This is a genomic window from Celeribacter sp. PS-C1, from assembly GCF_019429625.1.
Lineage (GTDB): Bacteria > Pseudomonadota > Alphaproteobacteria > Rhodobacterales > Rhodobacteraceae > Celeribacter.
Map to the genome: position 1 here is coordinate 112344 of NZ_JAHXRW010000005.1, position 56000 is coordinate 168343.

The window sequence follows — 56000 nt, forward strand, 5'->3', positions numbered from 1 at the left end:
GCGTGCTCTCGGTTTTGCGTTGCGCGGCGGCGATCTCTTCGAGTTTTTTCTCGACAGAGGCGTTCGAGCCGCCCTGTTGACCGGACAGGTAGGACTGTCGCATCGCAGAGATCGCCGCCTGCAACCGGCGGCTCTCTTCGCGCATCGTCACAGAGGCGCGCACAGCCAAGGCGCCGACCCAGATCATAGCCACAGGCATGAAAATCGCGATGATCATCATCACGAAGCGGATGCTGTCGAAGCCGCTTTCGCTCGGCCCAGTGCCCACGATCATGAAATAGCCCGCCGTCATGGCCAGCCACACAAGCGACAGGATCGCGGCGATCATTTCCGTGGCCGTGATTCTCGGTGCGTCATCAGGACGTTGATACACACCGAGTTCAATTTTTTTCGGGCTTTCGTCTGCCAAGGGGGCCTCCACGACCGCGTTTCTTGATCAGATATACGCGATCTTGAGGATTTCGTAGGCTTTTTCTCCGCCCGGGGTGCGGACCTCGACGCTGTCGCCTTCGTCCTTGCCGATGAGGGCGCGGGCGAGCGGTGATTTGATGTTCAAAAGCCCGCGCTCGATGTCGGCTTCGTGCTCGCCGACGATCTGGTAGGTTTTTTCCTCATCCGTGTCCTCATCGACGATGGTCACGGTGGCAGAGAACTTGATCGCCCCCGAAAGAGTTTTCGGATCGATCACATCGGTCAGCGACAAAACGCCCTCGAGCTCCTTGATCCGGCCTTCGATGAAGCTCTGTTTTTCGCGTGCGGAATGATATTCGGCGTTCTCGGAGAGATCGCCAAGCTCGCGGGCTTCGGCAATCGCCTGAATGATGGCCGGGCGCTCCACGGATTTCAGTTTTTTAAGCTCGTCGTTCAGCGCGGTATAACCAGCGCGGGTCATGAGAATTTTTTCCATAGGGCCACTCATCTGCACGAAAAAAGCACTGCAGAGACCTGTCGGGGTCTCCGCGTGCTTGTGTTGTTTCAGTTTGTCGACCTACCTGACCCGGAATGGCAGGGATTTTCAAGTGGGTTTTCGGGAAGGTGCCTTAGGCTTTTGTTTCCTGATTTCGCAAAATCCTCGGCTTACGGTCGTATTTATGCCCAATTAAGCCGGCATGTCTGGGGAAAACGCCAGCAAAGGGGCAGCGCGTGGTCGGGTTCGCACGATTTTCTTTTGTCTTCTTCCTCTTCGCCCTTGTGACGACGGTGCTGATCCGTGGCACGACGGAACATATCCCCGGCATCGTCGGCTTTGCCCTTTCGACCATCGCTTACATGGGCGCGGGGCCGTGGGTCATCTGGACTTTGCCGTTTCTTGGTTACTTCGCGTGGAAACACCCGCGACGCTTGGGCGAGGCCGCGTTGGGGTTTGCGGCGACCATCGCGCTGGTCTCCGGTTACACGCTGTTCAAGGCGGTGATCCCGACTTTGGCGCCGTTTTGGGCCGACCCGATGCTGGCCGAATTGGATCGGATGTTGCACGGCGGGCGCGATGCCTGGCAGGTGGCACATGATCTGCGCGGTTGGATCGATACGGATGGTGCGGCCTTTACCTATTCCGGCGTCTGGGGGGCGTTTGCCTTTTCTTTCCCGATGCTTTTGGCTTTGGGCGACAGTGACCCGGCGCGCAAAGCCCGCTATCTGGGCCTCTATGCGCTGTCTTGGGTGCTGCTCGGCAATGTCATGGCTGCTGTGTTTTCCTCCGCCGGGCCGATCTATGCAGATCAGGTCGTGGGCGGGGATCACTTCGCGCCGATGATCGCATCGTTGTCCGATCTGACCTTTCCGGGCACTTCCGTCGAGCGTGTGCAGCAGGCGCTTTGGGCCCAATATATCGACGGCGGAGGCGCGCAACTCGGCGGTTCCGGCATTTCCGCTTTCCCGTCGATGCATGTCGCGATGGCGACGATCTGGGCGCTCTATGTCTCGGAGCGCTCGCGGTTATATGCCCCTGTCGGCATCGGTTTCGCGGCGACGATTCTGTTCCTGTCTGTCTATACAGGATGGCACTACGCGGTGGACGGTTACGCATCTGTGCTCTTCACTGTCGCAATAATTGCCTTTTTGCGAGTTTTTATGCGTCGTAAGGCCCCTGGAACGTCACGAAAATCCACAGCGCAAATTGACCAAGCCCTCGCATAAAGGTTACTTAGGCCAACAAATGCCGCCAGTGCCAGGGAGAACAAACATGTCGCAAATCGAGCGTGAGGCGATGGAATATGATGTCGTGATCGTAGGCGCGGGCCCCGCTGGCCTGTCTGCTGCGATCCGGCTCAAGCAATTGGACGCCGATCTGAGCGTTGTCGTGTTGGAAAAAGGCTCCGAAGTTGGCGCGCATATTCTGTCCGGCGCTGTGCTCGATCCGGTAGGTCTGAACGCATTGATCCCCGACTGGAAAGAGCGTGGCGCGCCGATCACCACCGAGGTGAAGGAAGACCATTTCCACGTGCTGGGCGAAGCTGGCTCAATCCGCATCCCGAACTTCCCGCTGCCGCCTTTGATGTCGAACCACGGCAAATACATCGTGTCGATGGGCAATGTCTGCCGCTGGATGGCGGAGCAGGCCGAGGAACTGGGCGTCGAGATTTTCCCGGGCATGGCGTGTTCCGAGCTGGTTTACGGCGAGAACGGCGAAGTTAAAGGTGTGGTGGCCGGTGTTTTCGGTCTCGAAGCCGATGGCACCATCGGGCCGGACAGTGAGCCGGGGATGGAGCTGCACGGCAAATACGTGCTGATCTCCGAGGGCGTGCGCGGATCTCTGGCCAAAGAGATCATCGCGAAATATGACCTTCAGGCCGGTCGCGACGCACAGAAATTCGGTCTCGGCATGAAAGAGATCTGGGAAATTGACCCCGAGAAGCATCGCGAAGGCAAAGTCTGGCACTCGATGGGCTGGCCTCTCGGCTCCAACGCGGGCGGCGGTGGCTTTGTCTACCACGCTGAAAACAATCAGCTGTACCTCGGTTTCGTGGTCCACCTGAACTACAAAAACCCCTATCTCTTCCCCTACATGGAATTCCAGCGCTTCAAACAGCACCCGCTGGTGAAGGAACTGCTCGAAGGCGGCAAACGCGTTGCTTATGGCGCGCGTGCGATCTCCGAGGGCGGCTACCAGTCGATGCCGAAAGCGGCCTTCCCCGGTGGTGCTTTGTTGGGCTGTTCCGTCGGCCTCGTCAACGTGCCGCGGATTAAGGGCAACCACAACGCGATGCTCTCTGGTAAGGCGGCGGCGGAACACGCCTTTGCTGCGATCCAGGAAGGGCGCTCCGGCGACACGCTTGAGAGCTACGAGACCGAGCTGCGCGAGGGCGCGGTGGGCAAGGATCTCAAGCGCGTGCGCAACGTCAAACCGCTCTGGTCCAAGTTCGGCCTCACCGCGTCTTTGGCGCTCGGCGGCTTTGACATGTGGACCAACCAAATCTTCGGTGGCTCGCTGTTCGGCTCCGTGAAGCACGGCAAAACCGACGCGCAATCGACCGGCAAAGCCGAGAAGTTCAAACCGATCGACTATCCGAAGCCGGATGGTGTGATCTCGTTCGATCGTCTTACCAACGTGTCCTTCGCGGCCACGAACCACGAGGAAAGCCAGCCCTGTCACCTGAAACTCAAGGACCCGCAGGTGGCGATTGACGTAGATTACAAAGAATTCGGGGGGCCGTCGCAGCGCTACTGCCCGGCCGGTGTCTACGAATATCTGACGGAAGAGGGCGAAGAGCCGAAGTTCGTGATCAACTTTCAGAACTGCGTGCACTGCAAGACCTGCGACATCAAGGAAACCAGCCAGAACATCACCTGGACGGTGCCCCAAGGTGGCGACGGCCCGAACTATCCGAACATGTAAGCCTCTCACGGCAACGTGTTTTCCAAGACCGACAACGGGGGCCAAGGCGGCCCCCGTTTGCATTGCGGAGGGTCGGTTTGGCGGCTAGTCTCAGGGCCACGCAGGAAAAAATGTCCAAGGAGACCACAGGTGACACAACGCAAAGGCCGCATGATTTCCGCCATTACGGCCATTGGCCTCTTGCTTGGGAGTGGGGCCGCGCTTTCTCCTGTCTCCGCTTTGGCCGACGCAGGCTCCTATTTGGCGGCGCGCCAGGCGACGATGGACCGCAGTTTTCAGGACCTCACAGCCTATGCCGCCCGCGCTCTTGCGTCGGACCCGAAAAATCCTGTTCTACTCGAATCCGTGATCTCCGCGCATATTTCCATGGGCGAATTCGACGCGACCAAGGGCTACGCGGCGCTGTTGAATCAGATCGAGCCGGGCAACCAGATCGCCTCCATGGCCGATCTGACGCTTTTGGCGCGGGATGGCGATTACGACGGTCTCATCGACGCCCTTGAGAGCGGGCAAAGCATCAGCACCGTGGTGGATGGCCTTATGCTGGCTTGGGCCCATGTCGGTCAGGGCGATATGTCCGGCGCCTTGGAGCTTTTTGACGAAGGCACCGGAATGGGCGAGGGCTTTGAGCATTTCGGCGCCTACAACAAGGCTTTGGCCTTGGGGCTCGTTGGTGATTTCGAGAGCGCCTTGGCGATCCTGACGGAAAACGGTGTCCGCGATGCGCGCACCTCCGTTCTGGCCAAGGTTGAAATTCTCAGCCAGCTGGAACGCAACGGCGAAGCGCTGGCCGTTCTGAACGATGCCTTTGGCGATGGCGTGTTGGACCCGGAGCTTGAAGAGATGCGGGCCGCGCTGAGCGCGGGCGACACCTTGCCCTTCACCGTCGTTCGCAGTGCGAGCGACGGGATCGCCGATGTGTTTTTTGCAGTTGCCGCCGCCCTCGATGGGGGCCTCGATGATGCTTACACCCTGCTCTACGCCCGCATCGCCGAGGCGTTGCGCCCGGATGAAGCCGCCTATGTGCTCAATGTGGCCTCGCTTTTGGAACGCCTGGGCAATTATGATCTGGCGACCATGGCCTATGACAGCATTTCGCAAGATGATCCGGCCTTTCCGATTGCAAGTCTCGGACGCGCTGGCACCCTGCGTGCGGCCGGTAAGGATGAGGCCTCTCTCGAGGTGCTGCGCCAGCTGACAAAGGCCTATCCCGAGATGGACAATGTCCATATCGCGCTTGGAGACGCTCTGCGTAGTGCAGAGCGCTACGAGGAGGCTGTAGAGGCCTATTCCGTGGTGATCGAACGCCATCAGCCGCCGACCCGTGCGCTCTGGCCGCTCTATTTCACCCGTGGCACGGCCTTTGAGCGGCTTGGCGAATGGGAAAAATCCGAAACCGACCTGCGTCAGGCCTTGGCACTCGAACCCGATCAGCCGCGTGTGCTGAACTATCTGGGCTATTCGTTCTTGGAGCTGAAAACCAATTTCGACGAGGCCATGGAGATGATCCGCAAAGCCGCCGAGGCGCGCCCTCAGGATGGCTATATCACCGACAGTCTCGCTTGGGGGCTCTATCGCCTGCGCCGCTATGAAGAGGCCGTCGAGCCGATGGAGCGGGCCGTCGAATTGATGCCGGTCGATCCGATCATCAATGACCATCTGGGCGATGTCTATTGGGCGGTGGGTCGTGATCGCGAGGCGCGGTTCCAGTGGCAACGCGCGCTGTCCTTTGAGCCGGAAGAGGAGGAGGCCGACCGCATTCGTCGCAAACTCGACGTCGGATTGGATCGTGTCCTGATCGAAGAAGGCGAGGAGCCGACGCGCATGGGGTCGGATGGATAAATGACGGTCAAGGTTTTCGCCCCTGCCAAGATCAATCTGACACTTCATGTCACGGGCCAGCGTGACGACGGCTATCATCTTTTGGACAGTCTGGTGGCCTTTGTCGATTTGGGCGATCAGGTGACGGCGCGCCCCGCTTCTACGTCTTCGCTTTCTGTGACCGGTCCCTTTGCTGAGGGCCTGCCGACCGATGGATCGAATCTTGTGATGCGGGCTGCGGAGCTTTCCGGGACGCCGATGGAGATGGTGCTCGATAAACGACTGCCTCCCGCCTCCGGGATTGGCGGCGGATCAAGTGACGCGGCGGCCACTCTGCGCGCCGCCGCACGTTTGGGCGCGGAGCCGGTGTCGGCAAAACAGGCTTTGTCCTTGGGGGCGGATGTGCCCGTGTGTTTGGCGGCCAAGCCCGTGCGGATGCGCGGGATCGGCGATGCGTTAAGCCCTGTGAACATGCCCGCGCTGCATATGGTTTTGGTCAATCCTCGTGTCGAGGTGTCGACGCCTTCTGTGTTCAAAGCTCTGGAAAGCAAGGTCAATATGGAGATGCCGGATCTCCTGCCCGAATGGCCCGACAGCCTGTCTTTCATCGATTGGCTGGGCACACAGCGCAATGATCTGGAACGCCCTGCGGTGAAGCTGGCCCCTGAAGTGGCGGCTGCTCTCGCAGCTTTGGCCTTGGCTCCGGGAGCGCTGATGGTGCGCATGTCGGGGTCGGGGGCGACGTGTTTTGCACTGTTCGAGAACCGCTACAAAGCAGATGCCGCAGCACTCCAATTGGCCGAAGGCAATCCGTGGTGGTGGGTCAAATCGGCCAGCACGCTGCCCGGATGACAGGCTAGAGGACCGCGAAATGTTCAAGCGTTTGCGTCGTCAGCCAGTGTCCGAGGTGAGTTTCTCAACACGAAGAGGGCAGACCCTTCCAACGCCGGATGAGGCGCTCGCGGTCGTCGGCGACATTCACGGTCAGATCCGATGTCTCGATGACATCCTTGAAAAACTCGCGACACAGGCGCCACGGGCGCGTTGGATATTTGTTGGCGATGTCATCGACCGCGGCGACCATAGTGCGGATGTCCTGTCGCGGCTCAGAGAGGTCGAGGCGGAGCGCCCTGACACGATTTGCCTGCGGGGCAACCACGAAGACATGATGCTGAAGTTTCTGCGCGCTCCGGAAGAAGCGGGCAATCGCTGGATGCGTCATGGCGGGTTGCAGACTATGGCGAGTTTTGGTGCGTTTCAGCTTGGGGTGCAAAACTCAGGCGAGGCCCTGCGGCTGGCCCGCGATCAGCTTTTGGAGCGACTGCCCGATGGTTTGGTCGAGTGGTTGTCAGTGAGGCCCTATTGGTTTCAAAGCGGAAATGTTGCTGTGGTACATGCAGGCGCCGACCCGGAGAAACCCATCGCCGAACAGGATCCGCAGAGTTTGATGTGGGGGCACAGAGGATTTCGGCGTCAGATGCGGCCAGACCGAGTTTGGGTCGTGCATGGGCATACGATCGTCGATATGCCTGAGGAGCGCAGCAGGGTGATCTCCATCGACACCGGCGCCTATGCCACGGGGCGGCTGACCGCGGCGCTCATCACGGACGGACATGTGGAATTTGTGCAAACGGCTCCTTGATAGGCTCTAAAGTACCGCTTTTTCGACATTCTGATAGGCAGATCGGACCAGCGTTTGCGCTTTCTCTTCACTGGCTGCCTGCGCATAGATGCGAAATTCGGGCGCATTGCCGGAGGGGCGCAGGTGGAGCACATCGCCGCTTTTGAAATCGACGCGCAGTCCGTCGGTGAGGTCCACCGCGACAATCGTGCCGAAGGGAGCAAAAAAAGCCGCGCGCGTGTCGGCGTCTGCAATCAGCCCGTCGAGAAAGACCTTGGCCTTGTAGCGATCGATTTCTTGCACCCGGTCGGCCGCGGTGAAACAGGGCGGCAGGTCGGAGACCAATGCGGACAGGCTCTGCCCGGCCTGTTTTGCGGCCACCAGAGGTGCGAGGATCGGCAGGATGCAGTCACGGGTCGGCAGTGGCGAAAGCGGGGCGTTCAGAACCGACTCGAAGCCTAAGAGGAAGCCGCCATTGGCCTCAAATCCGACCACTTGTGGGTGTTTGGCCTCGGCCATGCCCGCGATCACGAAGGGCGAGCCGATCTTAGTCAGGATCACCTCGTCGAATTCGGGAAGGCGGCGGACCATGTCGTTAGAGGACACCGGTGTGACCACGGACTTTGCACCTAGAACCTGCGCGCTCAACACGCCGAGAATGTCGCCGGGAATGACTTTGCCCGTCTCATCGGTGAGCATCGGCCGGTCGGCATCGCCATCGGTCGAGGCAATGGCGTCGAGCTGATTGACCTGACACCAAGCGCGCAATTTCTCGCGGGTCTCGGGGTCGACCGCTTCGGTGTCAACGGGGATGAATGTGTCGGAATGGGCCAGCGACACGATGTCTGCGCCGAGGCCTGTGAAGATCGCCTCCATCGTGTCGCGGGCCACGGAGGAATGGCGATAGACACCGATTTTGAGGCCTTCGAGTGCGCCTTTTCGAAAGGCGTCGATGTAACGCGCGATATAGAGCGTTTCGGCCTCGGGGGCCGCCTGGCATGCGCCGCTCGTCGCGCCCTTATAGCGTGTCTTATCCGCATAGGCCGCGTTGATTGCCGCCTCGTCCGCCTTCGACACTTCTCCCTCGGGTAGATAGAATTTCAAGCCATTGCGGTCAGCCGGGATGTGACTTCCGGTCACCATGATCGCAGGGGCTTTGGCCGCCATTGACGACAGCGCCAGCGCGGGTGTCCCGAGCGCGCCGCAGTCGATCACGTCCACGCCCGCGGCTCGCGCCGTGGCACAGATAGTCTCGGCAATGCGTGGGGAGGAGGGTCGCAAATCTTGGCCCACATAGAGCGTGTCGGATTTCACCGTGCTGAGAAAAGCATGGACATAATCTGCGACGAGGTCGTCGGTCAGCTCGGTGACGAGCCCGCGCAGGCCACTGGTGCCGAATTTGGGAGCCATATTCTCTTAACCTTTTGCGCCTTGTCCGCGGGAATAGACATCCTCGTAACGGATGATGTCGTCCTCGCCAACGTAAGACCCGGTTTGCACCTCGATCAAAACCATCGGCACTTTGCCGGGATTTTCCATCCGGTGCACGGCGCCCAAAGGAATGTAAACGGATTGATTCTCCGTCACCAATTGCACTTCATCATCGACGGTGACGCGCGCGGTGCCTTCGACCACGATCCAGTGTTCGGAGCGGTGAAAGTGGCTTTGCAGGCTGAGTGCAGCGCCGGGGTGGACGTGGATGCGCTTCACCTGAAAACGCCCGCCGACAACAAGACTTTCGAACCAACCCCAAGGGCGGTGATCTTTTGGGAACTGAGTGGCTTGGCCCGCCCCTTTGGCCTTGAGCGCGGTGACGGCTTTTTTCACATCCTGCGCGCGGGACATGTCGGCAACCAAAACCGCGTCATTCATCGCGATGGCCATGATGTTGTCGAGACCGATGCCGACCACTTCAAGGCGGTCGCTGTCGGAGCGGATGAGGCTGTCTTTACAGTCGATTGCGGTCGCATCGCCAGAGGTGACGACGCCGTTCTCGTCGGGGCCCGCCTCGCGCCAGACCGCGTCCCAGCCACCTAGGTCGGACCAGCCGCCGTCAAAGGGAACAACGGCCAGATTGTCGGCCTTTTCCATGACCGCGTAGTCGATGGAAATATCTTCGGCGTTGGACCATGCCGGCGGGTCAAGGCGCAGAAAGCCGAGATCAACCTGTGCGGCTTCGACTGCCACTGAGACCGGCTCGGTCAGGCCGGGGGCGTATTCTTGGAAGGCGGAGATGATGTCCTTGGCCTTAAATAGAAAAATTCCCGCGTTCCAGAGGAAGGTCCCGGCAGCGACCATCTCTTCGGCTCGGTCCGCATTGGGTTTTTCCACGAACTGTTTGAGATCCACGGCGGAGCCGGACGCGTCTGGCTGTGCAGTCAGTTCAAGATAGCCATAGGCGGTTTCCGCGTGTGTCGGCTTGATGCCGAAGGTGACGAGTTTGCCCGCGCCGAGTGCGGCCAGACCTTTTTCAATCGCGGCATGGAAGGCAGCAATATCCGGGACCACATGATCGGAAGGCGCCACCAACATGATGGCGTCGGGGTCATTTTCAATGAGGTAGAGGGCTGCGGCAAAGATCGCGGGGGCGGTGTTGCGACCCTCTGGCTCAATCAGGATTGCGCCGGGATCAATGCCGATCGCAGAGAGCTGTTCGGTCACGATGAAGCGGAAATCTGAACCTGTGAGCACCGTGGGCGCCGTGAAGTCCAGTGTGCCGCTCTGGCCGCTCAGACGTTTGGCCGAGGCCTGAAACAGGGTTTGCTCATTGACCAGGGGAACGAATTGCTTTGGATAGCTCTTGCGCGAAAGAGGCCAAAGCCGAGTTCCTGAACCGCCGCACAAAATAACCGGTGTAATCAAAGGCATTCATTCGTTCCCTGATCCGCAATCGACTTTACCTACCTATCTTTGATAGATGTGTAACCTGCATGAAGTCTAGGGGAAGTCGCGTCTAAGGCGAGTGATCTGGCCTCTGCGTCAAATATGCCCGATTCGCAGGATTTTTGGTTATAAACTCTACGAAACCGTATTCTCGGACCGCTGCTTTTTGGTCTTCGGTAAAGTTCTGTCCTGAGAGATAGCTCTACCTATGCGTGAATCATTGTGATCCTAAGTATCAATGGCAGCGCGGCACGCCTTTTCTGATCACCTCGGCTCCGGACAACCGGGTGACGCTATAAATTTTGTGGCGCGCTGTGTTCATGTACCACTGCCTCAAGGCATCCGGAAAATGCGCGGCGATCAAGTTGGACCAGTGATCGAACTCTGCCGGGCTCAACTTTTTACCGAGCCGGTAGGGGCCATGAAACGCAAAGACGGCGCGCGGGGAGACGCAGACATTGTCGGCGCCAAGAAACATCGTGCAGCTCGATACGCAGTCGCCGCGCCGGATTTCGACCCTTTGTCCAAGCCGGTTGATTTCTGCAATCTCATTGTAGCGCGCTTGGACGCCACCGCCCGGATCGCCGGTGATAATGATGGTTGCACCGGGTTGGTTGGACCGCGATTGAATGGCGTGGGGAACGGCCTGGGCAGGACCTCCAACGCCAATCCCCAATAGGCTCGCGCCCAACAACAGGGCGGCAGGAATGTCGTAAAGCCGCGTGACGGTTTTGAAAAGCATGGCAACCCCCCTGATGAAACATCGGGGTGTTCTTCCCCAGCACCGAAGCGGATCGGTTCAGGAAAGAGCAAAGCAGAGAATGTCTAAGGAAGTGTTGAGCTCTGCGGACCAGATATGAAAAAGGCACCTCGAGAGGTGCTTTTTCAGAAGAGAGTCGAACTGTGATCAGTTCGTGGTCGAGGTGGTGGCCGTCGTCGATGTCGTGGAGGTCGAGCTTCCGCCGCCCGCGAGAGCTGCAACCCCTGCGGCCGCGAGAGCCGGGGCAATCACGGGCACAAAGTTCTGCACATCGCCGACGGGCGGCAGGTTGAGACATGCCGGGGATCCGACATTGGCAGGCAGGGCACAATCAAGCGCCGGAGCGGACTGCGCCATCGCATTTGTCGCGGACAATGTTACGGCGGAGAGCGTCAGGAAGGCGTATTTCGACATGGTGAATTTGGACATGATGAACTCGCAATGTTTTCGGGAGAGGGGCTCTTGCACGGCAAGAGAATCTAATTCGTCTTAAGGTTGAGTATAGGCGATTCATCGCAAAAATGCATGAGGAAAGCTTAAATTCGCCCTTTTTTGCCGAAAACAGGCACTTTCAACTCTTTCGCCGGAGAGCATCGGCACAATTCCTGTGCCGACTGCACACAGTTTCCCCGTTCGAAAATCACATCACCTCATCCGGCAGCAGCGCTGGCGCCGATCGAAATAATGGTTGGCGTGATCTGGTCGATCGTGCGCTTCCATCGTGTGATTGGTTGCTCGGCGATGAAGACGATGTCATTCGGGCGCAATTCGAACCGGGTGGCCAAGGTCAGTGCGGCGACGTTGCTCGTGTCAAGTTTCCAGGCCGTCAGCGAGTCGAATTCCATCGGATCCGTGGAACCACGCAGGACATAAACCTGACGCGGATCAGCAGTGGAGGACGCAAGGCCTCCGGCTCCCTCATAGAGCGCATCTGCAAGGCTCGCCTGACGCCCAAGCGGCAGGTCGAAACGTCCCTGCGTTTTCACTTCGCCGGTTAGGTACACATAGTCGCGCTCCGCAGCATCAAATTCGGTGAGGGCGCGGTAGTTGTCGCGGGCTTCGTTAAGTTGATCGCGACGCAGGGCGACCTCTGCCTGAAGCTGGGCCAGAGCCGTGGTGCGGGCGCCTTGGCGATATTGCGCCAGTTGGATTTGCTGCGCGAAATATGCCGAGGCCTGATCGAGCTGATATGTGTCGTCGACGAAAATACTGTCACCGGGCTGGAGCACGATCTTCTTGATGCTGCTGTTGGAATAGAGTTCCTCAAGCGGAATTTGGTAAATCGTTCCGTCGCGATAGAGGCGCACTGAGGTGTAATCGAGGTTCGACGCCGTGGTTCCGCCCGTCGTTGCGAGCGCTTCGTCCAGATAGAGAGGGGTCAGGGTGATCGGTACAACGCCGGGATCTCTGACAGCACCACCGATAGAGACTTTCTTGGAATTGAATTGCGAAACCTCGAGGCTGAAGGTCGGCTCGATCTGGGCGGAGACCAGGCTTTGGAACAGTTTGGCTTCGGCCTCTTCGAGCGTCATGCCTGCGATGGACACGCGTCCGACGTCGGGGATCGCGATGCTGCCATCGTCCTGCACTGTATAGCCCTGACGGCTGTTTTGCGCGGCGAGCAGGCCAGACAGCTCTTCGATGGAATTGCCGGAGGGGGTGGCCAGAAGGATCACATCCCCAACACCGATCTTGTAGGGCTGAGGGGTGACATCGGGCGGAAGGCGTGTCTCAAGCGCATTCGGACGGGTTTGCGCCGTATAGGCGGGTTCGGGTACGGCGCCGGTGCCGCGAATGCCGCCGCCGGTGCCGCTTGTCATATTGAAGACGGCGGGCAGTTCGCGTGGCGCGTAGGACGACCTGTTGGCGACGAGCACGGACTGGGGCGTAACTTCCATGACGCGGACTTTCGCCTCATCCGTCGTTCCGGCGACAACGCGCTGACTCTTATAAACTGTCCCACAGGAGGAGAGCGTCAAGGCGGTGAGAATAACAACTGCTATACGCAAGAATACAGGCCCCTATCTAAGGTCGGCGTTGCGTCTACGCATGGCGAAAAATTGCCATTCAAACCATTTGGTCTGGGGGCTAAGTCTTGGAATAGGCTTCTGCGCATCACATCCGCTTTCGTGTTTGTGTCAAAGTTAGGCGGTTCGATCAGTTTGTATAATATTGGCTGCCATAGGCGCCGTAAGCGCCATAGCTGTCGCCATAGCCATAGTTTCGCATGCCTTTCGGGTCGATTTGGTTGAGCACCAGACCGTTGATCCGCCCCCCGACCATATCGAACATTCGCAAGGCGTCGCGCAGCTGTGTCTTGGAGGTTTTGTCCCAATGCACAGTGAACAGGACCGTGTCCGCGAGTTGGGCGACGACACGGGCGTCCGGCACGACGAGAACGGGCGGCGTGTCGATGATCACGATGTCATAGGTTTCACGCGCCGTGTCGATAAAGCTCTTGAATTGCTGCGACGACAGGATGTCGGCAGCATTCACATCGGTCTGTTCGCTGATCAGAATATCCGCGCCGAGCACGGGATCATGAATGGCCGCTCCGGCGAGAGAGGTTTCTCCCGAGAGCACGGCCATCATGCCCTTGGCATCTTTGACGTCGAGGTATTGGCTAAAGACACGACGGCGAATGTCGCCCTCGATCAAAAGAACCTTTTTGCCCAGCCCGACGAAATTCTGCGCCAAGGCGAACGAGACGGTCGTCTTGCCCTCTCCCGGTAAGGCCGAGGAGAGCATGATGACTTTCGGCGTTCTATCCATGCTGGACAAAAGAACAGAGGTTCGCAGGTTTCGTATGGCTTCGGCCGCCGCGGAAGTGGGCTTTGCTGCGAGATACTCAAGCGCATCTCGGCGGCTCGAGGTCGGAAAAATCGGCAGTTGTCCCATGACGGGCATACCGGTGTCTTCCTCAAGCTCCGACGACAGACGATACCCGTTCTGGCGCATTTCCCAAAGCAACACGCCGCCGATGCCAATGATGGCGCCAACAATGATGGACATGGCCAGAATGAGCGATTTGCGGGGCTCTGAGGGGCCACCGGGCAGGACGGCATTCGACAGAATGCGGCTGTCGGCGCGCTGAATGCCCTCTTGGGCGGATGTTTCTTTGAGGCGGCTCAGAAAATACTCATAGAGCAGGCGGCTGGCCTCGGCCTCGCGTGTCAATTGTTGAAGCTGGATCAATTCGTCGCTCTGCCGCGCAATATCCGCCTCACGCGCAGTGACGCTGGTCATCAAGGCCTGAACCTGAGCCTCTGCCCGTTGAACCTGAATGTCAGCGAGGTTGACGATCTGGCGAAACCGCGCGTCAAACGCTGGGCCGGGCCCATTTTCGCGAAGGATCGTTTCAAGACGCGGATCGGCAGCGAGCGCGACTTTCTCTTCGGGTGACGCGTCTTGTGCGTTTTCCAGAGCGCTCAGTCGTTCCGTGTCTGCGGCAAGAGAGGATCGAAGGGCTTGAAGCCTGTCGCGCAGTTCTTTGAGTTGGCGTTCGAGTGCCTGCACAGTTTCGATGCTGACCACCTCGGAATTGGAGGAGAACTCCGCGACGCGTGCCTCGGCTTGCTCAAGCTCGATCTTGAGATCGGCGACGCGCGAGGTGAGCCATTCCGAGGCATCGCGGGTCGCTTCGAACTTCACGTCCATCTGATAGAGGATGTATTGTTCCGCCACCGTGTCCGCGAGCATCGCCGATTTCGCGGGGTTTTCCGTCTCCATCGTGATCTGCAATACATAGGTGTTCGGCAGGTTGCGCACGGACATCTGCCCCAAAAGGGCATTGATTGCGCTCCTGACCTGTTGGTCTGCGCTCGGCGAGACCGGTGTCGCGCCAGTCACGAGGTTTTTGAGTTTTGTCTTGAGGCTCAGCGGGCGCAGCGCACCATTGAATTCCGGATCCTGTGTCAAATCGGCGGCGTTGACCACACGTTCGAGAAGCCGGCGACTTTTGAGGACCTCGACTTCGGTGTTGATGGCCTCGGATTCCGCTCCGAGACTTGGCAGCACAGCGCCAAGATCGATCAGTTGATCCTGTGCCGTATCGAGAAGGACAACCGAGGTCGCACGGTATTTCGGCACCGCGATTTTATAGGTGTAGATGGTGCCGGCAGCCATGCAGAGGATCACACTTGCGAGGATCCAAAGCTTCTTACGCCACATCGTTCGGAGCAATGCGCCGAGATCGATCACATCGTCATCTGAGGACGCGTTTGGCGGAGTCTGACGGATGGGTCGATCTAGGGACACGTTGTTCTCATTCACTGCAATTTGCCGATATTCTTCATGTTCGCTGTCTTCTGGCGCAGCTCCATGCGCCTTGTTGGTCTTTGTTTCACTTATTCCGCGCTGACGGTGTTTTTGCCGCCAAAAGGATCACGATCTCGCCCGAAGACCGCTTATTTAGACCGAAGTTGATCCAAACCTTGCGCAAGGAACCAGCCGTAGGTTTCTTCGATGCCCTGTTCGAGCGGGGTTGTCGCAGTCCATCCAAGGCGGGCCAGTCGGCTCACATCCATCAATTTACGCGGGGTGCCGTCGGGTTTCGTGGCGTCGAACGCAAGTGTGCCCGAAAAGCCCGTGACGCGGGCGACGATCTCGGCCAGCTCGCGAATGGTAACATCCGTGCCGGAGCCGACGTTGATGTGGCTCAGCATCGGCTCGGTTTCGCGCTGATAGGTCTCTTCGTCGAGGTCCAGAACAAAAAGTGAGGCCTCGGCCATATCGTCGACATGCAGGAATTCGCGCATCGGTTTGCCCGACCCCCAGACGGTGACGGTTTCATCGCCGCGCAGGGCCGCTTCGTGAAAGCGGCGGATCAGTGCGGGCAGGACGTGCGAGTTCTCCGGATGGAAATTATCGCCCGGTCCATAGAGGTTTGTGGGCATCACCGAGCGGTAGTCGACACCGTATTGGCGGTTGTAACTTTCGCAGAGTTTGATGCCCGCAATCTTCGCAATTGCATAGGGTTCGTTGGTGGGTTCGAGCGTCCCAGTCAATAAGGCATCTTCGCGCATGGGTTGTTTGGCCATTTTCGGATAGATGCAGGAGGACCCGAGTTGCAGTAGCTTTTTCACGCCAGCTTCATAGGCCGCATGGATCACGTTGCACTCGATCATCAGGTTTTCGTAGATGAACTGCGCGGGGTAGCTGTTGTTAGCGATGATGCCGCCGACTTTCGCTGCGGCCAAGATGACTTGATCCGGTTTTTCGCTTTGCAGAAACCCGCGAACCGAAGCCTTGTTGGTCAAATCAAGCTCTTCGGAGGTGCGAGTGACGAGAATCACATCTTCACCTGCGGCTTGTCGGTCCTGCAATCGCCGCATGATTGCGCCTCCGACCATGCCGCGGTGTCCGGCAATATATATCTTTTTCGTCATCGATTGCTCTCGTTCAGCTGTGTGAAAAGTCTGAATTTTAGGCGCTGTGGTCAGAAAGGGTATTTACAACCACTGCGTGTAGCGATCTTTCTTTTTATGCGTGACATTTTTTCTGCAATTGCACAAGGGTGGTGTATGCTGCACGTGCACAATAAGGGTCGGAGCTGCGTAAATGGTGATTTTTCTGAGCGTCATTCGACGTGTGCCTTGACCATGCCGAACGCAAAGCCTGCGTTGCGGCGGGCCTTCTCCAGCCAGGGAAAGCGGTGGTGATTTGAAAGTACAATGTCTCAGTCTGAACTACGCGCCGGAAGAAATCGGCATCGCGGTGTACTCGACCGGTTTCGCCAATGAACTGGCCGCGCGTGGGCATGAGGTTTCGGTGCTGTGCGCGCATCCTTATTATCCGCAATGGCGTCTGAGGCAGGGCTGGCCCAAATACACCTATCGGACGATCCAAGCGGACAAGGACACGCCGAAAGTCGTGCATTGCCCGCTTTACGTGCCCAAGACGCCGACCGCCAAAACCCGCATGCTGCATTACGCGAGCTTTGCCTTGACGGCCTTTCCGCGGATGATTGCGGATGCTGTAAAGGACCGCCCGGACGTGATTTTCGTGGTCGCGCCGTCTCTTGTCTCTGCAGTCACCGCTTGGGTGACCGCCAAGATGACCGGCGCCAGGCTTTGGCTGCACATCCAAGATTTCGAAGTCGAAGCCGCGTTCGCAACGGGGGCGATTGCGCCTGAAAGTCGGCTTGGACGGGCAGCGCGGGCCTTTGAGGCGTGGATGATGGGCAAGTTCGATATGATCAGTTCCATCTCGGGGCCTATGCTCGATAAATTGCGCAAAAATGGCATCCCCGAGGACAAGATTTTCGAGTTCCGCAACTGGGCGAATTTGCAAAAGGTCAAAGTCATTGAAGGTCTCTCGCCAATGCGGGCGGAGCTTGGGATCGAGACCAAATACGTGGCCTATTATTCCGGCAACGTCGCGGCAAAGCAGGGGCTTGAAATCATTCCCGAGGCGGCGCGGCTTTTGGCGAAGCGTGATGATCTGACGTTTGTGATCTGTGGCGAGGGGCCTTTTCTAGAAACGCTCAAGCAGAAGGCAGAGGGGTTAAACAACATCCGTTTTTACCCGCTTCAGCCGTTTGAAAAGCTGAGCGATGCCTTGGGCATGGCCGATGTGCATCTGTTGCCGCAGATTGCGGGTGTCGCTGAATTGGTTCTGCCTTCGAAGCTGACGAATATGCTGGCCTCCGGGCGCCCGGTTGTCGCCACCGCCTACCCCGAGACTGCACTTGCACAGGAGGTTGAGGGCGCAGGCGTCGTCACTGAACCCGGAAATGCAAAGGCTTTCGCCGAGGCGATTGAAACCCTGTTGGACGATCCCGAACAGCGTCTCGCATATGGCCGAATGGCCCGGCACCGAGCTTTGGAAAATTGGGATATGTCGGCCATTTTGGACCGTCTTGAAACACGCATGACTCATCTCGCCGATCGGCGCGTTTCTGTTGAACTGATTTGAATTTGTAACACTCGCGGTAAGACCCTGAAGGGATACAAACAGATGAAAAAGGCACTGATCACCGGGATCACCGGGCAAGATGGCTCATATCTGGCGGAGTTTTTGCTTGAGAAAGGCTATGAGGTCCACGGGATCAAGCGTCGCGCCTCTCTCTTCAACACCCAGCGCGTGGATCATATTTACGAAGATCCACACACAGACAATGCGCGTCTTAAACTGCATTACGGTGATCTAACCGATACGTCGAACCTTACCCGCCTGTTGCGCGACATTGAACCGGACGAGGTTTATAATCTCGGAGCCCAATCCCATGTCGCCGTGTCTTTCGAGGCGCCGGAATACACCGCCGATGTGGATGCCACGGGCACGCTGCGCCTATTGGAGGCGATCCGTTTCCTCGGTCTTGAGAAGAAGACCCGGTTCTATCAGGCGTCCACCTCAGAGTTGTTCGGCAAGGTGCAGGAAATCCCGCAAAAGGAAACCACGCCGTTCTACCCGCGCTCGCCCTATGCCGTGGCGAAAATGTATGCCTATTGGATCGCTGTCAATTACCGCGAAAGCTACGGGATGTATGCCTGCAATGGCATCCTCTTTAACCATGAAAGCCCGCGCCGTGGTGAGACCTTTGTGACCCGCAAAATCACGCGGGGGCTGTCCAATATCGCGATGGGGCTGGAGCCCTGTCTCTATATGGGCAACATTGATGCGCTGCGCGATTGGGGTCATGCCCAAGACTATGTGCGGATGCAGTGGATGATGTTGCAACAAGGCGCTCCCGAAGATTTCGTGATCGCGACCGGGGTGCAATATTCCGTGCGCGAATTCATCGTCTGGACGGCACGCGAGCTTGGCATCGACCTAGAGTTTTCGGGGCAGGGTGTGGACGAGGTTGCCATCGTCGCATCCGTCACCGGCGACAAGGCCCCCGCTTTGAAACCCGGGGATGTCATCATGCGCATCGACCCGCGCTATTTCCGTCCGGCCGAGGTGGAAACGCTTTTGGGTGATCCGACCAAGGCCAAAGAAAAACTGGGCTGGGTGCCGGAAATCACCGCGCAGGAGATGTGTGCCGAGATGGTCGAGGAAGACCTGAAATCCGCCAAACGCGTGGCGCTTTTGAAAGAGCACGGGTTGGAGTTGCCGGTGTCTCTGGAGGGGTGAGTTTCTAACCTCACCTCGCTGCATCAGGAGAACAATATGTCCGCCTTAGCACCCCAAGACATGCCGAGCTTCGCGATCACGTTTACGGTCAAGAACGAATGGGATTTGCTCCAATTTGCGCTGCCGTATTTCGAGGCGATCGGGGTGGCGCGCGTGTATCTGTTCTGGGACCAAACGACGGATGAGGCGCCCGAAGAGGTCAAGGCGTTCAATTTTGTTGAGGCGCGCGATTGCGTGTCGCTGGACGAAATCAAAACCCCGGGCCGTTGGCTGTCGGAGTTGAAGCCCGAGACGCACATGGATCACAGAAAGCGCCTCAACACCATGTTCGCCGCGCAAGAGGCGCACAGGGCCGGGATCAACTGGATCAGCTGTATCGATCCTGATGAAATCCTTTTGCCGAATGAGGGGGATGCCTCTCTGCGGGCAAGTTTGGCGGCCATTCCCGAGGATGTTGATCAGATCATCGTTCCCAATCTGGAAGTTTTTCCTGTTCCGCGAGAGGACGAAAATCCGTTTCGCTCACAAACACTGTTCATCAACCGCATGGAGCGCGTCGATGCGATCTGGCGGTATGTCGGCGCGGGTCTCAGCCGTGTCCTGTCCCCGCGCCACGTCGCGTTTTGGCGGCATACACTTTTCCGTTTCGTGACCGCGGGCAAATTCCCTCCCAAGATGACCAATCCCCTCACTGGGACGCCTATCCACCGAAGCCTCTATCTCGGGTATAACAACTGTAAATCGTTCATGCGCAGCGGGCGTGCCCCTCTCTACAACTACAATATCCACAAATGGGTGGCCATTGACGAGGCGCCGAAGTCCATCAAGGGCGGGCGCGTCTTGCATTACTATTTTCCAAGCTACGCGTATTTCATTAAGAAGTTTCGCCAGCGCCCGTCGAACATGCGTTTGAAGGTCTTCGACACCCCCTATCAACTGGGGGAGATTTCCAGAAACGCCTCTCGTGAAATGTCCAAGATCTTCTTTGAGCAACAGATTTGTTGTTCTGATCCTGCGGCCACTCAGGCGTTGCTGGACCGCGGCATCATCACGCAGATTTCGGATGTTTCAGACGTCTTTGACCGTCTTCATAAAGACACGCCCAGCACCTCAGACCCGATCACGTCTTGAAACAACACTGCGTCTCAAACGTCAGCGCTTTGGAAGGCAATGAAAGAAGCAAGCGAATGTTCAACCGCAAGATAGAGAACAACGTGTTTTGGCGCCTTCTGACGGGGACGGCCGCCAATTCCGTTGGGAAGCTCTGGCAGCTGGCCATTCAATTGGCGACAATTCCAATCCTGACTTATTTCTGGGGCGTGGAAGGGTTGGGGGTCTGGTTGATGATTTCCACGATTCCCAACTATCTGGCCTATTCCGAGCTCGGTGTCGGTGCTGCGGGTGTCGTGGAAATGACGCGGCTTGAAACTCTTGAGAAAAAGGCAGAGGCGAGGATCGTTTTCAACACGACATGGATCTTTCTCACCGGCATGACCGCCCTTGTCGGGGTCTTGATCGCTTGTGGCACCGCAGTATGGTTTTTGCTGGCGCAAGACGACGACGGTGCCGTTTTCACCGCTTCGGAGATCGCGATAGCGGTATTTCTCACGGTGCTCGCTACACTTCTCTCCATTCAGATGAATATTCGCCGCCTCGTGTTCCAGGCCACCCACAAGTTTGCCATTGGTGTCCTGACGCAAGACTTCCTTTTCATGCTGACCTTGGCGGCGATGCTTGTCGCGGTCAGCCTGGGGGCCGGTCTGGTTGCCGCTGCATCGGTGCAATTGCTGACCCGGATCGTCGCCCTACTGCTCTATATCCGCTTACAGCGGCGGTATGAGCCCGAGTACACCGTCAGCTTTAAGGCTTTCGACAAATCGACGCTTCGCCGGCTTTTGAAACCTTCAATGGGAGCCTTTGCGCTCACATTGGCAAATTCGTTCGGATTGCAAGGGGTCGTTCTGACAATCGGCTGGACGCTGGGACCTGCCGCAGCGGCCGTCTTTGCCTCCACCCGTATGCTGACGCGTATTCCGATGCAATTTTCCGGACTTGTGACGCGTGCGAGTTTACCCGAACTGACGCGGGCACAAGTGGATGAGAATACTGTTTTGACCCACCGGCTGATGCGCCTGAATGTTGGGCTGACACTGAGCGTCATGGCGCCTGCTCTGGTGATCCTGATCCTCTTCGGGCCGCAACTCCTTTCCCTCATCAGCCACAATGAAATGGACCAAACCCATCTCGCATTCGCCTTGCTCGGGCTGGCCGCGACCTTTTGTGCAATTTGGACGACGCTGGGAACCCGGCTCATCGCCGTAAATCGCCAGTCAGAGTTCGCTTATCTGGCGCTGGTTTTGTATCTCGCGTGCGCCTTGATCCCCATTTTGTCGAAGGAGACCATCATTGCGACCCTGATCGCATTGGCCTTGGCAGATGGTGTGATTGCAGTGAAGACGTGGAAGGCCAAGTGACATGACAGATCGCCTCCCTCCCGTCTCTCTTGCGCGCATTCGTCCAGCTTTCTTTGATGTGTCCATCTGGCTGCCGATATTGTTCGCGACGGTCACTTTTCCTTTATTGCAGCTTTCTAGAAATAGAGCGGGTGAGATCGATGGCAGCGTAAGCTTTGCGTATGCGGCTTCGATCTATTTGGCACTTGTATGCCTGTCCGTAATCATCGTGCGACATACAAGAATTCTCAAAAGCTTTTTCAAACCCTCGGACTTGCTGTTGCTCCTGTTTTTTGGCGTCGCAGTTCTTCAGGTCTTTGCGATTGAAAAAACATCCATTCTCTTGAATATCATTGTTTTTATCGGAGCAGGATTTGCTATTCGCGCGCTCGGGTATTCGGAAAGAGTACGAAAATCTTTCGTCTACAGCAGTCTAATGCTCTGTGCGTTTATCGTTGCTGCATATGTTCTTAAAGGCCCACCGGTTGACCGCTGGCTCGGTGGCATCCATCCAAATGTCTTTGCCGCTGCATGCGTTGCTATGGTTGCATTGTCTTTCTTCGGCCCGCGTTGGTGGAGCGATTTGGCGCTGGCCATTGCCCTAGTCTCAGCTTTGGGGGTCAGCAGTAGATATGCAATCGTAACCTGCATTTTGCTCTATGTGCTTTTATGGTCCTTCAATTTTAGGCAAATCGGGCCCTTGCGTCTATTCGCACTCATGGCGTTGCCCTGCATCCTAGTCTTCGATCTTTTGTTCAATCAGGCGAATTCGATACTTGGCGATGCATTGAAGCTCTATGATTCCTCGCGTGGGATCTCGAGCGGCCTAAGTGGGCGAGATGGGCATTGGAGCTATTTCCTCCCACAATTCACAGAAAGGCCGCTGATCGGTTACGGGTTCAGAAATCGCGGCGCCTATTATGGTGCGCACAATGGCTTTCTCGATGTTTTCCTTCAAATGGGACTGCTCGGCGGGGTGTCCTTTTTTCTGTTCGTCCTCCTGCGGTTCAAAGAGCTCTGGAGGGAGGCGCAATCTTCAGCCCCGGGTGCGATGAAAGGCCGCCTGTTTTCCATTCTGACGGCGCTGGTCATAGGTGCACAGTTGCAGCCGCAGTTCATCAACTTTGGAGATCCATTCGGCATCATGGTGATGATCTGTCTTTTCTCGCGGCGAAGGCTTGAAGCTGACATGGAGGCAAGTTCGGCTCCTCTACTCGCGAGAAAGCGGCCCAGACTCAAACTCGCAAATCTTTATTTCTGAGGATCAGGATGCAGCACAAAATCACCTTCCTCTGGGACAACTTCGGTCCGCTTCACATCGACCGCATCGACGCCTGTGCGCGGCTTCTCGAGGGGCGTTATCACGTCAGTGGAATTGAAATCTGCGGCGAGAGTTATGCCTATGATTGGCGCACCGGGGACGAAGGCGCGTTTGAGAGAAAAACCCTGTTTTCAGGTACAAATTTGCGCTCGCTGAAATTCTGGCCGTTCTTGAAGGCGTTAATCCGTACCAGCAAAGGGGACAAAGGCGCGCATTATGTGATGTGTCATTGGAACGAGCCCGCCATCTTCGCGTTTGCTTGCTGGCTGCGCCTTAGGGGGCGAAGGGTTTACACGATGGGGTGCTCGAAATTCGATGACAAGCCGCGCAAGCTGAGGGGAGAGGTTCTCAAAAGCCTGATGTTTCTGCCCTATCATGGCGCCATCGGGTCGGGAAAACGCAGTCGCGATTATTTCCGGTTTCTCGGGGTCGCCCAAACCCATGTCGTCGGGGAATATAACACGGTGTCTCAGGACCGCATTCGCGCCCAGGCCGGTTACGGTCCGATGACGGAGGCGACGCCGGATGAAGGCCCCGCATTTGGTGAACGCGATTTCCTCTGTGTGGCGCGTCTGGTTGAAAAAAAGAACCTTCCGAATTTGCTCGACGCCTTTGCGCTCTATTGTCAGAGCACGGACAGGCCACGCCAATTGCGGTTTTGTGGGTCTGGCCCCTTGGAAGACATGCTTAAAGCGCGGGCGCAGGAGCTCGGGATAGAACCTTATGTGTCTTTCGAAGGGTTCCTGCAAACGGAAGACATCTCAAAATTGATGTCGAAGGCACTGGCACTTTTGTTGCCAAGCTATGAAGAGCAATTCGGAAATGTCGTGCCTGAAGCGCAGTCTTTTGGGCTGCCGGTCCTGATTTCCGATAACGCGGGGGCACGAGATCGGCTTGTTCTGAGTGGTAAGACCGGGTTCGTGGTCGAGCCCGACAACCGCGAGGGCATGGCGTATTTTCTGGATCAATTGGCGTCCTCTTCAGATGCTTGGCGTAGACTGCGTGTGGCCGCCTTTGAAGTGGCGCCCCTTGGCGACGCCATGCGATTTGCCGAGGGCGTGGAAGAGTTGGTTGACCGAGGTAAGGGGTAAGTCATGCGCATTCTGCATCTCATTGCATCGGTCAATCCGAAAGGCGGCGGGCCGATTGAATATGCTCGGATGATGTCGGAGGCGCACAAGCGCATGGGCCATGCGCCGGCATTTGTGACCTTGGATGCTGCGGATGCGCCTTGGGTCAAGGCGTTTGAGTTTCCTGTTTTGGCCGCGGGGTCTCGCCGGCGCGGATTAAACGCGATCAGGCGGTACCATGCTGCGGTTGCTGAGGCTGCAAAAGATGCAGACGTGGCCGTGATCCACGGGTTGTGGAATGTCGCGACGTTTGCGGGGCTTTCGGCTCTCAATGCCCAAAACATTCCTTGGGTCACGTTCAGCCACGGGATGCTTGATCCCTATTTTCGCGATCTGAAGCCCGTCAAACATTGGCTGAAACAAGCCGTTTGGACGGCGGCGCAGGGCAGGGCGCTGAGCGGGTCCTATCGCGTGCTTTTCACATGTGATGAAGAACAGCGGCTTGCCGAAAATGCCTTCTGGGGACATCAGACCTACCGCAGCAAAGTTGTGGCGTTCTGTGCAACAGATCTGTCTTTGCTCCTTGAAAACCCGGAGGCCGATTTCGAGGCGTTTCAGGCACAGGTTCCGGCGCTTGGCGCGCGCCGCTACCTTCTTTTTCTGAGCCGCATCCATCCGAAAAAGGCTTGCGACAACCTGATCAAGGCCTTCGCGTCGATTGCGACAGATTATGGAGATGTCGATCTCGTTTTTGCGGGGCCGGACCAGACCGGATGGCAAAAAGATTTGCAGCAGCTTGCGCAAGACTGTGGGGTCGAAGCGCGCGTGCACTGGGCGGGGATGACGTCCGGCGCACAAAAGGCGGCGGCCTTTGCCAATGCGCTGGCTTTCACGCTTCCATCTCATCAGGAGAATTTTGGCATCGTTGTCGCAGAGGCCCTGTCGACGCGAACGCCGGTCCTCATTTCCAAGAAGGTGAACATCTGGAAAGAGATCGTTCAGGATCATGCCGGATTGGCGTGTGACGACACCGTAGAGAGCACATCCCGGATGCTGCGCAATTTCTTAGCTTTGTCAGATGAGGGGCGTGCAGAGATCAGAGCTGCGACACGTCCCTGTTATGAAAGACGCTTTTCCGTCGCCGCCGGGGCACAGGACCTCGAAGCCGTCTTGTCCGACGCCATAGCTGCCGCATCGGAGGGGGCATCATGACACAAACCATCACCGCCATCATCCTCACCTTTAACGAAGAACAGCATATCGAACGGTGTATCCGGTCGCTGGACGGCGTTGCTGAGCGGATCTGCGTGATCGACAGTTTCTCGGCGGACCGCACCACGGAAATTGCCAAAAGCCTTGGGGCAGAGGTCGTGCAAAATCCGTGGAAGAACTACGCGACCCAATTTCAGTTCGGGCTGGAGACCTGCGATATCACCTCTGAATGGACAATGCGCATCGATGCGGATGAGTATCTGGAAGAGGGGCTGAGGGCCGCTCTGAAGACATGGCTTGCGACGCCGAAAGAGGCTGTGAATGCGCTGTATCTGCGCCGCAAGATGATCTTTCTCGGACGCCCCATCACCCATGGTTTTTTCTACCCGGCGATGATGCTTAGGGTCTGGCGCACGGGCGCAGGCCGGATCGAGCAGCGCTGGATGGACGAGCATGTCATCGTCGACAGCGTGCAAAGCGAAACGGTTGAGGGCGGTGATCTCGTGGATCACAATCTCAACGATCTCACCTGGTGGGTTGCCAAGCACAACGGTTACGCGACGCGTGAGGTCTATGACATGGTGGAAATCATGGAGCGGGACCGAGCAACGAAAGACGCCGGGATGGAGAAAATGACCGGCCAGGCGGCACGCAAACGCTGGCTCAAGGAAAAGGTTTATTCCCGCATTCCATCAACTCTGCGGGCGAGTCTGTACTTTGTCTATCGGTATGTTTTGGGGCGCGGTTTTCTGGATGGGAAGGAGGGATTTTTCTTTCATTTTCTTCAGGCCTATTGGTACCGCACCCTCGTCGAAGCCAAGTTGTTGGAGCTTCAGAAAATCGCCGCGGGCAAGGCTATGACGCCGTATGAGTATTTGAAATCGGAAAATATTCTTTAGCCTGAGTGCAAGAAGGCCGATCCCTAGACCTCATATCCAAGAAACGCGAGGCTCCTGCCTGCGATCTTTTTGTATTCCGCGATTTCCTCCGGCGTCATTTCGGTCCGCCAGCGTCCGACCGTGGCCGGTGTGATCGCCTGCCCGAGACGCTCAAACGCCTTTTCACCTGCGCGTTTGTCGTCGCTGGCCTGAGAAGGATGCAATTGTGTCTCAAGTTCTGGCTCGAGGCCGAGGAAACGGCAGATGTCACTGAGTTGGCGTTCAGGAGAGGCCGTGAACTCCTCATACCGCACAAGTTTCACACGGTTGGCACCCTCCTTCAAATTCATGAGCGGAAAGACGCAGGCGTTGTAATAGGCTGCGTGGCTTGAGAGGACGTTCGCTTGCGGAATGTTCTGGGCGGATCGGCCCGAGCAAAGTGTGTCACGCCCATCTCGCACCACGAACACCACTTTCGCCTCGGGCATACGGTTTAGGATGTAGGCCAGATTGCGCGCGTGCTGCGGTGTCTTTTCAACAATCCAGCTGTCTTCGGGTCTGTCCGGGAAAGATCGTCGGTGAAGGAGATCGAAAAACCCGATCAAAGAGCGGCTGTCGGCGAGCGCGCTTTTGTAAATCTCTTCCGGCACATAGTCCGCAAACCGGGAATAGTCGAAAATCGGGCGAGGTGAGACGATGTTGGTTTCGAGCGGAAACCCGAATACTTTCGAGTGGTTCAGGATCAACCTCTGGAGCAGAGTTGTGCCCGACCGAGGTGGCCCCATAACAAAGACCGTTTTAAGATCACTGGTCTCGGACGCATACCATCTCACGGCGGTTTTCAGCATGAAATCGGGGCGTTTGAGATATGATTTTACGACGGGGTGCATTTTAACTCTCTGATTTGAGGGCAAACCGGTACCAACCTGACAGGATAAAAATAGCAGGTTCAAAGCTGGATGTCCCTCATGAGGCCGTCCCCAGTCACCACTTTATTCTAGGATGCTTATTTGTTGGGATCAAAGTCTCGGGTTTTAACCTTTTGAGCGGGATTTCCCGCATAAACGCCCCAAGGTTCCAGAACGCCAGAGACAACTGAGCGGGCGCCAACGACACATCCTTCGGAGACAACACAGCCGGGTGAAACGAAGGCTTCTGCACAAACCCAGGCCCGCGCTCCAATCTCGATCGGGCGTGTCACAAGCGGATTTGTCGCGCGCGTGTAGTCATGCGTTCCGCCGCAAAGAAACGCACGTTGTGAGACAATTGCGCCTTCGCCCAGTGAAATCCGGGCCATATTGTAGCATTCTACGCCATCTGCCAGCACCGAATTGGCTGCCATTTCGAGGTTCGGAGGATACCAGATTTTGGCCCCGCCTCGGACGGAGGCCTGCGGATGGACCTGCGCCCCAAAGAGGCGCAAAAGCAGCAAACGCCACCGGCGAAGTTGCGGTGGCGTCCAGCTGGCGAAGAGGAGCCAGACCGCACGGAACAAAACCCGTATCAGTTTGTGTCGTAGCGGAAAATTGGCCGCGTTCCTGCGAGAAATAATCTCATCGGGGATTGCTGATGTGCTGGGGTGTGGCTGTCGGTCGGACATGAACTCTCCGCTTTCACAAGGCGCCACCTCATTTGTACAAGGCCGCCGACAAAGCTCAACTGTTCATTTGCTCTTCAAGCCAGTCGATGACCAAGGACGCGTCATCGGCACCTGTTTCAGCGTAGACCCCTCCATAGAACTTGAAATTCCCAAAGCCGTCGCGCCCGCCCTGTGTCCCCCGACCCATGCGCAGCTGTTTGGTCGGGGCCGAGTAAATGTGGTCATTGCCCAACAGGCTAGTTTGCCCGCTGAGATAGGCAAAGCTATCGGCACCCGTAAACATGGCCATAACGACCGGAGACAAGGGTAACTGAAGTTCAAAGTCCCGACGTTCCACGCCGGACGCGCTGTTGGAAAGTCCAAGCGCTTCGCCGCTCAAAGCCCCACTCTCCCAGCCAACGGATACGCCGCCGCTCTGGTAATTCGCGTCCGACATAATGCTGCCGTTTCCTGCAGGGACAGAGAGCATTTCAAACGCCGCTGCCAAGATCACCGAGGACGAGGTCGTCGCGATAAGACCTGATGACTGGAGAAAGTCGTTCACGCCGTCTGTGGTCAGCCAATGTTTGCTGCCGTTGGTGTGATAGACAGGCCGCGCCGAGGCCGTCGCTTGCGTCAAATGATACCCGTTCCCGCTCTTGTCGCGCATTGCCCCGACGGGGGTGCCGCTCGTTGTGACGGGGATCATCATGGCAGCATCTTGAAACAAGGTTGAAAGATCGCCTGGATCATACCATGCGACAAGCCCGCTCAAGTCTGTCGGGGAAAAACTGGCTGAGGTGCGCTGTCGCAGAGCACACCCGATGAGCCCAAAATCCAGTCCAAGCATGTGGTTACCTCACCATAAAGGCGTGGATGCCCGAGGCAGTCGTTCCGGTCGCGTTAACGCGGCGAACCCCGACCGGAAGAATGGCAAAATCGGCGACAGTGACCGTCCGATTCTCCCCTTTTTGCGTGACAATCGACAGCGTGCCCGCGCCTTCGACATAAAGCGCAACGGCGACCGTGTCGAAATCCACGCTGTCGGAAGGCGTGACCGGACTGAGATCGGTGGCCGGGCCATTCAGGGAGGGGGCGCGGTTCTTGAAGGGGTCAGACATGGTGGATCCTTTGCTCATTGTTCAGGCCAAGCACATCGCAAGCCGAGACTTCGATGCGGTTCGCCAAAGAGCTAAAGAAAATCCTTTATCAAATCTGAAAACGAGCGCGCGCTGGCCGTGCAACACGCTGCAATTCAGACACAGATCAAAATGGATATGAAATTCAACCTAAGGTTGGGCTTCACAAGGGCACTTTATCATCTATGCTGCATTGCAACATCATCACGCGCAGGTGGAGCCGTGACCGTTTTGCACAATAGCCTAGGACTTTCGACCTCACTGATTTTGTTAGGATTGTGTTCTGCTCAGGCGCAAGACGTAGAGCTGCGCTTTCCTGTGTCGGAATTCGGCACCCCCGGCTTGATCGACATGCCAACGGGTGAGGTGTTCGAGGATGGCACGTTGCTTTTGGCGTCGTCCTTTCAGGATGGAGTTCAAAAATACACACTGAGTTTTCAGCTCACACCACGAATCTTTGGCTCATTCCGCTATGCCATCGTCGACAGTTTCGATGGCGGGGATGGTGCGCGCTATGACCGCAGTTTCGATTTTGGCTATCTGCTCGCGGAGGAAACTGCTCTACGTCCCTCTATGGTTGTGGGACTGCGCGATTTTGGCGGAACGGGGGTCTATGGCTCCGAATATGTCGCCGCGACCAAGCATTTTATGGATGACCGCCTCTCCGTGACGGGTGGCATCGGCTGGGGGCGATTGGGCAGCTATGGTGGCTTTCAAAACCCGCTGAATTTTTTCTCTGACGCATTCAACAACCGTTCGGAAAGTGTCGGCGCCGGCGGAGACACCGGACAGCTCGACTTTGATCAATGGTTTCGTGGAGATGCGGCCGTTTTCGGGGGACTGGCGTATCAAATTAATCCGCGGCTCACTTTCGCGCTTGAATACTCATCGGACGCGTATGAGACCGAAATCGCGAACGCCGGTTTCGAGCATAAGACGCCCATAAACGCCGCACTGACCTACGGGTTCAATAATGGCGGAGGGCTGACGGTTTACGCGCTGCATGGGTCTGAGATTGGGTTTATGGCCAGCCTACCAGTCCATCCGCAAAAGCCACGATACAGCAGCGGGATCGAAGGGGCCCCGCCCGCCCTCTTGCCGCGCCGGACGGCTGCGGCTCTGTCATGGGATGAGGCTAGCCTTCAGACTCGAGATAGCCACCTCTTTGCGGCTCTCGAAGCAGAGGGCATTGAGCTTGAAGGTGTTACAGTCCAAGGCGACACCGCCACGGTGCGCTTTGCCAATGGACGCTATCCCGCTGCGGCGCAGGCGCTTGGGCGCACGGCTCGGGTTTTGGCCAACACGACACCCGCAGAGATCTCGACCTTCCGGCTTGAGGCCACAGCGAATGGCATGACCACCTCTCGCACCACGCTGCGCCGATCCGATCTCGAAGAGTTGGAATACGATCTCGATGGCACGTGGCGCTCCTACGCCCGCGCTCGGATCGAGGATGCGCCCCGGACGGAAAGCCAATCTGTTTCAGGGGTCTATCCGAAGTTTGATTGGCGCATTACGCCTTATCTTGACCCGGCCTTGTTTGACCCCGACGAGCCCATACGCGCCGATCTCGGAGTTCAGGCCGAGGCGTCTTTTGCCCCTGTGCGTGGCCTGATTTTCTCCGGCACGATGCGTCAGCCGATCGCTGGCAACCTCGACGAAAGCACACGCCCCTCGAACTCCGTTCTGCCGCATGTGCGCACCGACAGCGTGTCCTATGCGACGCAATCCGATCTTGAGATCAAGCATCTGACGGCGGAATATTTCTTTCGCCCCGGCACCAACCTCTTTGGCCGCGTCACGGCGGGCTATCTTGAAACTATGTATGGTGGCGTCTCCGGTGAGCTGCTTTGGAAGCCCGTCAATGGCCCGCTCGCGCTGGGCGCTGAGCTTAACTATGCCAAGAAACGCGAGTTCGATCAGCTGTTCGGCTTTCAGGAGTATGACATCGTGACCGGTCATGCCTCTGCCTATTATGATTTCGGCGGGGGTTATCTCGGTCAGGTCGATGTCGGACGTTACCTCGCGGGCGACTATGGCGCGACCTTCTCCTTGGATCGCGAATTCGACAACGGCTTCCGGGTCGGTGCTTTCTTTACCCTCACGGATGTGTCCTTCGATGACTTTGGCGAAGGCTCTTTCGACAAGGGGATCCGTTTCACGGTGCCGATCGACTGGCTGAGCGGCACCGCGACGCAAGGCGGCTATGGCACGACCATCCGCCCGGTTCTTCGGGATGGTGGTGCGCGTCTCGATGTGCGCAATCGTCTCTACGAGGTCGTTCGCGGCTCGCAAACCAACGAGTTGGAAGACCGTTGGGGCAAATTCTGGAGGTGACCGACATGTTGCGCCGCATCCCTTTTGTTGCTGTTCTTTTGACGGGTTTGGCGGCCTGTTCCTCCAATCCTGAGGACAGCCGCTTGCTCAAGGACTATTTTCAAGGCGCCGATGAGGCCGAGCCGAATGCCGCCTTTGTGGCTGCGCGTGACGTCAATGCGCCGACCTATATCGGCTCGCTGCAAACGCAGGAGAACGCCTATACGTTGTTCGCCCGGCAAACCACCAATGCCAAAGGTGAATCCACCTGGGTCTCTCCGGACAATCTGTCTCTGGGGATGGTCGATGGCATGATCATCGCGACCCGTGGCTTTGGCGATGATCAGATGGCCGGGGATGCGCGTCAGACACTGGCTGCGCTCAAAACGGGTCAAAATCGGATCACGGAGCATTTCGTCACCCGTCTCGACGGCGACAATCAGGCGCGCACGCTTGCCTTCCGCTGCGACGTGGCATTTCAAAAACAGGATGCCGTGCAGCTGAGCGAGGCCTACACCGCCAATACGGATTTGTTCCTCGAGACCTGCCGAAACGGTGAGACGGATTTCGTCAATTTCTTTTGGATCGAACGCGGCAGTCGTCAGATCGTCCAGTCGCGGCAATGGATCAGCGACGAAACCGGCGCGTTGGCGCTCCGTTTCGTCAAGTAGTCACTCCGTTAGCGGACGCGGGCGACCACGTAGTCTGCGATGTCCGAGAGCATCTCGACAATCTCGCCATTGGGCAGGGCCTTGAGCGCGTCCTTGGCTCTCGCGGACCACTCCAACGCCACATCGCGCGTGTCTTCCAGCGCGTTGTGACGGTTCAGCAGAGCAATCGCATGGTCGAGATCGCCCTCTTCCTGCTTGCCCTTCTCGATGGTCCGCACCCAAAAGGCGCGTTCTTCATCGTCGCCTTTGGCAATCGCCTTGATCAGCGGCAGGGTCAGTTTGCGTTCGCGGAAATCGTCGCCGATGTTCTTGCCGGTCTGCTCGGAGCCCCAGTAATCCAACAGATCGTCGACGATCTGGAAGGAAATCCCAAGCGCATCGCCATAGTCGAACAGCGCTTTGACCACCGTCTCATCGGCCTCGGCGAGAACGCCACCGACTTCGGTCGCCGCAGAAAACAGCGCCGCCGTTTTGCCACGTACGACTTGCAGGTAGATGCTCTCATCCGTCTTCAAATCCTGCGCTGCGGTGAGCTGAAGCACCTCGCCCTCGGCAATCGTCGCTGAGGCGTTCGACAGGATCTGCAACACGCGCATATTGTCCGCGTCTGTCATCAACTGGAACGCGCGCGCGAAAAGGTAATCGCCGACCAGAACCGAAGATTTGTTGTCCCACAACAGGTTGGCCGTCGGACGCCCGCGACGCTGAGCGCTTTCGTCCACCACATCGTCATGCAAAAGCGTCGCGGTATGGATGAACTCGACCGTCGCGGCGAGGTGGACGTGATAGGGACCCTCATAGCCACAGGCCTTTGCCGCCGCCAGCGTCAGCATCGGGCGCAGGCGCTTGCCGCCCGCCTCGATCAAATGCGCGGTCACTTCGGGGATGCGGGGCGCGTGTTTCGAGGACATCCGCTCTCGGATCAGCGCATTCACCGCATCCAGCTCCGGCGCCAAAGCCAAGGCCAGTTTCTCATGCGGCTTGACGGCAGCTTTCTCCAGATCCACTTTCTCCAGCCCCATGTGCGATCCCCCGCTTGCTCTGCTCGACAAACCTTTCGGACTGCCGTTAAATCAACGTGATGAAACAGCTTCTCCGCACCACCGACCCGACCCAGATCGTTTATGCCAAAGCCCTTCTGTCGGGGGAGGATATAGACTGCTTTGAAATGGACGTCCATATGAGCGTCCTCGAGGGCAGCATTGGCATTTTGCCGCGTCGTCTCATGGTCCGCGACGAAGACCTCAATCAGGCGCGGCGCATCCTCAAAGACAATGATTTCGAGTTGGAAGATTTGTGAACGCCTCCTCTGATCTGAGCTGCGACGCCTTTCTGGGCGGGCGGCTCAACATTTTTCAGCCCGTCAAAGGGTACCGTGCAGGTGTCGATCCCGTGCTTTTGGCGGCGGCGACGCCCGCGCGCCTCGGTGAGAGTGTTCTTGAATTGGGCTGTGGGGCGGGCGTCGCTTCCTTGTGCCTGCATGCCCGCATTGAAAACCTGCATCTGACCGGGGTGGAACTTCAACCTTTCTACGCCGATCTTGCGCGCCGCAACGCGGAGGAAAACCGCGCCGACCTCACTGTTTTCACGTCAGATTTACGGCATTTGCCGTCAGAGTTGCGCGCACAGAGTTTCGATCACGTCATTGCCAATCCACCCTACTATGAACGCAGCCGTTCGACGGCCGCAGATGACGCCGGGCGCGATTTGGCGCTGGCCGGAGAGACGCCTCTGGAGGCATGGGTCGATGTGGCGGCCCGGCGGTTGAAGCCGAAGGGGTATCTGACGATGATCCAGAAAGCGGATCGCCTGCCGGACCTGATTTGCGCGATGCAGGGGCGGTTGGGCTCAATCCGCGTGCGCCCGATCCAACCCCGTGTCGGCCGTGTGGCCGAACTGGTTCTCGTTCAGGGGCGCAAAGGCGGTCGGGCTGCATTTATCCTCGAACCGGCACTTTTGATGCACAAAGGCGTGCGTCACGAACACGATGGCGAGAGCTATGCTGACGATGTGCTAACGATTTTGCGAGATGGCGCATCCTTGCCGTGGTCGCGTTAAGGGTTTGGCAATATTTCGCGTGGGAGCCTATATGGGTCACATTGTTGCAAAAACAAGCCGTGACACGACTCAAATTCTATGGTGCACTTGTTACATAGCTTTTACAAAGCTGCACCCCAACTAGAGAGGAGAAGACATGAGCTTGACGTCCCACATTGAGGAACTGAAGAAAAAGCACAAATCCCTCTCGGAGGCCGTTGAACACGCCCAGCGTTCGCCGTCTACCGATGACCTTCGGATCGCCGATCTGAAGAAACAGAAACTCCGTATCAAAGAAGAGATCGCGCGCCTTTCCACAACCTGAAGCGCTTTATCAACGGGCTTGGCGGCTTTGATATGCGGCCAGCCCTGCGCCCGCTGTGATCAGCAGGGCAGATAAAATCAGGGTGGCGCGGGGTTCTGCGATCTTCGCGCCGACCAAAACAAGCGTGGACAGCAATGGCGCGGCGTATGACGCAGTTCCCAAAAGCTGAATGTTTCCTCGCTTCACCCCAATATCCCAAACATAAAATGCTGCGCCGACAGGTCCAAGACCGAGCGCGATCATGCTTGCCCATCCCAACTGGGTCGAGGGCCAGATGGTCTCCTCCAACGCCAGATGCGCGATCAGCGACAGGACGGCTGTGGCGAGGCAATAGACCGTGACTACCATGCTCGACACCGACTGAAACCGGCGCGAAATCACAGAATAACTCGACCACGTCAGCGCACAGGCCCCTGCAAGCAGGTATCCCGCCACGTGCCCCTCGACAAAAGACGCTCCTTTCGCGACGATAAGTGCCGCGCCGAGAAACGAAATGGCCGCGCCGAGCAGATGCAGCGGGCGCAGATGCTCTCCCGGTAAAAGTCCTGAAAACAGCACGATCAACAAAGGCCAGAGATAGGCGATCAATCCGGCTTCGGCGGGAGGCGCGGCTTTGAGGGCGGAGAAATAGAGGAAGTGATAGCCAAAAAGCCCCACGGTTCCAAAGGCGTAAATCGATAATGGCACACCGCGCAACTCATGCCAGCGCTTGCTCACGGTGGTCCAGACGACCCCGATGGCGCCGCCGATGGCGAAACACACCGCGTTAAGCTGCAAAGCGGGAACTTCGCCCGCGCCCACGGTGAACAGGGCCAAAAGCGCCCAGAGCAAGACGGCGATAAATCCGATGGCGGTGGCAGTGGTTTTGGTCATACCGGCGATTAAGGCGGATTTTGCCGGGAGAGCAATAAAAAAGGGGCCGCACTCATGCAGCCCCAATCGCTTATGGCGTTTGCAGTCCCGATCAGGCCAAATATTGCCCGCCGTTGGCGGTAATGGTCGACCCTGTGATAAAGCCCGCCTCATCGGAGGCCAAGAACACGACGCAGCGCGCGATGTCTTCCGGTTCGCCCAGTCGGCCGACGGGGATGGTCGAAATGATCGATTCACGCACTTTTTCCGGCACAGCCATGACCATTTCGGTCGCGATATAGCCCGGGCAGATCACGTTCACGGTGATGCCTGCGCGTGCGCCCTCTTGCGCCAGAGCTTTGGTAAAGCCGATGTCACCGGCTTTCGCAGCAGAGTAGTTGGCCTGACCAAACTGGCCTTTTTGACCGTTGATCGAACTGATGTTGATCACACGGCCGAATTTGCGTTCGCGCATGCCGGGCCAAAGCGGGTGGGTCATGTTGAACACGCCAGACAGGTTGGTGTCCATCACCTCTTGCCACTGTTCGCGGCTCATCTTGTGGAACGGCGCGTCGCGCGTGATCCCCGCATTATTCACGAGAACTTCGACCGGACCGAGGTCGGCTTCGACCTTGGCGATGCCGTCCGCGCAGGCATCGTAATCGGCCACAGACCATTTGTAGGTCTTGATGCCGGTTTCTTCGGTGAATTTCGCGGCCGCCTCATCATTGCCGGCATAGGTCGCTGCCACGGTGTAGCCAGCCTCTTTCAAGGCCATGGAAATGGCTGCGCCAATCCCGCGTGATCCCCCGGTCACAAGAGCAACTCTGGACATGATATCCTCCTTATCACTGTTCCCTTAGAAATCTTGTTATCCAAAATATTTCGCATTCGCAATATTATTACTTATGCAAATGCAGAATATTTTAAATCCTCTATCTGGATTCGTCTAACAAGCTTAGATGAAGGGGCCGTGACGGCCCCTTCTCTCATTGGATCAATCGCGCTCGAGGCAGACAGCAACGCCCATGCCGCCACCGATGCAGAGCGTGGCAAGGCCTTTCTTGGCGTCACGGCGCTGCATTTCAAACAGCAGTGTGTTGAGGATACGCGCGCCAGAGGCCCCGATCGGGTGACCGATGGCAATAGCACCGCCATTGACGTTCACGATGGCCGGATCCCAGCCCATGTCCTTGTTCACGGCACAGGCCTGAGCCGCGAAGGCTTCGTTGGCTTCGACGAGATCCAGATCCTCTGCCTTCCATCCGGCTTTTTCGAGCGCTTTGCGCGAGGCAAAGATCGGACCAACGCCCATGATCGACGGATCAAGACCTGCGGTGGCATAAGAGGCAATGCGCGCAAGCGGTTTGATGCCACGTTTCTCGGCGTTCTCGGCAGACATCAAAAGCGCACCTGCCGCACCATCGTTGATGCCGGAGGCATTGCCCGCCGTCACAGAGCCTTCGCGATCGAACGCCGGGCGCAGTTTCTGCATGTTCTCGAGAGTCGCGCCGTGACGGATGTATTCGTCCTGATCGACAACGATCTCCCCTTTGCGGGTTTTTACCGTAAAGGGCGTGATCTCATCCGCAAATTTGCCAGCTTTCTGAGCGGCTTCGGCTTTGTTTTGCGAGGCAAGTGCGAATTCGTCCTGCATCTCGCGGGAAATCTGCCACTGGTTGGCGACGTTTTCGGCGGTGATCCCCATGTGATAGCCGTTGAAGGCATCCCAAAGACCGTCCTTGATCATCGAATCGATGAACTTCATATCGCCCATCTTGTGACCCGCACGCAGGTTGGCGACGTGGGGGGACAGCGACATGTTTTCTTGGCCACCGGCGCAGACGATGTCCGCATCTCCGAGCATGATGTGCTGCGCGGCCAGAGCGATCGTGCGCAGGCCGGATCCACACACCTGGTTGATGCTCCAAGCCGCGGCTTCTTGCGGAAGGCCTGCATTGATATGGGCCTGACGCGCCGGGTTCTGGCCTTGGCCTGCAGTCAAAACCTGACCGAGGATGGTTTCAGACACTTCCCCTTTTTCGATGCCGGCACGTTCCACAAGCGCTTCAAGGACGCAGGCGCCAAGATCATGCGCCGGGGTGTTTGCAAAGGAGCCGGAAAAACTTCCGACGGCGGTCCGCGCTGCGGATGCGATAACGACATTGGTCATGATGACAGTCTCTCTCCCGATTGTTTAAGGGGAGATTGCCCAAAGGGCGTGGATTTTGCAACAAAGTTGCTCGACTCCCCTGATTTAGGTCTATGCTGCGCACGCAGCATAATCAACCTTCATCGGGAAGCTGGGGCGCTTTGCCGTCGTTTTCTTGGGTCGAGGTGTCAGCCAACTTTACGCGTCCGCTCTCGATTGCGCCAAACCGGATCAATGGTCGCCGCACCAAAATAGTGCCCTTGCATACAATCGATCCCGATTTCGGTCAGATACTCTGCGTCGGCGGAGTTCTCCACAAATTCCGCAACGGTATACATGTCGAAATGTTTCGCGACGGAGACCAGAGCCTGCGTTAGCACTTGGTTGTCTGTATTCGAGGCAATGCCGCGGATGAATTCCCCATCGATTTTCACGATGTCGAAATAGAAGTCCTTGAGGTAGCGAAAGGCCGTGTAGCCCGCGCCAAAATCATCCAGCGCAAAGGAAATGCCCATCGACTGAAGCTCCGACATGAAGACGGAGACCAGATCAGGCATGACCATGGCTGAGCTTTCCGTGATCTCTAGGATCAGCCGCTCTGCGATTGTTGGCCCCTTGGCCAAGCCGGCTGCGAGCGTTTCTTTCCACCTGGGATAGCCGATGGAGCGGGCCGACATGTTGATTGCCAGGCGGAGATCAGGATGTTCATCGAGCGCGCGCAGGCCCAGCTCAAGCGCTAGACAGTCCAGCACGCGCCCCGTTTCGGTTGTTTCCGCCACATCAATGAATTCTCGCGCGGGAATCACGCGTCCCGTTTGGTCAAGTACGCGAACTAGGCCTTCGTAAAAGGCGGGTCGATCAGGGCGCAGAGTTTGAACGATGGGTTGATAGGCCAGCATCACCTGTTTTTTGCGCAAGGCCTCCTGAACCATACCCATCGTATTCAGATCACGGCTCGCAATCGCTGCGGACAGTGGGCTTCCTAATTCGTTATGGTCATAGAAAGAGTCGTTCATCCCGTCACCTTGTATCGCGTTTGCCTTGCTGAACTGAATGTGGCGGGGTTGGGATAACAGCGGGTAAATCATTAAATTTGATGAGAAATTTCGTAAATTTTCGATCAATAGCCTAACGCCTTGAGAACTCTGAAACTTCGCTGTCAGATGAGGTGAACGGCATAATAAGAGACAGATTTTCTTAGAATTTTTAGTTCAATATGATGCTGCCCCCTTCGTCGAGACAACATCGCACCTGAGGTGGAAGCGATTCTCTCGAAAAAGTTGGGTAAGGTGATTTGGCTTAACCAGATCGAAAGCAAGCTTTGGTTCTCTGACGCAAACAGGACAATGAGAACTGACATGTCGCTCCAATATTCCACGACCAGCTTTGCTGCACATAAAGACGAAGCCCCCTTCGCGGTCGCAGAACTCTTCTTTTCCCGCACAGATGATCGTGGCGTGATCGCGGCAGGCAACGAAGTTTTTCGGCGTATCTCGGAATATTCGTGGGAGGAACTCGTCGGTGCGCCGCACAAAATCATCCGCCACCCGGATGTGCCGAAGGGCGTTTTTTACATTTTGTGGGAGCGAATCAAAAAAGGCCTGGCGACAGGAGCCTATGTTAAAAACCGCGCCAAGGATGGCCGATACTATTGGGTCTATGCCATCGTCTCGCCGGTCGAGGGCGGCTATGTGTCGGTCCGGCTCAAGCCGACCTCTAAGGTGTTTGAGACGGCAAAAGCGGCCTATGCGGAATTTCTGGAGCAAGAAGAACAAGACGGGCTCACGCCCGAGCAAAGTGCTGCCGCCATTCGGACCAAGCTTCGGGAGCTTGGGTTTCCGACCTATGGCGCGTTCAGTTCCTATGCGATTGCTCAGGAAATGCATGCCCGCGATCTCGCGCTGTCGCGGGTTGAGGACAGCCGCCTGAAAAGTCTGAAAAACTTACTTCCAACTCTGAAATCTTTGGATGAACAACAAAAATCCCTCTTTGATTCCTTCGCGAAGATTCGAGGCATCCCTTCAAATATGCGGATCGTGGCGTCGCGACTGGAACCCGCCGGCGGGCCGATTTCAGCGATTTCACAGAACTATCGTCTGATGTCGGATGAGGTGACGAACCATCTTGGCGGATTTCGCGTCGAGAATGGCAACAGAACTCTGACCGAGTCCGTGATGGCGCGCGTGTATCAGGGGCTGTTCATGATGGCCGCTTCCCGTCTTCAACGAGAGGTCAAAGAGGTCGCGACGGAGGCTTTGACCGGAGGTGCAGAACAGGAGGGGTTCCATCAAGAGGTCGAGGTGCTGACCAAACTGCTAGATGACTACACGCTCGAAGCTGGCGGTGTTTTGTTATCCGTTTTCAATGATGTGACCGCTTTGGCGCGTTCGGCCAAAGATCTGCGGCAATTGGTGACGGGGCTGGATTCGATCCGCGTGCTTTGCCGTGTGGAGGCGGGTCGACTTGGCGCTCAGTCTGTCTCACTGACACCAGTGATTGATCAGCTCGATACGTTTCATGTCGAGATCGACAAAACTTTGGAGCAGATTCTGGCACTTGCAGATAAAATTAAGACGCTGGTCGAGGCCGCGATGCCGCGCAGTTTCAGTGGTTCTCTTCAATATCACGCGGCTGGGCGTCGATAAAATATGACATGATTGCCTGAGCGGAGGGGGAGAACCACTCCGCATCACCGGTCATCCGCGCGATTTCCTGACCTTCGGGTGAAATCAGGATGGACACAGGCAGGCCCAGAACCCCCATCTCACGCGCCATGGCGCCTTTGGCGTCGACACGCAGCGGCAGGGTCTTGATCGCGGCTTTTTCATAAAAGCTTTTGAGGGCAGGAACCGGGTTATGCCCCGTGGCAATCGGCAAGACGGTCAGGCCCCGATCCTGAAATTCTGCGGATAGAGCATCCAGAGCAGGCATTTCCTTGCGACAGGGCGCGCACCAGGTGGCCCAAAAATTCAAAAGTACGTACTGCCCCTGATAGTCCGAAAGTGTTTCTTCATTCCCGTCGAGGTCCGCAAAGGGCAGGGCGCTGACCTCTTTCGGCTCCGAATGAAACCCCAGTTTCTGCATGCTGCCTTCGCGCAGAGCCATCGCTGCGTCGAGGTCGAGCGCGGCGGCAGGAATTGCACCCAGGCTCAGGGCCGTATAAAGGGTGGCGACAATCAGCTTTTTCAACATGCGGGACACGTCCATGACCGATAAGAAATCAAACGCGATGTGGGGCGGCCGGTTCGCTGCCGGACCTGACGCCATCATGGAAGCCATCAACGCCTCCATTGATTTCGACAAACGGCTGGCCTCCCAAGATATCGCAGGCTCACGCGCCCATGCGGCGATGCTCGCCAAACAGGGCATTCTTACCGATACCGATGCCGAGGCCATTCGGGAAGGCCTGCTCACGGTTTTGTCAGAGATCGAAGCGGGCGAGTTCACCTTTTCCACAGCACTCGAAGACATCCACATGAATGTCGAAGCGCGCCTCAAAGAGATCATTGGCGAGGCTGCCGGGCGCCTGCACACCGCGCGCTCGCGCAACGATCAGGTGGCGACCGATTTCAAACTCTGGACACGCGACCAATTCGATGCCGCCATCTCCGGCATCGAGGCGTTGATCCGCGCGCTCATCACGCAGGCCGAGGCTGGCGCCGATTGGGTCATGCCCGGCTTTACGCACCTGCAAACGGCACAGCCGGTGACATGGGGCCATCATATGATGGCCTATGTCGAAATGCTGGGTCGTGATCTGTCGCGCTTCAAAGACGCGCGCGCCCGGATGAACGAAAGCCCGCTTGGCTCCGCAGCACTCGCAGGCACCGGCTTCCCGATTGACCGCCACATGACGGCGGAGGCGCTGGGCTTTGATCGCCCGACGGCGAACTCGCTTGATGCCGTGGCTGACCGTGACTTTGCGCTTGAGTTCCTGTCCTGTGCCTCGATCTGCGCCATGCACCTGTCGCGCTTTGCCGAAGAGTTGGTGATCTGGTCCTCGGCCCAGTTCCGCTTCGTGACGCTCTCGGATCGCTTCTCGACCGGCTCGTCTATTATGCCGCAAAAGAAAAACCCCGATGCCGCCGAGCTGATCCGCGCTAAGATAGGGCGGATTTTTGGCGCCAACGTGGCGTTGATGACGGTGATGAAAGGCCTGCCCTTGGCCTATTCCAAGGACATGCAGGAAGACAAAGAGCAAGTTTTCGATGCCGCCGACAACTTGATGCTGGCTCTGGCTGCGATGACCGGCATGGTTTCCGATATGACGGCAAATATCGACAACCTGCGGGCTGCGGCCGCCTCTGGTTTCTCGACCGCGACCGATCTCGCCGACTGGCTGGTGCGTGAGGCGGGTCTGCCGTTCCGCGATGCTCACCATGTCACCGGCGCGCTCGTGGCCATGGCTGAGAAAAAGGGCGTCGATCTTCCGGATTTGAGCCTTGAAGAGATGAAATCCGTTCACGAAGCCATCACGACAGGCGTTTATGACGTCTTGACGGTTGAAAACTCGGTCGCTTCTCGCACAAGCTACGGGGGGACCGCGCCCGCACAGGTGCGCGCGCAGATCAAGCGTTGGAAAGAGGTGCTCGAATGAAACGGGTGATGATGTCTGTGGTGTTGGTGCTCGGGCTTGCGGCTTGCGGCGTGGATGGTGATCCGGTGAAGCCGCAAGTGGGTATGTCCACGACCGTGGGCGTCAATTCCAAACATGGCGGCTACACCGATACCTCCATCAACATCCATTTCCCGGCCAACTAATCCCTGCGCCGGACGCGCTTATCGAAAGACCTCCTCTCATGGATCACTTCCTCTACAAGAACGGCGTGCTTCACGCCGAAGATGTCCCAGTGTCCGAAATCGCGGCGCAGGTCGGAACGCCTTTCTATGTCTATTCCACGGCCACGCTGACCCGGCATTTCACCCTCTTCGATGAAGCATTGTCAGGGATGGATCACCTCGTGTGTTTCGCGATGAAGTCGAATTCGAACCTCGCCGTTCTCAAACTCATGGGCGAGCTGGGAGCGGGGATCGACGTGGTCTCGATCGGCGAATACCTTAAAGCGAAAGCGGCGGGTCTTCCGGGCGAGCGCATTGTGTTCTCGGGCGTCGGCAAAACCCGTTCCGAGATGCGTCAGGCTTTGGAAGGCGGCATTCGCCAGTTTAACGTCGAAAGCGAGCCGGAACTTGAGGCTCTGAACGAGGTTGCAATCGCGTTGGGCGTCAAGGCCCCCATCGCATTGCGCGTCAATCCGGATGTTGATGCCAAGACCCACGCGAAAATCGCCACCGGCAAATCCGAGAACAAATTTGGCATCCCGATTGCCACCTGTCGTGAGGTCTACGCCCGCGCCGCCAAGATGGACGGCATCGACGTGGTCGGCATCGACGTTCATATCGGCTCGCAGTTGACGCAGCTTGAGCCCTTTGAGCTGGCGTTTGCCAAGGTTGCCGAGCTGACCGAAACGCTGCGCGCCGACGGTCACAACATCCGCCGTCTCGATCTGGGCGGTGGGCTTGGCATTCCCTATGAGAGGTCCAACGAGGCGCCGCCGCTGCCCATTGAATATGGTGAGATGATCCAGCGCACCGTCGGGCATCTGGGCTGCGAGATCGAGATCGAGCCGGGGCGCCTGATCTCCGGCAACGCGGGGCTTCTCGTGTCCTCCGTCATCTATCTCAAACACGGCGAAGGACGCGATTTCCTGATCGTCGATGCGGCGATGAACGATCTTGTGCGTCCCTCGATGTATGACGCTTATCACGACATCATTCCGGTCGTTGAACCCGAGGCCGGGGTCGAACAAGCGCCGATGGATATCGTCGGACCGGTGTGTGAGACGGGCGACACCTTTGCCAAGGCGCGCAACATGCCGGCACTCGGGGAGGATGATCTCGTCGCTTTCCGCTCCGCCGGTGCCTATGGTGCTGTGATGGCGTCGGAATATAATTCCCGTCCGCTCATTCCGGAGGTTCTGGTGAAAGGTGATCAATTCGCTGTCATCCGGCCGCGTCCGACCTATGACGAGATGATAAATCGCGATAGCATCCCCGTATGGCTCTGACTCCCCGTGCTGTTCGGTGCAGGGGTTCGGATCGAAACTGAACCGCCGAATCGAGATGCATGGAACCTGACCACGACCCAGCTCGACACCTGACGGAGACGCTCGACCGCCCGCTTGCGCGGCGCGTCGCCACGGCCCTGCGCGCGACGGGGGCGGGGCTCATGGTGGAGCGTGTGTCTCAGGCCTTTTGGCCGGTTCTGTCCCTCGTGGCATTCGCGGCGGGCCTTGCTATGCTGGGCGTTCAGGATGCTTTGCCGCTTTGGGCGCTGTGGACCGCGCTCACGGTCTTCGGACTCGCCCTCATTGTCGCGCTCGTTTTCGGGCTGCGTTGCCTGCATGTTCCCTCACGCGCAGAGGCCACGGAGCGGGTCGATGCACAACTGCCGGGGCGACCGTTGCAGGCGCTTTCTGATCATGCGCTGGTCGGCGCGGGAGATGCCGCTTCCGAGGCCATCTGGACCGCGCACCGCAATCGCATGATACAGAGGCTTGCTCCGATCCGTGCCGTCGCCCCTGTGCTCAATCTTGCCCCGCGCGATCCGTTTGCGCTGCGGCTCATTGCTCTGACGACACTCGGTATGGGGATTCTGTTCGGCTCATTTGATCGCATGACCTCTGTAACCGATCTTGGCGACGCGGGCGCTGAGGTCGCTATGGGGCCGATCTGGGAAGGCTGGGTGCGCCCGCCTGCCTACTCCGGCAAGCCAACGCTTTATCTGGGCGATCTTGATCCCAATTTCGAAGTGCCGAAAGGTGCCGATGTGACCCTGCAGTTCTATGGCGAAGATGGCGTGCTGACCCTGCGCGAAACTGTCTCTGGTGACGCGCCGGCGGATCGTCCTGATTTCCAAGTCGAACAGCCCGGAGAAATCGAAATCGATGGCCCCACCGGGCGGCTTTGGGACGTTGCGTTGCAGCCGGACACGCCGCCTGAGGCTGAACTTGTTGGTCCGATGACCCGCGCCCCTTCGGGCGAAGCGCGACAGGATTTCCGCCTCACCGATGACTTCGGCATCAGTCGCGCCATTTTAACAATCACACGTGATCTCGATGCGACGGCCCGGCAATATGGCTATGTTTTGCCACCTGAACCGCGCGAGGAAATTTCCGTGCCGGTCATGTTGCCACAGACCGGGGATCGCCGCGAGATCGAGGGGCTGATTGGGGAAAACCTCGCGCAGCACCCTTTTGCGGGATTGCCTGTGCGCCTGTCGCTGAGTGCTTGGGATGAAGCCGGTCAGGAGAGCGCCGCTGCACTGGGCGATAGTATCCTGCCGACGCGGCGATTCTTTGATCCTTTGGCGGCGGCCATCGTGGATCAGCGGCGCGAACTGTTGTGGAACCGCGAAAATGCGGGGCGCTCGGCGCAGGTGCTACGTGCTGTGTCGGTCAACCCGAGCGAAATGTTCGATGAGATGACAAGTTACATTCGTCTGCGCGAGGTGATCGGTCAGATCGAAGGGCGCGACGGGCTTTTGAGCGACGAGCAGGTCGAGGCTATCGCGGCGACGCTCTGGGACATCGCGCTTGAGTTGGAAGATGGGGAGTTAAAAGAGGCTCTGGCCCGGCTGCAGCGCGCGCAGGAACGCCTGAGCCAGGCGATGCGCGACGGCGCCACGCCCGAAGAGATCGAAGAGTTGATGCAGGAGTTGCGCGAGGCGACCCGCGATTACATGCAGCAACTCGCCGAACAGCAGGGGCCCGAAGACGACGGCACGGACATGCCGGATCAGGGGCAGGACCAAGGCCAACAGATCACGCAAGATCAGCTGCAGGAGTTGATGGACCGCATTCAGGAGTTGATGGAGCAGGGCCGCATGGCCGAGGCGCAGCAGCTCATGGATATGCTGGCTGAAATGTTAGAGAACATGCGAGTGACGCGGGGCCAAGGGCAGGGCGGCCAAGGCAATCAGGGCATGCAGGGTCTGCAAGACACGCTGCGCGATCAGCAGGAGTTGAACGACGATACCTTCTCCGATTTGCAGAACCAGTTTGGTGAGAACCAGCCGGGGCAAAACGAACAGGGCCAAGAAGGCCAGGACGGGCAGTCCGGTCAGCAAAACGGTTCCGAGGGCCAAGGCCAGAACCAAGGTCAGAATCAGGGAGACAATCGCGGCGAAGGCGCTGGTGGCGATCAAGGGACTTTGTCGGAGCGGCAGCAGGCGCTGCGCGACGCGCTGCGCCAACAACGCCGCAACATTCCCGGCGCTCAAAGTGGCGGCGAGGACAGTCTCGGCGGAGCTCTGGATCGTGCTGATCGCGCTATGGAAGAGGCCGAGCGGGCACTGCGCGAGGGCGATCTCTCCGGCGCGCTAGATGGCCAGGCTGAGGCGATGGAAGCCCTGCGCGAAGGCATGCGCCAACTTGGCGAACAACAGGCGCAACAGCAGCAAAATCAAGAGGGCCAAGACGGCCAAGGCAACGCCGGCGGCGAGCCGCAGGGCCGCGATCCCTTGGGACGCAGACCCGGTGACACGGGCCGGTTTGGCTCTGATGATGAATTCTACGAGGGCGAGGATGTTTACCGCCGTGCCGAAGAGCTTTTGGACGAAATCCGCCGCCGCACCGAGGATCGCGAGCGCACGGCTGAGGAGCGTGACTACCTCAACCGCCTACTTGATCAATTCTAAAAGATGTTTAGGTGCCGCTGATTTGTCCCAAAAGGGCAGTCAGGCGCGCGCTGGCGCCTGAGAGAAGCTGATCTAGCCAAACGCGGAACCCATTGGCCAAAATGACGTAAGATTCCATCACACCGGCAAGCGCGGGAACTTTTGCCGCGATCAAAGGTGCCAGCAGATACAACACCACAAGCACCACCGCCGTCAGCACCAGCGTCAGAAACACGCTGCGGAATCCGGAACGCTCGGCACGGGTGCGGCGGGTGTCCTCGTCGGGGACAGTGCCATCTTCGTCCCGCTCGGAAGCGGCACTCAGCGTCGAATTGATTTCCTCGATGTCAGGCAAAAGATCACGGCGTTTGCCGCTGGCCGCTGCCACGCCACCCGCGATGAGGCCGGGGTCAGACGGGTCCAAACCGCGCAGGCGCGCCATACGGTCGCGCAGGCTTTTCTTGGCGGTGTCTTGCGAGGGTTCCTCCAGCCCGAGGTCGGGTTGGGTCTCTAGCGTTTCGCCGTCTTTGTGGCGCATGGACTGATCGAATTCGACTTCGGCTCGCAGAATGTCCCGCACGCTGTCTTTCAACGCGGAGCTAGGTTGAGCGGCCGTTTCGGGCTCATATTCATCGTCAGGCTCATCCTCGAACTGCGGCTCAGGGGTGTCGTCATAGTCGTCGACATCAAAGGTCTCTGGCTCGGGCGTAGCCTCGTAGGTCTCGATCGGCTCTGGGGCTTCCTCAGGCTCAGGTTCTGGCTCGGGCTCTGGATCGGGGATGGATTCGGCCTGCGTCAGAGCAGAGATGGCATCCTGAATGTCGTCCTGAACATCGTCGTCCGCGACCTCTTCTTCGGGCTCTGCAGAGACCTCTGTCTCGAATTCAGGCTCTTCTGGAGTGGCCGTCGGGTTGTCCTCAAGCGCCTCTTCATCCTGCGGCACCTCATATCCGAGCTCATCGGCCAGATCGTTGTCCATATGCGCGGGCTGCTGAAACCACGTGTGGCCACAGTTCGAACATTGTACATCGCGGCCCGTGTCGGGTATGACACGCGCATCAACTTCGTATTGAGCTCCGCAATTGGGACAAATTAACCGCATTTCTTCCCCTGCCACACAAATTAGCGCGTGCTCCCCCAAGCATAATCGCGCTGTTTTTCGAAATTCTTAACGTCCATAGGCAGATTGTCCATGTTTTTGCGACAGTTGCATTGAAAGGATTTGACCAGTGAGGCAAAACTGTCGCGAACAAGCGACGCGCAAAAGCGGCAAGAGTTCGCAGAGGTGACATGTGATCGAGTTTCATGATGCTGGCTATGGCTATGGCGGGCGAGAGCTGTTGACGGAGATGTCCCTGACGCTGGCGCCGGGGTCTTTTCATTTCCTGACCGGTCCTTCGGGGGCAGGCAAAACCACTTTTCTTAAACTGTGCTACCGTGAGCTTCAGGCCACTGCGGGCAGGGTGTCGATCTTTGGCGAAGACACGCGCCAGATGGGCCGCGACGAAGTGGCCGAACTGCGCCGCCGGATCGGGGTTGTCCATCAGGATTGCCAGTTCCTCGACCATTTGAATGTCGTCGAGAATGTCGCGTTGCCACTGTCCGTCTCGGGGCGGGAGCGTGATGACCGGGATTTGGACGATCTGTTGAATTGGGTTGGTCTGTCGGATCAGGCCAAGGCCCGTCCGCCCGAACTGTCGGGCGGCGAACGTCAGCGTGTGGCTTTGGCACGCGCCGTGATCATGTCGCCAGAGATTATCTTGGCGGACGAACCGACCGGCAACGTCGATTGGGACATGTCCCTACGTCTGTTGCAGCTTTTGATCGAGTTGAATCGCATGGGCAAAACCGTGTTGATCGCCACCCATGACCTGCATCTCATTCGTCAGGCCAAGGCTCAGGTGCAGGCGCGTGTTTTGCGGATTTCCAATCGCCGCATTCAGCAATCGGGGGCGGATCTGTGAAAACCATTCTCTTGCCCTTCCTGAATTTTAGCGAAAGCGCGTCGGGCCGCGTCGTGCCGCCTTCCGGATTTACCGCGCAGCTGACAGTGATCACCGCGGCGGCGATGGCCTTTCTCGCGGTTTTCGCATTGGCTTTGTCAATGGCGACCGGACGTCTCGCGGACCGTTGGGGCACCGAGTTGGCGCGTGGGTCCACAGTGCGCATCTCTGCCCCCGCCGATCAGATCGAAGCGCAAACTGCCGCAGCGCTCAAGGTCTTGGAGACCACGCCGGGCGTGAGTGAGGCACGACTTTTGACCGCCGAGGAAGAGACCGCGCTTTTGGAGCCCTGGTTCGGCCCCGACTTGCCGCTCGATACGCTGTCTTTGCCGGTGTTGATTGATGTTCAGGAGACCTCCGACGGTTTCGATGCCGAAGGCCTGCGCCTGCGTCTCGCGGGCGAAGCCCCGGGTGCCGTTCTCGACGATCACACCCGTTGGCGCAGGCCTCTCGTGCGTGCGGCGGAACGTCTGCGTTTGCTGGGTGTTGTCTCGCTTCTCCTGATCGCAGGCGTCACCGGCGGTATGATTACACTGGCCGCCAATGCCGCTCTTGCCGCCACGGCGCAGGTGATCCGCACGCTGCGTCTTGTCGGCGCCACGGATCGCTTTATCGCCAGCGCCTTCGTGCGTCGCTTTACCTTCCGGGGCTTTTCCGGCGCCGCTATCGGCACGTTCTTTGGCATGATCGCCATCGCGATTTTGCCGAGTGCGGATGAAGCGGGCGGCTTCTTGACGGGGCTCGGTTTTTCCGGAATTCAATGGGTCTGGCCCCTGTTGATCCCTGTTCTGGCCGCACTTGTGGCCTTTGTGGCCACTCGGGTGGCTGCGACCCAAACCCTGAGAAGGCTGATGTGATGCCCTATCCGATCCAGTGGATTTTGTCCCTGATCTTCGTGATCCAGATGTATCTGGCGATGGTCGTTCTGGCGATTGTCTTCACGCCTCTGGCCATTCTCAAACGCGATTATGCCTATCTCGCCTGTCGCACCTATTGTCATTGGGTGCGCCTTTCCGCGCGCTGGCTCGTGGGGCTCAAATCTGAAATCCGGGGCGAAGTTCCCACGGATGAGGTTTTGATCGGTGCCAAACATCAAAGCTTTTTCGACATCATCTTGATCGTCTCGGCGGTGCCGCGCCCGAAATTCATCATGAAAAAGCAACTCGTCTGGACCCCTATCGTGGGCTACTACGCCAAGCGCATCGGCTGCGTTGCCGTGGATCGTGGCAAGCGTGGTCAGGCGATCAAGAAGATGATCGCGGACGTGAAATCCGGTGCCTCTCTGCCCGGTCAGCTTATCATTTTTCCGCAAGGCACCCGTGTCGCGGCGGGCGCGCATCTGCCGTATAAAATCGGCACGGGCGTGCTCTATGAGCAGACCGGACAGCCTCTCGTTCCCGCCGCCACCAATGTGGGCGTGTTCTGGCCGCGTCATGGCGTCTATCGCAAACCAGGCCTTGCCGTGGTGGAATTCCTGCCGTGCATCGACGCAGGGCGCGAGATGAAACAGGTGATGGCAGAGCTGGAGGCGACTGTAGAGGCGGCCTCTGATCGGTTGATGGTCGAAGCCGGGTTCGACGTTCCCGCCAAGCCTTCGTAATCCCCCTCACGCCAAGGCGCATGTTCATGCGCTCCACAGACCGGCCCGAACTCACGTAAGTGTCTGGTAACGCAAAAGGCCGCGCTTTCGCACGGCCTCTTCATTGCAGATCAAATACTCAAATCAGGCAGCGAGCCCCTTCGACCCCATGTCGAGGAATTTCTTGCGGCGATCTTTGAGAATAGTCTCCGGCTTTTTCTTTTGCAGCGGCGTCAGCATGGCCTCGATCGCTTTGCCCACGGCGGCAATCGTCGCCTCGCGGTCGCGTTGCGCGCCGCCCAGCGGTTCTGGGATGATCTGGTCGATCACGCCGAGTTTCTGCAAATCCTGCGCGGTCAGGCGCAGTGCTTCGGCGGCCTCGCGCATTTTCTCTGCGTCTTTCCAGAGGATCGAGGCGCAGCCTTCGGGCGAGATCACCGAGTAGACGGAATGTTCGAGCATCGCGAGCTTGTTGGATGACGCAAAAGCAACCGCGCCACCGGAACCGCCCTCGCCAATGATCACTGAAATCATCGGCACTTTCAGTTTGAGACATTTCGCGGTGGATTGCGCGATGGCTTCCGACTGGCCACGCTCTTCCGCGCCCTTGCCCGGATAGGCGCCGGGGGTGTCAACCAGCGCAATCACCGGCAGACCAAAGCGGTCGGCGAGATCCATCAATCGGATGGCTTTGCGATACCCCTCTGGGCGGGCCATGCCGAAATTGCGCTCGATGCGGGATTTGGTGTCATGGCCTTTTTCCTGACCGATCACCACAACCGGCTGGTCGTTGAATCGGGCCAGCCCCCCCATGACGGCGTGATCGTCGGCAAAATTCCGGTCACCCGCCAGCGGCGTGTATTCGGTGAACAGCGCCTCGATATAGTCCTTGCAATGCGGACGGTCGGGGTGGCGCGCGACTTGGCATTTGCGCCAAGGTGTCAGGCCCTTGTAGAGGTCCTTGAGCATATCGGCCGCTTTTTTGTCCAAAGCGGCGGCTTCTTTTTCGACGTCCATCTCTTCGTTGTTGCGGGCCATGGCGCGCAATTCTTCGGCTTTTCCCTCGATCTCGGCCAAGGGTTTTTCGAATTCGAGATAGTGAGTCATGCGGACCTCCGAACGGTTTCGACCCCGTATATGGCTATTTTCACGCGCGGGTGCAACTCGGCTTGAAATTGAGCATGGCTTTGCAGGTGATTGAGTTCGAAATTTAACAAAAAGAAACGCCCCGAAGCCTGAGCCTCGGGGCGTTATCGCCTCAACAATCGGGCCTCCCCTCCCGATTGGAGGGATTTCAGGAGTTCGCGATCAATTCGGATTGGGCCACAATGACCTCGGCCTGTTTGATCGAGGCGATGTCGACCAAACGGCCTTTGTAAACGGTCGCGCCTTCGCCATTCGCCTTGGCCTGTTCCATCGCAGCAAGGATTTCACGGGCCTCGGTGACGGCCTCCTCGGAGGGGGTAAAGACCTCATTCGCCAGTGCGATCTGTTTCGGATGGATCGCCCATTTGCCGACCATGCCCAGCGTTGCGGAGCGGCGCGCCTGCGCCCGGTAGCCCTCGTCATCGGAGAAATCGCCAAAGGGGCCATCGACCGGCAGGACGCCGTGCGTGCGACAGGCGGCAACGATGGCGGCCTGTGCCCAGTGCCACGGGTCGGAGTAATGCCGCGTGTCGCCATGGAGCATGTAGTAATTCTCCTGCGTGCCGCCGATGCCGGTGGTTTGCATGCCCATCGAGGCCGCGAAATCCGCCGCCCCAAGGCTCATTGCGACGAGACGCGGAGAGCTGGCTGCGATCTCTTCGACATGGGCGATGCCGGCGGCGGATTCGATGATGACTTCGAAATTGATCTTCTTCGTGCGGCCCTTGGCGCGCTCGATGGCGGTGACCAGCGCGTCGACCGCATAGATGTCTTCGGCGCAGCCCACTTTCGGGATCATGATCTGATCAAGCCGCTCGCCCGCCTGTTCCAAGAGGTCCACAACATCGCGATACCAATAGGGCGTGTCGAGCGAGTTGATCCGCACGGCCAGAGTTTTCTTGCCCCAATCAATCGTGTTGATCGCCTCGATGATATTGGCGCGGGCCACGTCTTTGTCGGAGGGCGCGACCGAATCTTCGAGGTCGAGATTGATCACATCCGCCGCGGAAGCTGCCATTTTCGGGAAGAGTTTGGTGTTCGATCCGGGGCCGAACAGCTGGCAGCGGTTCGGGCGATCCACGGGGGTGGGCTGGAGTCGGAAGGACATTGGCGCTCCTCTCGCAATGATATTTCCAAAATGTCGAATGCATTGTTATTATCTTGCGCACCATGTGGCAAGGAAGATTTTGCGCCTGCGGCATATCCCGCGCCGAGGCGAAAAATAAAGTTTTCAAACTGCTTATTTCCTGACCAATGTAATTATTATCCCAAAATATATGCCATGCACGGGATGTTCTCCCATTCCGTCAGCTTCTCTGACGCAAAATCCGAAGCACCTTGCATCGAATCTCGGTCACTCTGGGACAAACGCAACCGGAGTGCTGCACCATGATCGAAACACCGTATCTTCTTTTCCTCGGCGACGCCCCTGACCAACTGGCTGCGAAAGTGGCGCAAGGGATCAAGGACTGGCGCCCCGAATTCGCCCTCGGCCAGTTCCGCATGGAAGGCTGCAAAGCCGATATGAAACTGCCGGATATGGACCTGAAGGCAGCGAAAGCCGCAGGTGCCAAGACCCTGGTCATCGGTGTCGCCAACCGCGGCGGCGTGATCAGCCAGGCATGGAAAAAGGTTCTGATCGACGCGCTCGAAGAGGGGTTCGACATTGCCTCCGGCCTGCACAACCTTCTGCGCGAGGAAGAAGACCTTGTGGCTGTCGCCAAAACCTTTGGTCGGACGCTGCACGACGTGCGCATTCCCTCCGTAAAATACCCGATCGCCAACGGTGTGAAACGCAGCGGCAAGCGCTGCCTCGCTGTCGGCACCGATTGTTCCGTGGGCAAGATGTACACCGCCCTCGCGATGGATAAGGCGATGCGCGAAAAGGGCATGAAATCGACCTTCCGCGCCACCGGCCAGACCGGCATCCTGATCACAGGCGACGGTGTGCCGCTTGACGCTGTGATCGCCGATTTCATGGCGGGCTCCATCGAATATCTGACGCCGGACAACGATGAGGATCACTGGGATCTCATCGAAGGGCAGGGCAGCCTGTTCCACGTGTCTTACTCGGGCGTGACCATGGCTTTGGTGCATGGCGGTCAGCCCGATGCGCTGATTCTCTGTCACGAACCGACCCGCGACCATATGCGCGGCCTGCCGGGTTTTGCGCTGCCGACGCTCGAGGCGCTGCGGGACACCGCTCTGCCTCTGGCGCAGGTGGCTAACCCGGACTGTAAGGTCGTCGGCATCTCCATCAACACCCAGCACCTGTCTGAAGAAGAGGCGATCGCCTATCTCGCCAAGGTCGAGGAAGAGATGGGTCTGCCGGCCGTCGATCCGTTCCGTCAGGGCGCGGACCGTCTGGCCGATGCTTTGGCAGCACTTTAAGACCAAAGGGCGTCTTCGGGCGCCCTTTTTACAAAACAGGCCCAAATTCAGGACATTCCCATGCCCAAACTGACCGTCGCCGCCGAGAGCTTTCGTCTGGCCGAAGTGTTCACCATCTCGCGCGGGTCGCGCACCGAGGCCAAAGTGATCACAGTGCGTGCGAGCGAGGGTGATCAGACCGGCTGGGGCGAATGCGTGCCCTATGCGCGCTACGGCGAAAGCCTCGAGAGTGTTGCTGCCGAGATCGAAGCGCTGCCCGAGAACATCACGCGTGCAACCTTGCAAGAGGCGCTCTCCGCGGGCGCCGCACGCAACGCGGTCGATTGTGCGCTTTGGGACCTAGAGGCCTCGATTGCCGGAAAACGCGTTTGGGAGATGCTCGACCTGCCCGCGCCGATCCCGATGATCACGGCCTATACGCTGTCGCTGGCCTCTCCCGAGGAGATGGAGCGTTCGGCGGCGAAGCACGCGCATCGGCCGCTGTTGAAGATCAAACTCGGCACGCCCGACGACATGGCGCGGCTTGAGGCGGTGCGTCGTGGCGCGCCGAAATCGAAGATTATTGTCGATGCGAATGAGGGTTGGACTGCTGAGGTCTATGCAGATCTCGCGCCGCATCTGGTGCGGCTTGGCGTGCAGCTTGTGGAACAACCCTTGCCCGCGGGACAGGACGATATGTTGGCAGAGATTGAGAGACCCCTTCCGGTCTGTGCCGATGAATCCTGTCACGACCGGGCGAGCCTGCCGGATCTCAAGGGCAAATACGATGTGATCAACATCAAGCTCGACAAGACCGGCGGGCTCACCGAGGCGCTGGAACTGCGCAAGGCGGCGCGCGCCGAAGGCTATGGCATCATGGTCGGCTGTATGGTCGGCACCTCTTTGGCGATGGCGCCCGCGATCATCGTCGCACAGGGCGCACGCGTGGTGGACCTTGACGGGCCATTGCTTTTGGCAGAAGACCGACCTGAACCTTTGCACTATGACGCGGAGGGCGTTCACCCGCCTGCGCGCGCGCTTTGGGGCTGATGAGAGGGCGAAGGCCCGTATTTAAGGAGAACACCATGACCCGCACCGTTTACGTGAACGGCGAATACCTGCCGGAAACCGAGGCAAAAATTTCCATTTTCGACCGCGGGTTCCTGATGGCGGACGCGGTCTATGAGGTAACCTCTGTCCTGAATGGAAAACTCATCGATTTTCAGGGCCACGTTGCACGTCTTCAGCGCTCTCTGGCGGAACTCGAAATGGTGTCGCCGGTGACGATGGAGGAGCTGTTGGAGATTCACCACCAGCTGATCGAAAAAAACAACCTCGAAGAGGGCGGAATTTACCTGCAGGTCACCCGTGGCGCTGGCGCCGACCGCGATTTCGTTTGGCCCGACCCTGAAGAGGTGAAAGGCGGCATCGTTCTGTTCACCTTCGCCAAGAAAATCACCTCAAACAAAGCTCTCGATGAGGGCATCAAGGTGATCTCCGTCGAGGATCTGCGCTGGGGTCGTCGCGACATCAAGACCACGCAGCTTCTTTGGCCGTCTTTCGCCAAGATGAAAGCCAAGAAAGCGGGCGCGACCGATGCGTGGTTCGTCGAGGATGGCTATGTGACCGAGGGCTACGCCAACAACGCCTATATCGTTAAAGATGGTGTGATCATCACCCGCGAGCTGTCCAATGACATCCTACACGGCATCACCCGCACCGCGATCCTGAAATTTGCGAAAGAGGCGCAGATGCAGGTCGAGGAACGCCCCTTCACCATCGAAGAAGCACAAAACGCCGACGAAGCCTTTGCAACCTCCGCCACGGGCTTTACCCAGCCGGTGATCGAGATTGACGGCGTGGCAGTTGGCACTGGCAAGCCGGGTCCGGTGTCCACGCGTCTGCGTGAGATTTACATCGACGAGATGCCGAAAACGGCGCTTTGATCCGATCTCACTGTGATCTGATGCAAAAAGGCCCGCAAAGTGCGGGCCTTTTCTTTTAGTCGGTTTTGCCGCTGAGGCATCCGTTCTCTGAGATGTCGCCGCGCCATTGTCGCGTCCGTAGGCCGTCAATGTCTTCGAATTCCGCGCAGACTTTAAAGCTGCCGTCGTCTTGCGGCAGGTAACGGTAGCCTTCTTCTGGCAACAAAGCCTCCTCGGACACATTCAGGGAACAGGACTCTGTGTTGTCTAAAGTGGCAGGCGTTTCACCGGCTTCACGCGCGAGGCATTGGGCTTGGCTTTGCAGAGCGATCAAATCCCAATAGCGTTGATCGTCCCGCTTCTCGATCCGCCCGGCCTCCGGGCCGCCGACCGTAAGCAGTCCCGCGACCAGAACACCCGCGACAAGGGCGGTGAGCGCCAGCTGAGGCCAAAGCTTAGTGTCCATCTTCGGCATCCTTCATGGCGCCTTGGAAATAGCCGAACACAGTGCCCGCGACTGCTGCGACCAACGCAAGCTGCGCGATAAACTCGAGGGTCAACTCGCCATTCAAAAGCGCATAAATGGCCCCCAAAAGATCGCCCAGAAGCGCGATGGAGGAAAAGAACAGGGCGCTGTAGCCAAACCATTTGCGCACGACGGAGCGCTTGTGGCTTGGGTCGCGGGAAAGTTTGCGGGACTCCGAGCGCTGCATCAGCATGAACAGCGGGAAGAACACGATGAGCGCGGCGATGGACCAGCGCATGGAGCGGTTGCTCAAATAAGGCCGCGGGGTCTCCGCCAGCCAGCGTCTGATCAGGTCAAACCCAAGGTCGACGATGTGCCAGGCGGTCATGCTCAGAGCCACGAACATCAAGGCGTAGAAAAATGCCTCCCGTGCCGAGACATAGGGGCGCGGACGCGGCACCGGTGGAATGTGATCCGTTTCGGCCCAGGCGCTCAGGGCCTCGCCCACTTCGCTGTCGGCCCATCCTGCATTGCGCAATGCCGTGGCAATCTCCTCGCGGCTTTGGCCAGAGATCAGGGCCTCGCGGGTAAATTGTGCCAGTTGCTCTGCGGGCTTCATGCTTTCGTCTCTTTCCCGACGTTCTCGGCAAAGGCTTTCTCGAACGCGGCCTGTTTCTCGGGCGAGGCCTCGGTCTGGCTTTGTGCCTTCCAGTCGTCATAGGGCATGCCGTAGTAAAGCTCGCGTGCCTCTTCTTTCGACATATCGATGCCGCGCTCGCCCGCGGCCTCCTGCACCCAGCGCGACAGGCAATTGCGGCAAAAACCCGCGAGGTTCA

Annotated in this window: 54 protein-coding genes (2 of these 54 cut by a window edge); 29 read left to right on the top strand and 25 right to left on the bottom strand. The window is 58.0% G+C overall.

What is annotated here, in order from left to right:
• Together J5Y17_RS09225 and greA are read right to left on the bottom strand one after the other, a co-directional pair.
• On the bottom strand, positions 1 to 421 hold the 5' portion of the coding sequence (locus tag J5Y17_RS09225; RefSeq protein ID WP_219784958.1) for a hypothetical protein. The gene continues 599 nt to the left of window position 1, outside the view; 421 of the gene's 1020 nt are visible here — the first part of the coding sequence; it begins with the start codon at positions 419 to 421; the stop codon falls past the left edge of the window.
• A gap of 15 nt (positions 422 to 436) precedes the next feature.
• On the bottom strand, positions 437 to 907 hold the full coding sequence (greA, locus tag J5Y17_RS09230; RefSeq protein WP_219784959.1) for a transcription elongation factor GreA: 471 nt from the start codon (positions 905 to 907) through the stop codon (positions 437 to 439).
• A gap of 236 nt (positions 908 to 1143) precedes the next feature.
• Here greA and J5Y17_RS09235 point away from each other — a divergent pair, with 236 nt between their 5' ends.
• The 5 genes from J5Y17_RS09235 to J5Y17_RS09255 all read left to right on the top strand — a co-directional run bounded on the left by J5Y17_RS09235 (position 1144) and on the right by J5Y17_RS09255 (position 7298).
• A complete protein-coding gene (locus tag J5Y17_RS09235) occupies positions 1144 to 2136 on the top strand; it encodes a phosphatase PAP2 family protein (RefSeq protein ID WP_219784960.1) in 993 nt (330 codons plus the stop codon).
• Positions 2137 to 2182: 46 nt separating this feature from the next.
• Positions 2183 to 3835: an electron transfer flavoprotein-ubiquinone oxidoreductase gene (locus J5Y17_RS09240; RefSeq protein WP_219784961.1), complete on the top strand. Its 1653-nt coding sequence runs from the start codon at positions 2183 to 2185 to the stop codon at positions 3833 to 3835.
• A gap of 129 nt (positions 3836 to 3964) precedes the next feature.
• Entirely contained in the window at positions 3965 to 5677 is a 1713-nt protein-coding gene (locus tag J5Y17_RS09245) for a tetratricopeptide repeat protein (RefSeq protein WP_219784962.1), read from the top strand.
• Complete coding sequence (locus J5Y17_RS09250; protein WP_219784963.1) at positions 5678 to 6508, top strand: 4-(cytidine 5'-diphospho)-2-C-methyl-D-erythritol kinase; 831 nt, start codon at positions 5678 to 5680, stop codon at positions 6506 to 6508.
• Between the two features lie 19 nt (positions 6509 to 6527).
• Positions 6528 to 7298, top strand: a complete 771-nt coding sequence (locus J5Y17_RS09255) for a metallophosphoesterase family protein (RefSeq protein ID WP_219784964.1) — start codon at positions 6528 to 6530, stop codon at positions 7296 to 7298.
• Positions 7299 to 7304: 6 nt separating this feature from the next.
• Here J5Y17_RS09255 and J5Y17_RS09260 read toward each other — a convergent pair whose 3' ends face one another.
• From J5Y17_RS09260 to J5Y17_RS09290, 7 genes are all read right to left on the bottom strand, one after another.
• Positions 7305 to 8687, bottom strand: coding sequence for a phosphomannomutase (locus tag J5Y17_RS09260; RefSeq protein WP_219784965.1), 1383 nt, complete (start codon positions 8685 to 8687; stop codon positions 7305 to 7307).
• A gap of 6 nt (positions 8688 to 8693) precedes the next feature.
• On the bottom strand, positions 8694 to 10145 hold the full coding sequence (locus J5Y17_RS09265; protein WP_219784966.1) for a mannose-1-phosphate guanylyltransferase/mannose-6-phosphate isomerase: 1452 nt from the start codon (positions 10143 to 10145) through the stop codon (positions 8694 to 8696).
• 250 nt (positions 10146 to 10395) lie between these two features.
• Complete coding sequence (locus J5Y17_RS09270) at positions 10396 to 10902, bottom strand: hypothetical protein (RefSeq protein ID WP_219784967.1); 507 nt, start codon at positions 10900 to 10902, stop codon at positions 10396 to 10398.
• A 165-nt stretch (positions 10903 to 11067) separates the two neighbouring features.
• Positions 11068 to 11349, bottom strand: a complete 282-nt coding sequence (locus J5Y17_RS09275) for a hypothetical protein (RefSeq protein ID WP_255571993.1) — start codon at positions 11347 to 11349, stop codon at positions 11068 to 11070.
• A gap of 221 nt (positions 11350 to 11570) precedes the next feature.
• Complete coding sequence (locus J5Y17_RS09280; protein ID WP_219784968.1) at positions 11571 to 12818, bottom strand: polysaccharide biosynthesis/export family protein; 1248 nt, start codon at positions 12816 to 12818, stop codon at positions 11571 to 11573.
• A gap of 259 nt (positions 12819 to 13077) precedes the next feature.
• The gene (locus J5Y17_RS19310; protein ID WP_370628911.1) at positions 13078 to 15177 is read right to left on the bottom strand and encodes a GumC family protein; all 2100 of its coding nucleotides are present in this window, start codon (positions 15175 to 15177) and stop codon (positions 13078 to 13080) included.
• 149 nt (positions 15178 to 15326) lie between these two features.
• Positions 15327 to 16307 (bottom strand): GDP-L-fucose synthase, encoded by a 981-nt coding sequence (locus J5Y17_RS09290; RefSeq protein ID WP_219784969.1) that lies wholly within the window; start codon positions 16305 to 16307, stop codon positions 15327 to 15329.
• 274 nt (positions 16308 to 16581) lie between these two features.
• Here J5Y17_RS09290 and J5Y17_RS09295 point away from each other — a divergent pair, with 274 nt between their 5' ends.
• The 8 genes from J5Y17_RS09295 to J5Y17_RS09330 are packed head-to-tail and all read left to right on the top strand — an operon-like array spanning position 16582 to position 25951.
• Positions 16582 to 17835 (top strand): WcaI family glycosyltransferase, encoded by a 1254-nt coding sequence (locus J5Y17_RS09295; protein ID WP_219784970.1) that lies wholly within the window; start codon positions 16582 to 16584, stop codon positions 17833 to 17835.
• A gap of 42 nt (positions 17836 to 17877) precedes the next feature.
• Entirely contained in the window at positions 17878 to 18996 is a 1119-nt protein-coding gene (gene gmd / locus J5Y17_RS09300) for a GDP-mannose 4,6-dehydratase (protein WP_219784971.1), read from the top strand.
• A 36-nt stretch (positions 18997 to 19032) separates the two neighbouring features.
• Positions 19033 to 20127, top strand: coding sequence for a glycosyltransferase family 2 protein (locus tag J5Y17_RS09305; protein ID WP_219784972.1), 1095 nt, complete (start codon positions 19033 to 19035; stop codon positions 20125 to 20127).
• Positions 20128 to 20183: 56 nt separating this feature from the next.
• Positions 20184 to 21470 (top strand): oligosaccharide flippase family protein, encoded by a 1287-nt coding sequence (locus J5Y17_RS09310; protein WP_219784973.1) that lies wholly within the window; start codon positions 20184 to 20186, stop codon positions 21468 to 21470.
• A gap of 1 nt (position 21471) precedes the next feature.
• Positions 21472 to 22710 (top strand): O-antigen ligase, encoded by a 1239-nt coding sequence (locus J5Y17_RS09315; protein WP_219784974.1) that lies wholly within the window; start codon positions 21472 to 21474, stop codon positions 22708 to 22710.
• A gap of 8 nt (positions 22711 to 22718) precedes the next feature.
• A complete protein-coding gene (locus J5Y17_RS09320; protein WP_219784975.1) occupies positions 22719 to 23861 on the top strand; it encodes a glycosyltransferase in 1143 nt (380 codons plus the stop codon).
• Between the two features lie 3 nt (positions 23862 to 23864).
• The gene (locus J5Y17_RS09325) at positions 23865 to 25052 is read left to right on the top strand and encodes a glycosyltransferase (RefSeq protein ID WP_219784976.1); all 1188 of its coding nucleotides are present in this window, start codon (positions 23865 to 23867) and stop codon (positions 25050 to 25052) included.
• The gene (locus tag J5Y17_RS09330; RefSeq protein WP_219784977.1) at positions 25049 to 25951 is read left to right on the top strand and encodes a glycosyltransferase family 2 protein; all 903 of its coding nucleotides are present in this window, start codon (positions 25049 to 25051) and stop codon (positions 25949 to 25951) included. The genes J5Y17_RS09325 and J5Y17_RS09330 overlap by 4 nt, the downstream gene beginning before the upstream one ends.
• A gap of 23 nt (positions 25952 to 25974) precedes the next feature.
• On the opposite strand, the gene J5Y17_RS09335 is transcribed toward J5Y17_RS09330, so the two are convergent.
• The 4 genes from J5Y17_RS09335 to J5Y17_RS09350 form a co-directional block, all read right to left on the bottom strand.
• Positions 25975 to 26820, bottom strand: coding sequence for a sulfotransferase (locus J5Y17_RS09335; protein WP_219784978.1), 846 nt, complete (start codon positions 26818 to 26820; stop codon positions 25975 to 25977).
• Positions 26821 to 26936: 116 nt separating this feature from the next.
• On the bottom strand, positions 26937 to 27272 hold the full coding sequence (locus J5Y17_RS09340; RefSeq protein ID WP_219784979.1) for a hypothetical protein: 336 nt from the start codon (positions 27270 to 27272) through the stop codon (positions 26937 to 26939).
• Positions 27273 to 27585: 313 nt separating this feature from the next.
• Positions 27586 to 28359 (bottom strand): hypothetical protein, encoded by a 774-nt coding sequence (locus J5Y17_RS09345; protein WP_219784980.1) that lies wholly within the window; start codon positions 28357 to 28359, stop codon positions 27586 to 27588.
• A 4-nt stretch (positions 28360 to 28363) separates the two neighbouring features.
• Entirely contained in the window at positions 28364 to 28630 is a 267-nt protein-coding gene (locus tag J5Y17_RS09350; protein ID WP_219784981.1) for a hypothetical protein, read from the bottom strand.
• Between the two features lie 240 nt (positions 28631 to 28870).
• On the opposite strand from J5Y17_RS09350, the gene J5Y17_RS09355 reads away from it, so the two are divergent.
• A complete protein-coding gene (locus tag J5Y17_RS09355; RefSeq protein ID WP_370628912.1) occupies positions 28871 to 30985 on the top strand; it encodes a YjbH domain-containing protein in 2115 nt (704 codons plus the stop codon).
• Positions 30986 to 30990: 5 nt separating this feature from the next.
• Positions 30991 to 31635 carry a YjbF family lipoprotein gene (locus tag J5Y17_RS09360; protein ID WP_219784982.1) on the top strand — a complete coding sequence of 215 codons (645 nt, stop codon included), beginning with the start codon at positions 30991 to 30993 and terminating at the stop codon, positions 31633 to 31635.
• A gap of 8 nt (positions 31636 to 31643) precedes the next feature.
• Here the strand turns inward: J5Y17_RS09360 and J5Y17_RS09365 are convergent, their stop codons facing one another.
• Complete coding sequence (locus tag J5Y17_RS09365; protein WP_219784983.1) at positions 31644 to 32657, bottom strand: polyprenyl synthetase family protein; 1014 nt, start codon at positions 32655 to 32657, stop codon at positions 31644 to 31646.
• Positions 32658 to 32716: 59 nt separating this feature from the next.
• Here J5Y17_RS09365 and J5Y17_RS09370 point away from each other — a divergent pair, with 59 nt between their 5' ends.
• From J5Y17_RS09370 to J5Y17_RS09380, 3 genes are all read left to right on the top strand, one after another.
• Positions 32717 to 32935 (top strand): DUF2007 domain-containing protein, encoded by a 219-nt coding sequence (locus J5Y17_RS09370; protein WP_219784984.1) that lies wholly within the window; start codon positions 32717 to 32719, stop codon positions 32933 to 32935.
• The gene (locus J5Y17_RS09375) at positions 32932 to 33693 is read left to right on the top strand and encodes a methyltransferase (protein ID WP_219784985.1); all 762 of its coding nucleotides are present in this window, start codon (positions 32932 to 32934) and stop codon (positions 33691 to 33693) included. Before J5Y17_RS09370 ends, J5Y17_RS09375 begins: the two co-directional genes overlap by 4 nt.
• 136 nt (positions 33694 to 33829) lie before the next feature.
• Positions 33830 to 33997 carry a YdcH family protein gene (locus J5Y17_RS09380; RefSeq protein WP_219784986.1) on the top strand — a complete coding sequence of 56 codons (168 nt, stop codon included), beginning with the start codon at positions 33830 to 33832 and terminating at the stop codon, positions 33995 to 33997.
• Between the two features lie 9 nt (positions 33998 to 34006).
• On the opposite strand, the gene J5Y17_RS09385 is transcribed toward J5Y17_RS09380, so the two are convergent.
• The 4 genes from J5Y17_RS09385 to J5Y17_RS09400 all read right to left on the bottom strand — a co-directional run bounded on the left by J5Y17_RS09385 (position 34007) and on the right by J5Y17_RS09400 (position 38017).
• Positions 34007 to 34870: a DMT family transporter gene (locus tag J5Y17_RS09385; RefSeq protein WP_219784987.1), complete on the bottom strand. Its 864-nt coding sequence runs from the start codon at positions 34868 to 34870 to the stop codon at positions 34007 to 34009.
• Positions 34871 to 34961: 91 nt separating this feature from the next.
• A complete protein-coding gene (locus tag J5Y17_RS09390; protein ID WP_219784988.1) occupies positions 34962 to 35684 on the bottom strand; it encodes a beta-ketoacyl-ACP reductase in 723 nt (240 codons plus the stop codon).
• A 162-nt stretch (positions 35685 to 35846) separates the two neighbouring features.
• A complete protein-coding gene (locus J5Y17_RS09395; protein ID WP_219784989.1) occupies positions 35847 to 37022 on the bottom strand; it encodes an acetyl-CoA C-acetyltransferase in 1176 nt (391 codons plus the stop codon).
• Between the two features lie 167 nt (positions 37023 to 37189).
• Positions 37190 to 38017 carry an EAL domain-containing protein gene (locus J5Y17_RS09400; protein ID WP_219784990.1) on the bottom strand — a complete coding sequence of 276 codons (828 nt, stop codon included), beginning with the start codon at positions 38015 to 38017 and terminating at the stop codon, positions 37190 to 37192.
• 342 nt (positions 38018 to 38359) lie between these two features.
• Between J5Y17_RS09400 and J5Y17_RS09405 the strand changes: the two genes are divergently transcribed.
• A complete protein-coding gene (locus tag J5Y17_RS09405) occupies positions 38360 to 39646 on the top strand; it encodes a PAS domain-containing protein (RefSeq protein ID WP_255571995.1) in 1287 nt (428 codons plus the stop codon).
• Here the strand turns inward: J5Y17_RS09405 and J5Y17_RS09410 are convergent.
• Positions 39606 to 40193, bottom strand: a complete 588-nt coding sequence (locus J5Y17_RS09410) for a TlpA disulfide reductase family protein (RefSeq protein WP_219784992.1) — start codon at positions 40191 to 40193, stop codon at positions 39606 to 39608. The genes J5Y17_RS09405 and J5Y17_RS09410 overlap by 41 nt on opposite strands.
• A 13-nt stretch (positions 40194 to 40206) precedes the next feature.
• Here J5Y17_RS09410 and argH point away from each other — a divergent pair, with 13 nt between their 5' ends.
• The 4 genes from argH to J5Y17_RS09430 are packed head-to-tail and all read left to right on the top strand — an operon-like array spanning position 40207 to position 45696.
• The gene (gene argH / locus J5Y17_RS09415; RefSeq protein WP_219784993.1) at positions 40207 to 41598 is read left to right on the top strand and encodes an argininosuccinate lyase; all 1392 of its coding nucleotides are present in this window, start codon (positions 40207 to 40209) and stop codon (positions 41596 to 41598) included.
• On the top strand, positions 41595 to 41762 hold the full coding sequence (locus J5Y17_RS09420; protein WP_219784994.1) for a hypothetical protein: 168 nt from the start codon (positions 41595 to 41597) through the stop codon (positions 41760 to 41762). Before argH ends, J5Y17_RS09420 begins: the two co-directional genes overlap by 4 nt.
• Positions 41763 to 41800: 38 nt before the next feature.
• Positions 41801 to 43066 (top strand): diaminopimelate decarboxylase, encoded by a 1266-nt coding sequence (lysA, locus tag J5Y17_RS09425; protein ID WP_219784995.1) that lies wholly within the window; start codon positions 41801 to 41803, stop codon positions 43064 to 43066.
• A gap of 59 nt (positions 43067 to 43125) precedes the next feature.
• Complete coding sequence (locus tag J5Y17_RS09430) at positions 43126 to 45696, top strand: DUF4175 domain-containing protein (RefSeq protein ID WP_219784996.1); 2571 nt, start codon at positions 43126 to 43128, stop codon at positions 45694 to 45696.
• Positions 45697 to 45703: 7 nt separating this feature from the next.
• On the opposite strand, the gene J5Y17_RS09435 is transcribed toward J5Y17_RS09430, so the two are convergent.
• Positions 45704 to 46777, bottom strand: coding sequence for a zinc-ribbon domain-containing protein (locus J5Y17_RS09435; protein WP_219784997.1), 1074 nt, complete (start codon positions 46775 to 46777; stop codon positions 45704 to 45706).
• 190 nt (positions 46778 to 46967) lie between these two features.
• Here J5Y17_RS09435 and J5Y17_RS09440 point away from each other — a divergent pair, with 190 nt between their 5' ends.
• Genes J5Y17_RS09440 through J5Y17_RS09450 form a run of 3 tightly spaced genes read left to right on the top strand, consistent with a single transcriptional unit; the run spans position 46968 to position 49278 of the window.
• The gene (locus J5Y17_RS09440) at positions 46968 to 47639 is read left to right on the top strand and encodes an ATP-binding cassette domain-containing protein (RefSeq protein WP_219784998.1); all 672 of its coding nucleotides are present in this window, start codon (positions 46968 to 46970) and stop codon (positions 47637 to 47639) included.
• Positions 47636 to 48535: an FtsX-like permease family protein gene (locus J5Y17_RS09445; protein WP_219784999.1), complete on the top strand. Its 900-nt coding sequence runs from the start codon at positions 47636 to 47638 to the stop codon at positions 48533 to 48535. Before J5Y17_RS09440 ends, J5Y17_RS09445 begins: the two co-directional genes overlap by 4 nt.
• Positions 48535 to 49278, top strand: a complete 744-nt coding sequence (locus tag J5Y17_RS09450; RefSeq protein ID WP_219785000.1) for a 1-acyl-sn-glycerol-3-phosphate acyltransferase — start codon at positions 48535 to 48537, stop codon at positions 49276 to 49278. The genes J5Y17_RS09445 and J5Y17_RS09450 overlap by 1 nt, the downstream gene beginning before the upstream one ends.
• Before the next feature lie 123 nt (positions 49279 to 49401).
• On the opposite strand, the gene J5Y17_RS09455 is transcribed toward J5Y17_RS09450, so the two are convergent.
• Complete coding sequence (locus tag J5Y17_RS09455; RefSeq protein WP_219785001.1) at positions 49402 to 50364, bottom strand: acetyl-CoA carboxylase carboxyltransferase subunit alpha; 963 nt, start codon at positions 50362 to 50364, stop codon at positions 49402 to 49404.
• Positions 50365 to 50551: 187 nt separating this feature from the next.
• Entirely contained in the window at positions 50552 to 51511 is a 960-nt protein-coding gene (locus tag J5Y17_RS09460; protein WP_066702574.1) for an L-malyl-CoA/beta-methylmalyl-CoA lyase, read from the bottom strand.
• 281 nt (positions 51512 to 51792) lie between these two features.
• Between J5Y17_RS09460 and dgcN the strand changes: the two genes are divergently transcribed.
• Genes dgcN through J5Y17_RS09475 form a run of 3 tightly spaced genes read left to right on the top strand, consistent with a single transcriptional unit; the run spans position 51793 to position 54719 of the window.
• Complete coding sequence (gene dgcN / locus J5Y17_RS09465) at positions 51793 to 52794, top strand: N-acetyltransferase DgcN (RefSeq protein ID WP_219785002.1); 1002 nt, start codon at positions 51793 to 51795, stop codon at positions 52792 to 52794.
• Positions 52795 to 52854: 60 nt separating this feature from the next.
• On the top strand, positions 52855 to 53823 hold the full coding sequence (dgcA, locus tag J5Y17_RS09470; protein ID WP_219785003.1) for an N-acetyl-D-Glu racemase DgcA: 969 nt from the start codon (positions 52855 to 52857) through the stop codon (positions 53821 to 53823).
• A gap of 35 nt (positions 53824 to 53858) precedes the next feature.
• Complete coding sequence (locus J5Y17_RS09475; RefSeq protein WP_219785004.1) at positions 53859 to 54719, top strand: D-amino-acid transaminase; 861 nt, start codon at positions 53859 to 53861, stop codon at positions 54717 to 54719.
• A gap of 55 nt (positions 54720 to 54774) precedes the next feature.
• Here the strand turns inward: J5Y17_RS09475 and J5Y17_RS09480 are convergent, their stop codons facing one another.
• The 3 genes in view from J5Y17_RS09480 to J5Y17_RS09490 are tightly spaced (each overlapping or abutting the next) and all read right to left on the bottom strand, a layout consistent with a single transcriptional unit that may run on beyond the window.
• A complete protein-coding gene (locus J5Y17_RS09480) occupies positions 54775 to 55164 on the bottom strand; it encodes a hypothetical protein (RefSeq protein ID WP_219785005.1) in 390 nt (129 codons plus the stop codon).
• Positions 55154 to 55783, bottom strand: a complete 630-nt coding sequence (locus tag J5Y17_RS09485) for a DUF5671 domain-containing protein (RefSeq protein WP_219785006.1) — start codon at positions 55781 to 55783, stop codon at positions 55154 to 55156. The genes J5Y17_RS09480 and J5Y17_RS09485 overlap by 11 nt, the downstream gene beginning before the upstream one ends.
• A protein-coding gene (locus J5Y17_RS09490) for a DUF1244 domain-containing protein (protein WP_255572020.1) crosses the window boundary here: on the bottom strand, positions 55780 to 56000 show its 3' portion. It continues 109 nt past the right edge of the window; the window shows 221 of its 330 coding nt (coding positions 110–330); its start codon lies off the right edge, out of view; it ends in the stop codon at positions 55780 to 55782. Before J5Y17_RS09490 ends, J5Y17_RS09485 begins: the two co-directional genes overlap by 4 nt.

Excerpts from the sequence above, each read along its gene's own strand:
- greA (WP_219784959.1), bottom strand. The coding sequence starts at position 907 with ATGGAAAAAATTCTCATGACCCGCGCTGGTTATACCGCGCTGAACGAC.
- J5Y17_RS09240 (WP_219784961.1), top strand. The coding sequence starts at position 2,183 with ATGTCGCAAATCGAGCGTGAGGCGATGGAATATGATGTCGTGATCGTA.
- J5Y17_RS09250 (WP_219784963.1), top strand. The coding sequence starts at position 5,678 with ATGACGGTCAAGGTTTTCGCCCCTGCCAAGATCAATCTGACACTTCAT.
- J5Y17_RS09255 (WP_219784964.1), top strand. The coding sequence starts at position 6,528 with ATGTTCAAGCGTTTGCGTCGTCAGCCAGTGTCCGAGGTGAGTTTCTCA.
- J5Y17_RS09260 (WP_219784965.1), bottom strand. The coding sequence starts at position 8,687 with ATGGCTCCCAAATTCGGCACCAGTGGCCTGCGCGGGCTCGTCACCGAG.
- J5Y17_RS09265 (WP_219784966.1), bottom strand. The coding sequence starts at position 10,145 with ATGCCTTTGATTACACCGGTTATTTTGTGCGGCGGTTCAGGAACTCGG.
- J5Y17_RS09270 (WP_219784967.1), bottom strand. The coding sequence starts at position 10,902 with ATGCTTTTCAAAACCGTCACGCGGCTTTACGACATTCCTGCCGCCCTG.
- J5Y17_RS09275 (WP_255571993.1), bottom strand. The coding sequence starts at position 11,349 with ATGTCCAAATTCACCATGTCGAAATACGCCTTCCTGACGCTCTCCGCC.
- J5Y17_RS09280 (WP_219784968.1), bottom strand. The coding sequence starts at position 12,818 with ATGGAAGTTACGCCCCAGTCCGTGCTCGTCGCCAACAGGTCGTCCTAC.
- J5Y17_RS09290 (WP_219784969.1), bottom strand. The coding sequence starts at position 16,307 with ATGACGAAAAAGATATATATTGCCGGACACCGCGGCATGGTCGGAGGC.
- gmd (WP_219784971.1), top strand. The coding sequence starts at position 17,878 with ATGAAAAAGGCACTGATCACCGGGATCACCGGGCAAGATGGCTCATAT.
- J5Y17_RS09305 (WP_219784972.1), top strand. The coding sequence starts at position 19,033 with ATGTCCGCCTTAGCACCCCAAGACATGCCGAGCTTCGCGATCACGTTT.
- J5Y17_RS09310 (WP_219784973.1), top strand. The coding sequence starts at position 20,184 with ATGTTCAACCGCAAGATAGAGAACAACGTGTTTTGGCGCCTTCTGACG.
- J5Y17_RS09315 (WP_219784974.1), top strand. The coding sequence starts at position 21,472 with ATGACAGATCGCCTCCCTCCCGTCTCTCTTGCGCGCATTCGTCCAGCT.
- J5Y17_RS09320 (WP_219784975.1), top strand. The coding sequence starts at position 22,719 with ATGCAGCACAAAATCACCTTCCTCTGGGACAACTTCGGTCCGCTTCAC.
- J5Y17_RS09325 (WP_219784976.1), top strand. The coding sequence starts at position 23,865 with ATGCGCATTCTGCATCTCATTGCATCGGTCAATCCGAAAGGCGGCGGG.
- J5Y17_RS09330 (WP_219784977.1), top strand. The coding sequence starts at position 25,049 with ATGACACAAACCATCACCGCCATCATCCTCACCTTTAACGAAGAACAG.
- J5Y17_RS09335 (WP_219784978.1), bottom strand. The coding sequence starts at position 26,820 with ATGCACCCCGTCGTAAAATCATATCTCAAACGCCCCGATTTCATGCTG.
- J5Y17_RS09340 (WP_219784979.1), bottom strand. The coding sequence starts at position 27,272 with ATGGCAGCCAATTCGGTGCTGGCAGATGGCGTAGAATGCTACAATATG.
- J5Y17_RS09345 (WP_219784980.1), bottom strand. The coding sequence starts at position 28,359 with ATGCTTGGACTGGATTTTGGGCTCATCGGGTGTGCTCTGCGACAGCGC.
- J5Y17_RS09350 (WP_219784981.1), bottom strand. The coding sequence starts at position 28,630 with ATGTCTGACCCCTTCAAGAACCGCGCCCCCTCCCTGAATGGCCCGGCC.
- J5Y17_RS09360 (WP_219784982.1), top strand. The coding sequence starts at position 30,991 with ATGTTGCGCCGCATCCCTTTTGTTGCTGTTCTTTTGACGGGTTTGGCG.
- J5Y17_RS09365 (WP_219784983.1), bottom strand. The coding sequence starts at position 32,657 with ATGGGGCTGGAGAAAGTGGATCTGGAGAAAGCTGCCGTCAAGCCGCAT.
- J5Y17_RS09370 (WP_219784984.1), top strand. The coding sequence starts at position 32,717 with ATGAAACAGCTTCTCCGCACCACCGACCCGACCCAGATCGTTTATGCC.
- J5Y17_RS09380 (WP_219784986.1), top strand. The coding sequence starts at position 33,830 with ATGAGCTTGACGTCCCACATTGAGGAACTGAAGAAAAAGCACAAATCC.
- J5Y17_RS09385 (WP_219784987.1), bottom strand. The coding sequence starts at position 34,870 with ATGACCAAAACCACTGCCACCGCCATCGGATTTATCGCCGTCTTGCTC.
- J5Y17_RS09390 (WP_219784988.1), bottom strand. The coding sequence starts at position 35,684 with ATGTCCAGAGTTGCTCTTGTGACCGGGGGATCACGCGGGATTGGCGCA.
- J5Y17_RS09395 (WP_219784989.1), bottom strand. The coding sequence starts at position 37,022 with ATGACCAATGTCGTTATCGCATCCGCAGCGCGGACCGCCGTCGGAAGT.
- J5Y17_RS09400 (WP_219784990.1), bottom strand. The coding sequence starts at position 38,017 with ATGAACGACTCTTTCTATGACCATAACGAATTAGGAAGCCCACTGTCC.
- J5Y17_RS09405 (WP_255571995.1), top strand. The coding sequence starts at position 38,360 with ATGTCGCTCCAATATTCCACGACCAGCTTTGCTGCACATAAAGACGAA.
- J5Y17_RS09410 (WP_219784992.1), bottom strand. The coding sequence starts at position 40,193 with ATGTTGAAAAAGCTGATTGTCGCCACCCTTTATACGGCCCTGAGCCTG.
- argH (WP_219784993.1), top strand. The coding sequence starts at position 40,207 with ATGACCGATAAGAAATCAAACGCGATGTGGGGCGGCCGGTTCGCTGCC.
- J5Y17_RS09420 (WP_219784994.1), top strand. The coding sequence starts at position 41,595 with ATGAAACGGGTGATGATGTCTGTGGTGTTGGTGCTCGGGCTTGCGGCT.
- lysA (WP_219784995.1), top strand. The coding sequence starts at position 41,801 with ATGGATCACTTCCTCTACAAGAACGGCGTGCTTCACGCCGAAGATGTC.
- J5Y17_RS09430 (WP_219784996.1), top strand. The coding sequence starts at position 43,126 with ATGGAACCTGACCACGACCCAGCTCGACACCTGACGGAGACGCTCGAC.
- J5Y17_RS09435 (WP_219784997.1), bottom strand. The coding sequence starts at position 46,777 with ATGCGGTTAATTTGTCCCAATTGCGGAGCTCAATACGAAGTTGATGCG.
- J5Y17_RS09450 (WP_219785000.1), top strand. The coding sequence starts at position 48,535 with ATGCCCTATCCGATCCAGTGGATTTTGTCCCTGATCTTCGTGATCCAG.
- J5Y17_RS09455 (WP_219785001.1), bottom strand. The coding sequence starts at position 50,364 with ATGACTCACTATCTCGAATTCGAAAAACCCTTGGCCGAGATCGAGGGA.
- J5Y17_RS09460 (WP_066702574.1), bottom strand. The coding sequence starts at position 51,511 with ATGTCCTTCCGACTCCAGCCCACCCCCGTGGATCGCCCGAACCGCTGC.
- dgcN (WP_219785002.1), top strand. The coding sequence starts at position 51,793 with ATGATCGAAACACCGTATCTTCTTTTCCTCGGCGACGCCCCTGACCAA.
- dgcA (WP_219785003.1), top strand. The coding sequence starts at position 52,855 with ATGCCCAAACTGACCGTCGCCGCCGAGAGCTTTCGTCTGGCCGAAGTG.
- J5Y17_RS09475 (WP_219785004.1), top strand. The coding sequence starts at position 53,859 with ATGACCCGCACCGTTTACGTGAACGGCGAATACCTGCCGGAAACCGAG.
- J5Y17_RS09480 (WP_219785005.1), bottom strand. The coding sequence starts at position 55,164 with ATGGACACTAAGCTTTGGCCTCAGCTGGCGCTCACCGCCCTTGTCGCG.
- J5Y17_RS09485 (WP_219785006.1), bottom strand. The coding sequence starts at position 55,783 with ATGAAGCCCGCAGAGCAACTGGCACAATTTACCCGCGAGGCCCTGATC.